This is a genomic window from Rhodovulum visakhapatnamense (assembly GCF_004365965.1).
GTDB lineage: Bacteria > Pseudomonadota > Alphaproteobacteria > Rhodobacterales > Rhodobacteraceae > Rhodovulum > Rhodovulum visakhapatnamense.
Genome location: NZ_SOEB01000015.1, coordinates 1 through 56,995 on the forward strand (window position 1 = coordinate 1; position 56,995 = coordinate 56,995).

Consider the following 56,995-nt stretch of genomic DNA (forward strand, 5'->3'; position numbering starts at 1 on the left):
GAGGAGGCGACCGCGGCCAGCACCACGCTCAAGCAGGAGGCATCGACGCTGCAGCAACTGGTGGCACGGTTCCGTCTTCGGAACGCGGCGCCCGGCCGGCCGGCGGCGCGGCCGGCCCCTTCCGCCCGCCCCGAAGCTGCGCCCGCCGCGGGCGAGCCTCGCAAGCGCGCGGTCAACGACGCAGGATGGCAAGACTTCTGACGCTTCAGAACCGGCATCCGGACAGCCCGAGCCAGCGCCGCATGGACAGCGCCGCAGGCTGGCCCCCATTCCCCGGTGGTTGCCCCTGTTCAACCGGCATCCGGCCGAAACCCTGCCCCGGGGACGTGGCCCGGGCGCCTCGTGGGCTCGCGGCAGGTCGTACCGCTTTTCGCCGCCTTGCGCCTGACCGACAGGACCCAAGCGGAACGGATAAGGTCGCGCGCGGACAGACCACCAACCGGTCGGCTCGACGCAGCGGAACCCTTCCAGCCAGGGGGGCCTCCGGCCGCCCGTCGGGCCTACGTGGGAACACTGGCCGCAGGTCCTGGCAACAGAGCCCGGCCCGGCTCCGCCCGCCCTGCAACCGAAGCAGAAGCAGAAGCAGAAGCAGAAGCAGTCTGGACCCGTACAGAGTAGCTCCGGCAAGGCCGTCGTTGCGCATTCCGGCTGCCTGGCAAGGACGGGCTGAGGCCTGGGACGGCGAGCGCCAGGTGTCGCCCCAAAGAACCTCGGCCGTCCTCGCGAGGACGCGCGCTGCACGTTCCGTCCTGAGGGCCCGGCGGCCGGGCAGGTCGGCCCCGCCGAAAGCCGGATCGCGTCTCTGGCCGCACCCGAACCGGGCTCAGCCCGCCAGCACCTTGCGGAACCGGGCCAGCACCACCGCCAGCGCCACTCCCGCCATCGCCGCCATGCGCAAAAGCTCGCCCGTCACCAGCGCAAGGCCCGCATCGCGGTAAAGGACCGATTGCGCGAAGGCCACGAAATGCGGCGCCGGGCTGACGATGCCGACCGCGACCTGCATCCATGCGGGCATCGATTCCATCGGCGTCATGCCGCCTGACAGCAGCAGCATGACGATGATGACCGGAATGACCAGAAGTCCGAACTGCCCCATGTTGCGCGTGAAGGTGGCCAGCAACAGGCCGATGCTGCCCACCGAGATCGCATAGACCGCAGCGCCCAGCGCATAGAGCCCCAGCGAGTCCGTCACCGGCACCCCGAGCCCCCAATGGATCACCGCCACAAGGCTGGAAATCGAGGCCAGCAGGATAACCAGACCGGTGGCCAGGATCTTCGACAGCACGATTTCGTGCGGGCGGACCGGCATCACCAGCACATGCTCGATGGTGCCCTGCTCGCGCTCGCGGATCATCGCGGCGCCCGAGAGGATCAGGGTCAGGATCGTCACGTTGTTCATCAGTTGCATGACCGAGGTGAACCAGGTTGCGGTCAGGTTCGGGTTGAAGCGGTTGCGAAACACCACATCGACCGGGTCCGAGGCGCCGCCGCCGGGATCGGCATAGCGCTGCAGTTCGTCGGCCAGAAGCCGCTGCAGGAAGGCCGCACCGTTGCCCGCCTGCGCCATGGCGGTGGCATCGACCAGCACCATCAGCGCGGGCGCCTGCCCCGCACGCAGATCGCGCTCGAACCCGGGCGGGATCGACAGCACCAGCACATAGCGGCCCTCGTCCTGGGCGCGCGCCGCCTCGGCGGGGCTCAGCACTTCCGGTTCGGCGAAAAGCGGCGGCCGGATCGCGTCGGTCAGCCGGTGCGACAGCGGGCTGCGATCCTCGTCGACCACGGCCACCGCCAGATCGCGGATCTCGGTCGAGGCCGCGTTCGACACCAGCCAGGTCGCCGCGGTGAAGACATAGATGATCAAGACCACCATGACCCGGTCGCGACGGATCGCGCTCAGTTCTTTCAGGGTCAGACGCAGGGTGTTCAGCAGGCTCCGCATGAGATCACGCCTCCTGCTTGCGCAATCCGAGGATCGCGAGCGCCACATAGGCCAGACAGAACGCCGCCAGAACCGCCGCCGATGGCGCGACCTCGGCCCAGCCGAAGCCCTTGAGGAAGGTGCCCGAGGTCACCTGCTGATACCAGGCCGAGGGAAAGCCCTGCCCCACCGCCCGTCCCATCGGGTCGAGCGACGAGACCGGCAGGATCAGGCCCGAGAAATTCACCGTCGGAATGATCGCCAGAACGGCCGTGGCGAAGACCGCCGCGACCTGGCTTCGGGTGAAGGACGAAATCAGCTGCCCGAAGCCCGTGGTGGCGAAGACATACAGGAAGGACACCGCCGCCAGCGCCCCGAGACTGCCGGTGAAGGGCACCCCGAAGACGCCGCGCCCGACCGCGAAGAGCATCCAGAAGCTGACCCAGGCGATGGCCAGATAGGGCAGCTGCTTGCCCAGCAGGAATTCGGCGCGCGCGACCGGGGTCGCGCGAAAATTGGCGATGGTGCCGGTTTCCTTCTCGCGCACCACGCTGATCGCCGACATGATCGACGGGATCAGCATCAGGATCACCATCATCATCGAGGGCACCATGGCATGGGCGCTCTTGAAGGACTGGTTGAAGAGAAAGCGGGTCTCGATATTGACACCGGCTTGCCCCGCGCCCGACGCGGCGGCGTAATCCGACAGCACGCCCAGCGCATAGCTGCGCGCGGTTTCGGCCCGGAACGGCATCGCCCCGTCGATCCAGACCGAAACCTCGGGCCGGTCGCCCCGGGTCAGGTCGCGGCCGAAGCCGTCGGGAATGTCCAGCGCCACCGCCAGATCGCCCCGCCCCATCCGGGCGCGAAGGTCCGCGATGCCGGTCAGCGGCGGGGTTTCCGCGAATTGCCGGATCGCGGTGAACTGGTCGGCCAGCGCGCGGCTGTCGGGGGTGCGGTCCTGATCGTGGACGGCAAAGCTCAGCCGGTCGACATCGAAGGAGATGCCGTAGCCCATGGTCAGCAGCAGGATCACCGGCCCCGCGAGGGCGAAGAAGACCCGGATCGGATCGCGCGTCAGTTCCAGCGTCTCGCGCCAGCACTGCGCCCAGAGCCGGGTCATCCCGGCAAGCCGCGGCGCGGTCCCGGACGCCCCCGCCACGGGAAGGGCCGCGGGCTCGGCGGCCGGGGCCGGGTCGGGCGGCAGCTCGGCCTCGAGGCACGAGATGAACGCCGACTCGAGGCTGTCGGCCCCGTGCCGGGCCACGATCTCGGCGGGGGCGCCCACCTCCAGCACGCGGCCCGCATGCATCAGCGAGATCCGGTCGCAGCGTTCGGCCTCGTTCATGAAATGGGTCGAGACGAAGATCGTCACGCCCTTGTCGCGCGACAGCGACAGAAGCTTGTGCCAGAACCCGTCGCGGGCCACCGGATCGACCCCCGAGGTCGGCTCGTCGAGGATCAGCACCTGCGGGTCGTGCAGCACCGCCACGGCCAGCTGCAGCCGCTGGCGCTGGCCCAGAGGCAGGTCCCAGGGCATGCGGTCGGCCAGCGGCGCCAGGTCGAATTCGTCCAGCACCTCGTCGACCCGCGCCTGACGCCGGTCGCGCGGCAGGTGATAAAGATCGGCATGCAGCGCGAGGTTCTGCCGGACCGTCAGCTCGGAATACAGCGAGAAGCCCTGGGACATGTAGCCGATGCGCATCCGGCTTTCGATATCCGAGGCGCGCAGCGGCTGGCCGAAAAGTTCGGCCTCGCCCTCGCTTGGATCAAGAAGCCCGGTCAGCATCTTCATCGTGGTGGACTTGCCGCAGCCGTTCGACCCGAGAAAGCCGAAGATCTCTCCCTCGGGAATGGTAAAGCTGACGTCATCGACGGCGGTGAAATCGCCGAAGCGCCGGGTCAGGTGGCGGGCCTCGATGGCGGTGCGGCCCCGGCTTGCGTTCTGCGGACGGATCACCAGCGGCGGGGCGGCCGGGCGGTCTGGCAGCAGCCGCACGAAGGCCTCCTCGAGCGTCGCGGCCCCGGCCCGGGCCTTCAGCTCGGCCGGGCTGCCCGAGGCGATCACCCGGCCCGCATCCATCGCCGCGAGCCAGTCGAACCGGTCGGCCTCTTCCATATAGGCGGTCGCGACCAGCACGCTCATCCCCGGCATGCCGGCGCGCACCCGGTCGATCAGGTCCCAGAACTGGCGCCGCGACAGCGGGTCGACCCCGGTCGTGGGCTCGTCGAGGATCAGCAATTCGGGATCGTGGATCAGCGCCGAACAGAGGCTCAGCTTTTGCTTCATCCCGCCCGAGAGCTTGCCCGCCGGACGGTCGGGAAAGGGCGCAAGCCCGGTTGCCTCCAGCAGCATGTCGATCCGGCGGGCGCGGTCGGCCGCACCCTGCCCGAAGAGACGGCCGAAGAAATCGAGAGTCTCGCGGACCGACAGCGTGGGGTAGAGGTTCCGCCCCAAACCCTGCGGCATGTAGGCCAGCCGGGGCGCGATCTCGCGCCGGGCGGCGGGGTCGGCCATGTCGCGGCCAAGGGTCGAAACCCGCCCCTCCTGCAGGCGCCGGACCCCGGCGATCAGCCCCAGAAGCGTCGACTTGCCGACCCCGTCGGGGCCGATCAGCCCGGCCATGCACCCCGGGGGCACGGTCAGCTCGATACCGTCCAGCGCCGCCTTGCCGCCATAGCGGTGGGTCAGCCCGGCGATCTCTGCGGCCGCCCGCTGCGGGCCGGACGGAGGGGGGAACACCGGCGCCATGGCCTAGTCCGGCACGTTGGCCTGAAGGCTTTCGGGGACCTGAAGGGTCTCGGGCCAGGGCCGGTCAGGATCCGTGCGCACGAATCCTTGCCCGCGAACGCCTGTCTTGACCTTGTCCTCGAACTTCACCAGCAGCTCGCGCGGGATGGTCAGCTTGACCCGGAACACCAGATCCTCGCGCTCGGACAGGGTTTCCACGCTTTTCGGCGTGAACTGGCTTTCGGGCGAGACGAAGGTGACCCGCGCCGGCACGATGTAATCGGGGATCGGGTCGAGGATCAGCCGCGCCTCGTCATTGGCCGAAATCAAGCCGACGACCGGCGCGGGCAGGTAGATGTTCATGTAGACATCGGTCAGGTCCAGCAGGGTGACGACCGGCGTGCCCGCGGCCACCACCTCGCCCGGCTCGTGCAGCCGGTAAAGCACCCGGCCGCGGATCGGGGCGAGGATCGTCAGATCGTCCAGCGCGATCTGCAGGCGTTCGACCTCGGCATTGCTCGAGGCGATCAGCGCCTCGGCATCGCTGACCTGCGCCCGGGCCGAGGCCAGCGTCGCCTCGGCCGAGGTCAGGGCGTTGCGCGCATCGTCGAAGCTGCTGTCGCTGGCATGACCGTCCTCATGCAGCCGCGCCACCCGGTCGCGATTGGTCCGCGCAACGTCCAGCGCGCTTTGCGCCTGCATGACGCTGGCCTTTGCCACTTCCCTTGCGGCCTCTGCGCGCAGCACCGCCGCCTTCGCCCCCAAAAGCTGGGCCTGGGCGTCGCGGTCGTCGATCCGGGCGATCACCTGTCCCGCCTCGACGGTGCTGCCCTCATCGACCAGAACCTCGGCGATCCGGCCTGCATATTTGGTCGCGACCTCGACGCTTTGCGCCTCGATCCGGCCGTTCGAACTGGCGATCCCCTGCGTGTCGTCGCCGCCGAAAAGCCCCTGCCAGAAGGCCGCGAACCCGCCATCTGCCAGGGCCGGTCGGGCGCCGGGCGGCAGCGCGAGGCTCAGCCCCACCGCCAGCAGGACCGCGCCCCTGCGGGCGCACCGTCTCGGAAATCGGGGGAAGATCGGTCTGTCGGTCATGGGGTCACCTTCGCGCGGCCGCCGCTGGCCCGGACGGGTGGACGCAAGGGGCCCACAGGCACGGGCGGCACCGGCCGCATGTCGCCTTTCAGGGTGGTGTCGCATGGCGGGCGGCCGGGGGCAAGGGATCACCTTGCGGCCGGTTGCGGCCCGCCCTCAGACCATGTCGTCGGGCTTCAGCGGCAGGTCGTCCCTCAGCGGCACGGTCTGCCGCTCGATCATCCGGCGGACGCGCGGCTTGCCCGCCCCCCGATTGAGCGCCCGCAGACGATCGGTCACCTCGGCATCGGCCATGGTGCGGCGTTCGTGATGGCGCAGGTATTCGGCCCAGGTCGCGACGTGATAGCTTTCGGCCCAGACCGTCGGGCGTTCGAGATCCCTCAGCAGCACCCATTGCCGGGCGCCGTCGCGAATGCGGATCCGGCGCCGTTCGGTCATCGCGGCCAGAAACGCGGTCACGTCCTCGGGCGCTATATCGTATTCGACGGTGATCGCGATCGGCCCCGAGCGGGCGCGCAGATCGACGCCCAGCCGCGGCTCGACAAAGCGGCCCAGCGGCGCCAGATCGTCCGTGCCGAAATTCGGCAGCGGCAGGCGCAGCCCCACCAGCGCGCCCAGAACCAGCACCGCAGCCGCCGCCCACAGCGCCTCGGCCAGGCCCGCCCGGCCCGCCACATGCCCCCAGAGGAAACTGCCCGTCGCCATGCCGCCGAAGGTGCAGGTCTGGTAAAGCGACAGCGCCCGTCCGACCACCCAGCGCGGGGTCGAAAGCTGCACCGACACGTTGAACAGCGACAGCGACAGCACCCAGGAGGCGCCCGCAGGCAGAAGCAACAGCCCCGAGATCCAGAGATCGCGCGACAGAGACAGCCCCACCAGCGCCGCCCCGAAGCCCAGAAAGCCCGCCCGGACGATGGTTTCATTGGCAAAGCGGTCGCGCAGTCGCGCCCCCGAGACCGCGCCGCCGATGGCGCCCGCGCCGAAACAGCCCAGCAGCAGGCCATAGGCGAAGGCGCCCCCGCCCAGCATGTCGCGCGCGACGATGGGCAAAAGCGCCAGCAGCCCGACCGCCGCCACCCCGAACAGAAATCCGCGAAACAGAACGCGCAAAAGCACCGGCGACATCGAGACATAGCGCAGCCCCGCCGCCACCGCCGGTCCCAGCGCCTCGCGCGGCAGCCGCCGCTCGGGCAGGGCCGGGCGCCAGAGATAAAGCGACAGCCAGAGCGGCAGATAGCTTGCGGCATTCACCGCGAAGGCCGCCGCCGCGCCGCCCGCGGCGACGATCAGCCCGCCGACGGCCGGGCCCACGCTGCGCATCAGGTTGAACCCCATGCTGTTCAGCGCGACCGCCGCCGGAAGATCAGAGCGCGGCACGATATCGCCGACCGAGGCCTGCCAGGACGGGTTGTAAAGCGCCATTCCGAAGCCGATCAGGAAGGTGAACCCCAGAAGCAGCCAGGGGGTCAGCCCGCCGGCGAAGGCCGCCGCCGCCAGGGCCGCCGAGACGACCAGCATGAAGGTCTGCGCGCCCAGCATGATGCGGCGGCGGTTGAAATTGTCCGCCAGCGCCCCGGCGATCAGCGAGACCAGCATGATCGGCAGGGTGTTCGAGGCCTGCACCATCGCCACCATGACCGGCGAATGGGTCAGTTCGGTCATCATCCAGCCTGCGCCGACCGTCTGCACCAGCCCCCCGAAATTCGACACGTTGGAGGCCAGCCACAGATTGCGGAAAGTCGCCTTGCGGAACGGCGCGAGCGACGAGGGGCGGACGGGAACTGGGTCGGGCACGGGGCGGCTTTCGGGACGGTCGATCTCAAAGGGATAGGTCGCAGTCGCCAACCGGCAAGGAAGCCCGGAACGGTCCGCCCCCCTGCGGCCGGTCCCTGCCGGTGTGGCGGGGCGCGGCCGGACCCGGCACCAAAGGCGCTACTTTTCCAGCGGCGGGCGCGCCGCGAACCAGTCGGCCAGCGCCGCGCGCTCGCTGTCGGTCAGACGCGCGGCGATCCCGGTCATCGGCGCCAGCACCTCGGGCGCCTTCCCTTCGGCAAAATAGTCCAGCCGATCCTGCAGATACCCGGCGCGCTGCCCGTCGAGCCGCGGGATCAGCCCGATCGCCCCGGTCGGTGCCGCGCCGTGACAGCTGAGGCAGGCGGGGACCCCTCGGCCCGGATCGCCGTCGCGCGCCAGAGCTCCTGCCTCGGCCAGCTGATAGTCAGGCGGCGGACGGCGCTCGGGGTCGGACCCCGAGGGGCTGGCGCGGGCAGTTCCGAAGACTGCAGCCAGCGCCCCGACCTCGGCCTCGGTCAGTTCGTGGGCGGCCTGTTGCATCGTCGTGACCGGCCGCAGTCCGGAATCGAACAGGGCCATCTGATGGGCGATATAGGCGGGCGCTTGCAGGGTCAGATTGGGCGACAGATCCCGGTCGGCGCCCAGGGCAGGCCCGGGATCGTGGCAGGCGGTGCAGCTCTGGGCCTGGGCAATCGCCGTTTCGGTCGCCTGTTCGAGCCCCGGGGCCGCGGCGGCATCGGGCGACAGCGGATCGCCGGCCGGCAGCCCGGCCAGATAGGCCGCGACGGCGCTGCGGTCGGCGGGGCTCAGCGCGCGGGCGATGGCGGGCATCGGGTTCCAGCCGTCGCGGTCGGGCCCCCGCCCGGAAGCGAACCCGTCGAGACGACGTTTCAGGAAGGCAGCCCCCTGCCCGGCCAGCCGCGGCACGCCCAGCCCGGCCTTTTCGGTGCCGGTTCCGTGGCAAAGACCGCAGGCGGGCAGCGCCCGGGCAAAGTCGCCATTCCGCACAAGCGCCGTCCCGCGTTCGGCATCGGCCTCGGTGCCGGCCGAGGGCGGCACGCCAAGGGTCCGGTCGGGAAGCCCCGCGAAATGCTCGGCCAGCGCGTCGATCTGCGGCCCCGACAGGCTGGTGGCCACGGTCGCCATGATCCCGCTTTGACGGGCGCCGCTGGCATAGTCGCGCAACCGCGCGGCGATGGTGTCGGCATCGAGAATGGCCAGGTTGGGCGCCTGCCCGCCGGTTGGCGCGCCGGTGCCGTCGGTTCCGTGGCAGGCCACGCAATAGCGCAAAGGCGTGTCGCCCAGCCCGATCGGGCGCCAGCCGGTCGAGGGCGCGGAATACAGATAGTCTGCGAGCGGATCGGCGCGGGCATGCAGCTTCAGTTCCATCGCCGCGCCCCGGCGGTCCCAGGCCATCGCGGGCAGTGCGGCCTCTGCGGCCCCCCGGGAGGCCTCGGTGGCGTCGTGATAGGCATCGGGCGTCATGCCGGGCAACTGGCGCAGAAAGGCGACCACCGCCCAGATCTCGCCGAAATTGCCATCGGCGGGCCAGCTTGGCATCGCGGTGAAGCGGACCCCGTCGCGCAGGATCACGTAAAGCTCGGTCTCGGAAAATTCGCCCACCACGGCGGGCAGGCTTTGCGGGCGGGGCCGCATCGACAGCGCGACCGGGCTTTGCCCCAGCCCCGGGCCGCCATGGCAGGAGGAACAGACCTGGTCGTAGTGCTGCGCGCCCAGCGCGATCAGCCCGGGATCGTCCAGATCGGGCACGTCCAGACCCGCCTCGGTCAGCTGGCGGGCGCTTCGTTCGACCGAGGCGCGAAAGGTCTCATGCAGCAGGGCGGCGGTGGCGGCGGCATGGGGCGGGCGGGCCGAGACGGGGACCAGCCCGGCCTTGAGGACCGCGGCGGCCCCCAGAACCAGCACCACGGCAACAGCGCCGAGTCCGATCAGAAGGCGGGGGCGGGTCAGGCGCGGACGGGACAAGGGCGGGTCTCCTCTCAGCGGCCCCGCCGACCCCGGCGGGTGCCAGCCCGACAACGCAAGCGCGCCGCCCGGGTTCCGTCCGACCTTGCGCCCTCCGGATTTGCGCCCGGATGGGGGGCCTGCGACCTCTCCGCGCGCCGACGCCGGGAACCGGATCGCCCCCTTCGGGCTTGTCCCGCAATGGACCCGCAGATCGCCCCCACCGCACATCGCCCCGCCATGCCCCACCAGAACCCTCCGCTGCGCCTTGCCATCATCGGTCTCGGACCGCGCGGTCTGGGGGCGCTGGAAGCACTGGCCGCGCGGCTGGCCGACACTGGTACACCCGTCGCCATCGACGTCTTCGAACCCGGCCCCTGGCCCGGCGCCGGGCCGAATTTCGATCCCGGCCAAAGCCCCTTGATGCTTCTGAACATCCCGATCCGGGCCATCGACATCGACCCGCCCGCGCCAGTTCCGCGCCGGATCGCGTCTTTCGCCGCCTGGCTGATGTCGCCCCCCGATGGCGAGCGGTTTCCGGCCCGGGCCGAGCTTGGCGCCTATATGGCGGCGCGGTTCCGCGCGCTGACGGCCAGCCTGCCCGAGGGCACCGCGCTGACCCGCCATGAAACCGCCATCCGCCGGATCGAGGCCAGCGAGGCGGGCTGGCGGCTTGACGGCGCGGGGGCACGTTTCGGCCCCTATGACGAGGTGCTGCTGGCGCCCGGCCAGCCCGCCACCCGGCCCGACCCGCAACTGGCACGCTGGCAGGACCATGCCCGGCGCTGCGGCGCCGAGCTTCTGCCTGCCTATCCTGCCGACCGCCTGCTCGAGGCCGCCGAGGGCTGGGCCGGCAAGGCAGTGGCGCTTCGCGGGCTCGGGCTCTCGACGCTGGATGCGGTGCGGCTTCTGACGCTGGGCCTCGGCGGCCGGTTCGAGGACGGCCGGTACATCGCCTCGGGCCGCGAGCCCGCGCGCCTCCTGCCCTTTTCGCTGAACGGCTTGCCGCCCTGGCCGAAACCGGCGAGCGAAGCCATCGACGCGCGCATGGCCCCCCTGCCCGCCGAGACCCGCGCCTTCGAGGCGGCCTTGAGCCGGGCCCTGGCCCAGCCGCCCGAGGCCGCGCTGGTCACCCTGTGCACCCCGCTCGCACGGGCCGCCCGGCGGGTGCTGGCGGCCACCGGCGCAGGGCCCGGTGGCGTCGAAGAGTGGCTGACCGCAGAACGCAGCGCCCCGGCCTCGCAGGAGGACCCGGACCCGACCGTGCCCTTGCGGGACGGGCTTGCCATGGCGCGCGGGACCCGCCCGCCCGCGCCGGGCTATGCCATCGGGCAGATCTGGCGGCACTGGCAGAATGCGCTGCGCCGGGGCGTGAACCCGGGCTCGGCCGCGCCGGGAACGGCCGAGGCGCTGATCGGCTTCGACGAGGGGCTGAAACGCTATTCCTACGGGCCGCCCGCTGCCACGATTGAAGAGCTTGCGATCCTGATCGAGACCGGGATCGTCGATTTGCGCATTGTGGACGACCCCGACATCCTGCTGACCGACAGCGGCTGGCAACTGGTCGAGGGGGACGAGGGCGCCCGGGCCGATGTTATGGTCGACGCGGTGCTGCCTTCGCCCGCCCTTCAGGGCATCGAGGCGCCGGTCATCGCCGCGCTGCGGGACGAAGGCCGGATCGTGCCGGTGGCCAAGGGTCAGGGGGCGCGCATCCGCCCCGACGGCCAGGTGATCGGGGCCGACGGGCGGGTGCAGCCGGGGCTGGCGCTGCTGGGCCGGGCCGCGCTGGGCAGCGTGATCGCGGTCGACTCGATCCATGACTGTTTCGGCGCCTCGGCCGACCGCTGGGCCGAGGGCGTGTTGACCCGTGCAGCGCTCAGCGCTGCGCCTGCCGCCAGTCCGGGTTGATCCAGGGGCCGCGAGTGTCGGCGGGCAGGCGGCGGCCGAGGATGTGATCTGCCGCCTTCTCGCCCACCATGATCGAGGGCGCATTCAGATTGCCGTTCGGGATGCGCGGAAAGACCGAGCTGTCGGCCAGCCTCAGCCCCTCGACCCCGATCACCCGGAGGTCGGGATCGACCACCGCCATCGGATCGTCCCGGGCGCCCATCCGGGCGGTGCCGCAGGGATGATAGGCGCTTTCGACATGCTCGCGGATGAACCCGTTCAGCGCGTCGTCGGACTGCACCGCGGCGCCGGGCTGGATCTCGTGGCTGACGAAGGGCGCGAAGGCCTCCTGCGCGAAGATCTCGCGCGTGAGCCGGATGCAGGTCCGGAAATCGGCCCAGTCCTTCTCGTGGCTCATGTAGTTGAACAGGATCTTCGGCGGCTCGTTCGGGTTGGCCGAGCGCAGCGTGACCGCGCCGCGCGAGGGGCTGCGCATCGGGCCGACATGGGCCTGAAATCCATGCCCCTCGGCCGCCGCCTGCCCGTCATAACGCACCGCGATCGGCAGGAAATGATACTGGATGTCGGGATAGTCGACGCCTTCGCCCGACCGCAGGAAGGCCGCGCTTTCGAACTGGTTCGACGCGCCGGGGCCGCCCCTGGTCAAGAGCCATTGCAGCCCCACCCAGGCCTTGCCGGGAAGGTTCCAGTACTTGAAAAGACTGATCGGCTGGCTGGCCGCCATCTGCAGATAGAGTTCAAGATGGTCCTGCAGGTTCTGCCCCACGCCTGGACGGTCGGCCACGACCCCGATGCCATGGTCCGCCAGATGCGCGGCCGGGCCGATGCCCGACAGCATCAGCAGCTTCGGCGAATTGATCGAGGACGCTGCCAGGATCACCTCGGCCCCGGCGCGGACGACTTCCGTAAAGCCGTCGCGGTCGATCTCGACGCCCGTGGCGCGGCCGTTCTCGATGACGACGCGGCGGGCAAACCCCCGGATCAGATCGCAATTGGGCCGCTTCAGCGCAGGCCGCAGATAGGCGCGCGCGGCGGACCAGCGCTCGCCCTTCCAGACGGTCATGTCATAGGGGCCGAAGCCCTCCTGCTGGTGGCCGTTATAGTCGTCGGTCACGGGATAGCCCGCCTGCCGCCCGGCCTCGACGAAGGCCTGCACCAGCGGGTTGTCGCGCCGCCCCCGGGTGACATGCAGCGGCCCGCCCTGCCCGCGCCAGGCCGGATCGCCGCCATGCCCGCCCGCGTGCCAGTCTTCCATCCGCCGGAAATAGGGCAGCACATCCGCATAGCCCCAGCCCGCCGCACCCTGGTCGCGCCAGTGATCGTAGTCGCGGGCATGGCCGCGCACATAGACCATGCCGTTGATCGAGGAAGACCCGCCGATCACCTTGCCGCGCGGGGTCGCGAGGCGCCGCCCGCCCAGATGCGGCTCGGGCTCGGTCCGGAAGCCCCAGTCGTAACGGGGCATGTTCATCGGATAGCTGAGCGCGCCCGGCATCCGGATCAGCGGCCCGGCATCGGACCCGCCATGTTCGATCACCAGAACCGACTTTCCGGCCTCGGCGAGACGGTACGCGATGGCGCAACCGGCGCTGCCCGCGCCGACGATGACGTAATCGGCCTGCATCAGTAGGGGGCCTCCACGTCGCCCATGCGCACATAGACGGATTTGAGCTGGCTGTAATGTTCGATCGCGGCCTTCGCGTTCTCGCGGCCGACCCCCGACATCCCGACGCCGCCGAAGGGCATCTCGACCGGCGCATCGTTGTAGGAATTGATGAAGCAGGTGCCCGCCTTCAGCGCCCCGATCACCCGGTGCGCCCGCGAGATGTCGCGGGTGAAGACCCCCGCCGCAAGACCGAATTCGGTGGCATTGGCGCGCGCGACGGCCTCGGCCTCGTCCTCGAAATCGAGGACCGCCATCACCGGGCCGAAGATCTCTTCGCGGGCGATGGTCATGCCGTCGGTGACATCGGCAAAGACCGTGGGGGCCAGGAAAAAGCCGTCGCGCGCGACGCGGCGGCCCCCGGTGACAAGCCGGGCGCCCTCCTCGACGCCCTTGGCGATATAGCCCTCGACGATCCGCATCTGGGCCTCGCTGACCATCGGGCCGAAATTGGTGGCCTCGTCCAGCGGGTCGCCCATCACGACACCCTTCAGCCGTTCGGTCAGGCGGGCGAGGAAGGCCTGTTTGACGCTTTTCTGCACGAAGACCCGGGTGCCGTTGGAACAGATCTGGCCCGAGGAGTAGAAATTCGCGAGGATGGCGCCGCTGACGGCGTTGTCGAGATCGGCATCCTCGAAGATCAGCAGGGGCGACTTGCCGCCCAGTTCCATCGTGACGTGTTTCATGTCGGCGGCGGCGGCGGCATAGACCTTCCGCCCCGTGGGAACCGACCCCGTCAGCGACACCTTGGCGACGCGCGGATCGGAAATCAGCGCCTGCCCGGCCTCGCCCGCGCCCTGCACGACATTGAAAAGCCCGGCGGGCGCGCCCGCCTCGGTCAGGATCTCGGCCAGTTTCAGCGCGCAAAGCGGCGTCACCTCGGACGGCTTGAAGACCATGGCATTGCCGCAGGCGAGCGCCGGGGCCGCCTTCCAGGCCGCGATCTGGGTCGGGTAGTTCCAGGCGCCGATGCCGACGCAGACGCCCAGCGGCTCGCGCATCGTATAGGCCCAGTCGCCGCCCAGCGGGATATGCTCGCCCGTCAGGCTGCCCGCAAGCCCGCCGAAATATTCCAGCGCGTCGGCGGCCGATGCGGCATCGGCGATCAGCGTCTCCTGCAGGGGCTTGCCGGTGTCGCAGGTTTCCAGAACCGACATCTCGCGGTTCCGCTCGCGCAGGATCTGGGCGGCGCGGATGAGCACGCGGCCGCGCTCGCGCCCCGAAAGGCGGGCCCAATCGGTCTGGGCGCGCGCGGCGGCGGTCAGCGCCCTGTCGATCACGGCGGGCGTCGCCGCATGAACGGTCGCGATCCGCGCTCCGGTCGCAGCATAGATCACCGGGATCGGCGTGCCGTCGGTATCTTCGAGATAGGCACCGTCCACATAGTGGCTGGCGGTGGGTTGGGTCTCATAGATCATCGTCATTCTCCGGTCATTCGCCGCGCGGGTAGCGCGCCCGGCCTTCGACCTCGTTCAGGTCCATGTGATTGCGCATGAAGCGGTCGCTGGCCCGCTGCAACGGCTGGTAGTCCCAGGGGAAATAGGCCCCGTTCCGCAGCGCCTCGTAGACGACCCCGCGCCGGGCCTGGCTTTTGCGGACCTCGGCATCGAACCGGTTAAGATCCCAGCGCGCGTCGACCTCGGCCCGCAGCCGGGCAAGGGTGTCGGCATGGGCGGGATCGGCGGCAAGGTCGGTCAGCTCCTGCGGGTCGGCCTTTAGATCGAAAAGCTGATCGGGATCGAGCGCGCAGCGGGTCAGCTTGTGGCGCCCGTCGCGCAGCGCCACCAGCGGCGCATAGGACGCCTCGGCCGCGTATTCCATCGGCACCGGGCCGCGCGGCCCACCGCCCGCGACCGGCAGCAGCGACTGGCCTTCGGTCCAGGGGGCAACCTCGTCCATCGAGATCCCGGCCAGATCGCAGAGCGTCGGGCAGACATCGAGGGTCGAGACGGGCGTGTCGATCCGCCCCGGTGCGACGCCCGGTGCCGCGATCATCAGCGGCACCCGCGACGACCCCTCGTAGAAGGTCATCTTGAACCACAGCCCGCGCTCGCCCAGCATGTCGCCATGGTCCGACACGAACAGGATCGCGGCCTCCTGATCGGTCGCCTGAAGAATGTCGAGGAAGGCGCCGATCTTTTCGTCGAGATAGGAGATATTTGCGAAATAGGCCCGGCGCGACCGCCGGATGTCGTCCTCGGCGATGTCGAAGCTGCGCCAGTCGTTGGCGTCGAAGATCCGTTTCGAATGCGGGTCCTGATCGTCGTAAGGGATCGCCGGAACCTCGGGCAGCAGGTGGTCGCAGTCCTCGTAGAGGTCCCAGAACTTTTTGCGGGCCACGTAGGGATCGTGGGGATGGGTGAAGCTGACGGTCAGGCACCAGGGCCGGTCATCCTTGCGGCGCGCCAGATCGTAAAGCTTCTGCGCGGCGGCATGGGCGACCTCGTCGTCATATTCCATCTGGTTGGTGATCTCGGCCACGCCCGCGCCGGTCACGGACCCCATGTTGTGATACCACCAGTCGATCCGCTCGCCGGGCCTGCGGTAATCGGGCGTCCAGCCGAAATCGGCGGGGTAGATGTCGGTGGTCAGCCGTTCCTCGAAACCGTGCAGCTGATCGGGGCCGACGAAATGCATCTTGCCGCCGAGGCAGGTATGATAGCCCGCCCGGCGCAGGTGATGGGCGAAGGTCGGCAGGTCCGAGGGAAACTCGGCCGCGTTGTCATAGACGCCGGTGACCGAAGGCAACTGCCCCGACATGAAACTGGCCCGGCCCGGCGCGCAAAGCGGCGAGGCGGTGTAGCAGGTGGAAAACCGCGCCGACCGGGCGGCCAGCCGTTTCAGGTTGGGCGCGTGAAGCCAGTGGGCCGGGCCGTCGGGAAAGAGCGTCCCGTTCAGCTGATCGACCATCAGGATCAGAAGATTGGGTCGGGTCATGGCAGGGCCTTCAGTTCGGCGTCGAGTGCCGCAAGGACATGGGCAGAGGCGCTGTCTTCGGCCTCGTCGCGGGGGAAATGCACGAATCGCAAGTAAAGCCCGTCGATCAGCGCCGCGAGCCTGCGGGCAATCTCGGGGGCGCGGGGGCCCGCCAGCGGGCGCAGGTCGTGAACGAGGTTCGCATGCAGCCGCCGGTGATAGACCCCCAGCAGCCGCCGCGCCTCGTCCGACCGGTGCGCCAGCACGTAGAAGTTCAGCCAGGCCGCGATCACGTCATGGCGAAAGCTCGTCTCGCTGAAGCTGGCGCGGATCGTGCCGTCGAGCCGGGCGCGGGGCGAGTCGGCCTCTTTCAGAGCCGCCCGCACCTCGGCGCCGTAGACGGCGAGGATATGCCGCATCGCGGCCAGGAACAGCCGGTCCTTGTCGCCGAAATAGTGGAACGCCAGCGCCGACGAAACCCCGGCCCGCCTGGCGATCTGGCCCACCGTCACGCTGAGCGACCCGGTTGCGCCAAGTTCCTGAATCGTCGCGTCGATCAGTTGTGCCTTGCGCTCGGGTTGGGCGGTCATCTGGGGCGTTTCCTGAAAAAGTGGTTGCAAACCGGAGATAATCAGGCACTGTTTGACTGGTCAATCAATAAATCTGCACCTCAAGTCGATCAGGGAATTGCCATGAAACTGACTTCTGCCGTCTCTGCCCTGGCCATGCTGGCCGCGGGCACGGCATTCGCCGATTGCGATACCGTCGTGATGTCCGATGTCGGCTGGACCGACATCACCACCACCACCGCCACGGCCCGCCATGTGCTGGAAGGGCTGGGCTACAAGGTCGACGTCAAGGTGCTGTCGGTACCGGTGACCTTCGCCTCGCTCGACAGCGACGACGTGGACGTGTTCCTCGGCAACTGGATGCCGGCGCAGGCGGGCGCCATCGGCCCCTATCTCGAAAGCGGCGAGATCGAGGACATCAACGTCAACCTCGAAGGCACCAAATACACGCTGGCCACGCCCACCTATGCCTGGGAGGCCGGGCTGAAAAGCTATGCCGACATCGCCAAGTTCGCCGATGAGCTGGACAACAAGATCTACGGGATCGAGCCCGGCAACGAGGGCAACGCCTATCTCGTGAGCCTGACCGAGGAAAACGCTTTCGGGCTGGGCGACTTCAAGATCGTCGAAAGTTCCGAACAGGGCATGCTGGCCCAGGTCGCGCGCTTCTACCGCAAGGAAGAACCGGTCGTGTTTCTCGGCTGGGAACCGCACCCGATGAACGCCAATTTCGACCTGAAATACCTGCCCGGCGGCGAGGATTTCTTCGGCGGCGAGGGCGTCGTGCATACCGTGACCCGCAAGGGCTATTCGGCGGAATGCCCGAACCTTGGCACACTTTTCGCCAACATGGATTTCAGCCTTGCCATGGAAAACAAGATCATGGGCGAAATCCTCGACGACGGCGCCGACCCGGCCGAGGCGACCGAAGCCTGGCTGAAAGAAAACCCGCAGGTTCTCGACACCTGGCTTGCCGGTGTGACCACCAGGGACGGCGGCGACGGCCTGGCCGCGGTCAGGCAAAGCCTCGGGCTCTGACCCCGACCGGACCGCCCGCCCGGCGCAAGCGGTCCCCGGCGGCGGTCCCGCCGCCCTGCCCCTTTCCAAACCGTCAATGCAGGAGGGAATGCCGCCGTGGAGTGGCTGACCGATCACAAGATTCCCGTGGGCCGTGTCGCCGGCACGATCTTCGACTGGCTCAGGGACAATGCCGAGGTCGTGCTGGACGCCATCGCCGCAATCATGGAGGCGATGATCGACGCGATCCTCTGGGTGCTGCAGACGCCGCATCCGGCGTTGGTCACGCTGGGCTTCGTCGCGCTGACCTATGCGCTGCAGCGCAGCTGGAAGACCTGCCTCGCGGTGGCCCTGGGCTTTCTGTTCATTCTCAACCAGGGCTATTGGGAAGAGACCACCGAAAGCCTGACGCTGGTGCTGTCGGCCTGCGTGGTCTGCATGGCGATCGGGGTGCCGATCGGCATCGGCGCGGCGCACCGGCCGCAGCTTTACACCTATCTGCGGCCGATCCTCGATCTGATGCAGACCCTGCCGACCTTCGTCTATCTGATCCCGGCCATCGTCTTCTTCGGCATCGGCATGGTGCCGGGGCTGATCGCGACGGTCATTTTCGTGCTGCCCGCCCCGATCCGGCTGACCTATCTGGGGGTTTCCTCGACGCCGAAGGCCCTGCTGGAAGCCGCGACCGCCTTCGGCGCCACAAGTCGGCAGACGCTCTTCAAGGTCGAGTTGCCCTATGCCTTTCCGCAGATCATGGCGGGGCTCAACCAGACCATCATGCTGTCGCTGTCGATGGTGGTGGTCGCAGCCCTGGTCGGCGCCGACGGGCTGGGCGTGCCGGTGGTGCGCGCGCTCAATCAGGTCAACACCGCGCTCGGCTTCGAATCCGGCTTCGTGATCGTCGTGGTGGCAATCATGCTTGACCGCATCCTGCATGTGGGGGCGCGCAAATGACAGCGACCGCGCTTCGTATCGAAAACGTCTCGATCGTCTTCGGCGCCCATCCCAACCGCGCCCTGCCGCTGATGGACCAGGGCAAGACCCGGGCCGAGGTGCAGGCCGCGACAGCCCAGGTGCTGGGGGTGCACGATTGCAGCCTGACCGTCGAGACCGGCGAGATCCTGGTGCTGATGGGTCTTTCGGGGTCCGGCAAGTCGACGCTTCTGCGCGCGGTGAACGGGCTGAACCCCGTCGTGCGCGGCAAGGTCGAGGTCAATGACGGCACCGGCATGGTCGACGTGACCCATGCCGATGCCGCCACCCTGCGCCGCATCCGCATGCATCACGTCGCGATGGTATTCCAGCAATTCGGCCTGCTGCCCTGGCGCACGGTGCGCGAGAATGTGGGGCTCGGGCTCGAACTGTCGGGTGTCGGCCGCCGCGAGGCACGCGAGCGGATCGACGACCAGCTGTCTCTGGTCGGATTGGCCGACTGGGGCGACCGCCGCGTGGGCGAGCTGTCGGGCGGCATGCAGCAGCGGGTGGGCCTTGCCCGCGCCTTCGTCACCCAGGCGCCGATCCTGCTGATGGACGAACCCTTCTCGGCGCTCGACCCGCTGATCCGGGCCAAGCTGCAGGACGAGTTGCTGGAGCTGCAGCAGCGGCTGAAGCGCACGATCCTTTTCGTCAGCCACGATCTCGACGAGGCGTTCAAGCTCGGCAACCACATCTCGATCATGGAGGGCGGACGCATCGTCCAGACCGGCGCCCCGCCCGAGATCTTCCGCGACCCGAAGAACGACTATGTCGCCGATTTCGTCCAGCACATGAACCCGCTGGGCGTGCTGCGGGCGCGCGATCTGATGCAGCCCGCAACCGGCAGCCCCGAGGTCACCATCGAGGCAGACGCCCTGATCCGCGACGGCATGGACCGGTTGATCGGCGCCACCGCCCCCGTCGGCGTGGTCGAGGACGGCCGCCTGATCGGCCAGATCGGCAAGGACGACGTGCTGCGCGGGCTCTGTCGGCCCGCCGCCTAGCGCCTACCCGGACCGGACCGCCCGGGCCATGCCACAGGCGGTTCCGTCGGGAAAACGGCCGCCCGGCCCGGGTTCCCTCTCCCGCGCTCATTTTTTCGCACTTTTTTCGGAACCGGGCGCGCCGGACCCGCGTTTGCTTGTCACAGGTGGCGCGCCGCGGGGCGGAAACCGGCCTGCGGGGATCGTGACGAGACCCCGCGGGCCTGACTATTCCCGGCTTGCCCGGGGCGGTTCCGGACCGGCCCCGGTATGGTGCGTTTCCGGGGAGTGCGGCCGGACCGGTCGCGCTTGCGCGCGGTGCCAAATCTCGCGTCTTTCCCCGATCACCGACAGCCCCGAAGGTTCGGGCCCGCGGGCTCGTGCGCAAGCAACCAGAGGAGACCGTCCATGCAATTCAAGACCCGCCTGCTGACCCTATCCGTCGCCGCCTTCGCGCTTGGCGCGGGCATGGCTCAGGCCGACACCTGGCGCTATGCCTTCGAAGAGGCGCTCGACGAGGTGCAGGGCATCTATGCCCAGAAGTTCAAGGAAGAGATCGAGGCCAATACCGACCACGAGATCCAGCTTTTCCCCTATGGCACGCTCGGCGAATCCGCCGACATCATGGAACAGGCGCAGGACGGCATCCTGCAATTCGTCGACCAGTCGCCGGGCTTCACCGGCTCGCTGATCCCCGAGGCGCAGGTCTTCTTCGTGCCCTACCTGCTGCCGCAGGAGCCCGAAACGCTGGCCAGCTTCTTCGAGAATTCGAAGGCCATCAACGAGATGTTCCCCAAGCTCTATGCCGATCAGGGCCTGGAACTTCTGACCATGTTCCCCGAAGGCGAGGTGGCGATCACGACCAAGGAGCCGTTCAAGACGCCCGAGGATCTGGACGAGGTCAAGATCCGCACCATGACCAACCCGCTTCTGGTGGAAAGCTACAAGGCCTTCGGCGCGACGCCGACGCCGCTGCCCTGGGGCGAGGTTTATGGCGCGCTGCAGACCAACATCATCCAGGGCCAGGAAAACCCGATGTTCTTCATCGAGTCGACGAAGATGTACGAGGTCACCGATTACGTGACCCGGATCGGGCACAACAACTTCACGACCGCGGTGATGGCCAACAAGGACTTCTTCGAGGACCTGTCGGATGAGGACCGGCAGGCGATCCGCGACGCGGCCGATGCCGCCTTCGCCCATATCATCGATTATCAGAAGGGCCTGACCGAAGCCTCGGTCGAGAAGATCAGGGAGGCCAAGCCTTCGATGACCTTCACCACGCTGTCCGAGGAAGAACGCCAGCCCTTCAAGGACGCGGCCGGCGAGGTCGAGGCCAAGTTCCTCGAGATGACCGGCGACAGCGGCAAGGAGATCCTCGATCAGATGAAAGAGGACCTGAAGACCGCCGAGGACGCCACCCAGAGCTGATCCGACGGTCACCGAAGCGCGCGGGCCGCATCCCGCGCGCTCTGGCCATTTCCCCGCCTCTTGCCCGCCCCGCACCCGGCACCCGCCCGCAGGGAGGAACGGAAGGAAGCTGCCCTTGTCCTCGGACCAATCGCTTCGCGCCCAGGCCAGCCCTGCTCAGGGCCCCACGCAGGCCCAGTCCCAGACCGACACCACCGCCGCCGACGACCCCGACGAGGTGGCTTATGTCTCAAGCCTTCCCGGGGTTCTGGGGACGATCGACGCGGCCATCGCGCGGGTCGAATCCGCGCTGCTGGCCGCGGGCGTCCTGCTGATGGCGCTGAACACGGTCGCCAATGTGGTCGGCCGCTACCTGTTTCAGTCGAGCCTTTTCTTCACCGAGGAACTGAACCGCATCCTGATCGTGGTGATCACCTTCGCGGGCATCAGCTATGCCGCGCGCCAGGGCCGCCATATCCGGATGTCGGCCATCTACGATTCGCTGCCCTCGCGGGCGCGCAAGATCCTGATGATCGTCATCGCGCTGACGACAGCGGTGCTGATGTTCGGCCTGTGCTGGTTCGCGGCGGCCTATCTTCTGACCCAGGCGGGGCGCGGCCGGGTTCTGCCCGCCCTGCAGATCCCGGTCTGGACGACGCTGGTGATCGTGCCGGTGGGCCTGTTCATGACCGGAATGCAATACCTTCTGACGGCGGTGAAGAACGCGATCTCGCGCGACGTCTACCTCTCGACGGCGGTTCTGGAAGGCTATGACGACGACGAGACGGAGGTCTGAGCGATGGCGGCTGCAATCTTCTCGATCATGATCGTGCTGCTTCTGCTGGGCTTTCCGATGATGATCCCGCTGATCGCGGGGGCGCTTGTGGGCTTCGTGACCCTCTTCGGCGGTCTCGGCCAGCTCGAGACCATGATCCAGCAGATGATGGCGGGCATCCGCCCGGCCTCGCTGATCGCGGTGCCGATGTTCATCTTCGCCGCCGACATCATGACCCGCGGGCAATCCGCGGGGCGGCTGATCGACATGGTGATGGCCTTCGTCGGCCATCTGAAGGGCGGGCTCGCGATCTCGACCGCCGCCGCCTGCACCATGTTCGGCGCGGTCTCGGGCTCGACCCAGGCCACCGTCGTGGCCATCGGCGGCCCGCTGCGGCCCCGGATGCAGAGGGCGGGCTATGGCGACAGCTTCATCCTGGCCCTCATCGTCAATGCCTCGGACATCGCCTTCCTGATCCCGCCCTCGATCGGGATGATCATCTATGGCGTGGTCTCGAACACCTCGATTGCCGAGCTCTTCATCGCGGGCATCGGGCCGGGGCTGCTGATCCTCGTGCTGTTCGCGATCTATTCCTGGGCCTATGCGGTCCGGAACGGGGTCCCGACCGAACCCCGCGCCAGCTGGGGCGAGCGTCTGCGCGCGGTCCGGGCCGCGCTCTGGCCGCTGGGCTTTCCGGCGATCATCATCGGCGGCATCTATGGCGGCATCTTCAGCCCGACCGAGGCGGCCGCGGCCTGCGTGCTTTACGCCCTGATCCTCGAAACCCTCGTCTTCCGCGAGATGGGCCTGCGCGACATCTACCGCACCGCCAAGTCGACCGGGCTGATCACCGCGGTCGTGTTCATCCTGGTGGCGGCGGGGGCGGCCTTTTCCTGGGTGATCTCCTTCGCCCAGATCCCGCAGGCCATCCTGTCGGCCGCGGGCATCGACCAGATGGGGCAGATCGGGGTGCTGTTCGCGATCTCGATCGCCTTCTTCATCGGCTGCATGTTCGTCGATCCGATCGTGGTGATCCTGATCCTGGTGCCGATCTTCGCGCCGGTCGTCGCCGATGTCGGGCTCGACCCGGTGCTGGTCGGCACGCTGATCACGCTGCAAGTCGCCATCGGCTCGGCCACGCCGCCCTTCGGCTGCGATATCTTCACCGCCATCGCCGTCTTCAAGCGGCCCTACATGGAGGTGATCCGGGGCACGCCGCCCTTCATCCTGATCCTGCTCGGCGTCTCGGTGGCGCTGATCTTCTTCCCCCAGATCGCGCTGTTCCTCCGCGATCTCGCCTTCCCCGGCGAGGCCGGGTGAGGGCCGAAAGGAGACCGGTTTGTTCAACTCGATCCTCGTTCCCTATGACGGCTCGGCCGGGGCCGAACGCGCGCTGCGCCAGGCGGTCGCGCTGGCCAGGCTCTGCGACGCCCAGCTGTCGGTGCTGACCGTCTTCCGGCACCATTCGATGCTGGAAGCCTCGCTGTCGATGGTCCGCAAGGACGAGCCGGGGCCGCTGGACGACGCCATGCGCGGCTATGCCCGAGAGGTGGCGGACTATGCCAAGCGGCTGGCGCGCGAGGCCGGGGCCGAGGGCACCCGCGCCTTCATCAAGGCCGGACCGCCCGCCCGCACCATCATCCGCTTCGCCCGCGAACACGGGAACGACCTGATCGTGATCGGCAGCCGGGGCCTCGGCTCGGTCGAGAACTACCTGCTGGGCAGCGTCTCGCACAAGGTCACGGGGCTCGCCGACTGCCCGGTTCTGGTGGTCTGAGCCGCAGCGCTCAGAGCCCGAGGCACAGCCGGTAGCTTTGGGCGAAATGCTCGCGCACATAGGTGATCGGCGCCTCATGGAGCCAGGTCTGCCGCTCCATCACCAGCACCGGATCGGCTGGCGCACAGCCCAGCGCCGCAGCCGCCGCCTGCCCGGCCGGTTCGGCATGACACGCGATCCCGCCATGGGTATAGGGCGCCTCGCGCACCAGCCATTCGTTGGGGCTGACGGCCGCCAGATCGGCCGAGGCGATACCGGGGACGGTTCTCAGCACCACCCAGCGCTGCTCGAACATGTGGGCTTCCCCGTCGGCCAGATGCAGGCTTTCAAGATACAGCGTCGCTTCCGCCTCGGGCAGTTTCAGCCGGGCGCGCACCTCTTCGGGCGCGGGGCCGGTTGCGCGCGCCAGAAGCCGGTAGCCATAGACCTGCCCGCGCGCCTCGACCTCGCGCCGGATCTGGGGGATTTCCAGCGTCGCCTTGCGCTGCGGCGCCTCGATCACCCGGGTTCCGGCCTTGCGGCGCCGGTCGAGGAAGCCCTCCTCGGCCAGATCGCGCAAGGCCCGGTTCACCGTCGCCCGGGCACAGCCGAATTCCGCCGCGATGTCGGCCTCGTTCGGGATCAGCTCGCCCGGCGGATAGGTCCGGTCGCGGATCCGCAGCATGATGGTGTCGCGGATCGACTGCCACGAGGCGGCGCGCTCTCCGGCCATGGCTAGAGCCCGTCCCGGAGGCGGCGCATCGCGGCCGCATATCCCGCCACGATCTCGTCGCGCCGGACATGCCGCCCGCCCCGCACCACATGGCGCCCGGCCGACCAGACATCGCTGACGGCGCGGTCGTCGCGCGCGAAGATCCAGGTATCGAGCAGCAGATCGCCCTGCCGCCCGATGCCGTCGGGTCCCATGTCGCCCAGCGCCAGCAGATCGGCCCAGTTGCCGACCGCAAGCCCGCCGCTTGCGCGCCCGGCCGCCTGCGCCCCGCCCTCGGCCGCGCCCTGAAACAGCACCCGCCCGGTCGAGCGGTCCCCGGTCGCCAGCGCCGCGCGGGTGCGGTCGCGCAGCCGCTGCGAATAGTCGAGCGTGCGCAGCTCTTCGCTCAGCGAGATCCGGATATTGCTGTCCGAGCCGACGCCGAAGCGCCCGCCCGCCTGCACCCAGCGCACCCCGTCGAAGATGCCGTCGCCAAGGCTCGATTCGGTGATCGGGCAAAGCCCGGCGACAGCACCGGTCGCGGCCAGCGCCAGCGTCTCGGCAGGCTTCATCTGCGTTGCGTGGATCGGGCACCAACGGGCATCGACCGGGGCATTTTCCAGCAGCCATTCGACCGGACGCCGACCGGTCGCGGCCAGCACCTCGTCGACCTCGGCCTGCTGCTCGGAGATATGGATATGGATCGGTCCCTCGGGTGCCAGCGCCTGGGCCGCGGCGAGCCCCACGGCATCGACCGCGCGCAGGGAATGCGGCGCGACGCCCATCCGGCAATCGGGGGAAAGACCCGCGACATGGACCGCCGCCGCCTCGTGCAACCGTGCGAACCGGTCGGGGTCGTTGCCAAACCGGTCCTGCCCCGCGACCAGCGCGCGGCGGTCGAGCCCGCCATAGGTATAAAGCACCGGCAGCAGCGTCAGCCCGATGCCCGAGACCGCCGCCGCCGCCGCGATCCGGCCCGACATTTCGGCCAGATCGGCATAGGGCGCGCCGCCCGGGCCATGATGCAGGTAGTGGAACTCGACATTGGTGGCATAGCCCGCCTCCAGCATCTCCATCTGCACGAAGGCGGCGATCGCCTCGACATCCTCGGGACCGAGCCGGTCGAGAAAGCGGTACATCAGCCGCCGCCAGGTCCAGAAACTGTCGCGCGGATCGGGGCCGCGGGATTCTGTCAGCCCCGCCATCGCCCGCTGAAAGGCATGGCTGTGCAGGTTCGCGGGGGCGGGCAGAAGCGTCTCGACACCGGTTGCACCGGGCGGACAGGGCACGTTTTCACGCACTCCCGCAATTTTTCCGCCGCTTTCCACGGCAATTTCAACGTTCTCCGCCCAGGAATTCATCACAAGCGCATGCCGCGCCCAGACCCTCTGCATCGCCTGACCCTCCGAGTTTGACTTGATTATTATGTGCAGACATATAATCTCGAATCAAGGAGGAGCCGACAACATGACAGATCTCACCCTTGCCAATGCGACCATCCTGCCACTCGGCGAGGATGCGCCGAGGCGGATCGAGCGGGGTTGGCTGAGGATCGAGGGCGGCCGCATCGCGGCGCTGGGCGACGGCCCGGCCCCGGACGGTGGCCCCATCGAGGATCTGGGCGGCCGGCTGGTCACGCCCGCGCTGGTCGATTGCCACACCCATCTGGTCTATGGCGGCAGCCGCGCCCGCGAATTCGAGATGCGGCTGGAAGGTGCCAGCTATGAGGACATCGCGCGGGCGGGCGGCGGGATTCTCGCGACCGTCACCGCGACCCGCGCCGCCTCCGAGGACGATCTGGTCGCCTCGGCCCTGCCCCGGCTCGACTGCCTGCTGGCCGAGGGCGCTGGCACCATCGAGGTCAAGTCGGGCTACGGGCTGACCGTCGCGGACGAGCTGAAGATGCTGCGCGCGGCGCGGCGGCTGGGCCGCGAGCGCCCGGTCCGCATCGTCACCAGCTGGCTCGCGGCCCACGCCCTGCCGCCCGAATACAAGGGCCGCGCCGAGGCCTATATCGACGAGGTCGCCATTGCCGGGCTGCGCGCGGCCCATGCCGAGGGGCTGGTCGATGCGGTCGACGGCTTCTGCGAGGGCATCGCCTTCTCGGTGGCGCAGATGGCGCGGATCTTCGATGTCGCGGACGAGCTGAGCCTGCCGGTCAAGCTGCATGCCGAGCAGCTGTCGCATCTGGGCGGCAGCCTGCTGGTGGCCGAACGCGGCGGTCTGTCGGCCGATCATGTCGAACATGCCGATGCGGCCGATGCCGCGGCGCTGGCCCGGGCGGGCGCGGCCGCGGTGCTGCTGCCCGGTGCCTTCTACACCCTGCGCGAGACGCAGATGCCGCCCGTCGCCGCCTTCCGCGAGGCGGGCACCGCGATGGCGCTGGCGACCGACTGCAACCCCGGCACCTCGCCGCTGACCTCGCTTCTGCTGACCATGAACATGGCCGCGACGCTGTTCCGGCTGACCCCGGACGAATGCCTGCGCGGCGTCACCGCGAACGGCGCCCGGGCGCTGGGGCTGACCGATTGCGGCCGACTGGCGCCGGGCCTGCGCGCCGATCTTGCCGTCTGGGACATCGCCGAACCGGCCGAACTGACCTACCGGATCGGCTTCAACCCGCTTCACGCCCGTTATTTCGAGGGATGCAAATGCTGACTCTGACGCCGGGCGAGACCACGCTCGCCCAACTGGAAACGCTCTGGCGCGAGGAAGCGCCCGCGCGGCTGGCCGAGACCACCGGCCCCGCCATCGCCGCCTCGGCCGCCCGCATCGCCGCCGCCGCCCAAGGCGATCAGGCCGTCTACGGGGTCAATACCGGCTTCGGCAAGCTTGCCTCGGTCCGCATTCCGCCCGAGGACACCGCCACGCTGCAGCGCAACCTGATCCTGTCGCATTGCTGCGGCGTCGGCGCGCCCCTCGACAGCGCCACCGCCCGGCTGGTGATGGCGCTGAAACTGCTCAGCCTCGGCCGCGGCGCCTCGGGCGTGCGCCCCGAGATCGTCGCGCTGATCGAGGCGATGCTCGAGAAGGGCGTGACCCCCGCGATCCCGGAACAGGGCTCGGTCGGGGCCTCGGGCGATCTGGCGCCGCTGGCGCATATGGCCGCCGTCATGATCGGCGCGGGCGAGGCCATCTATCAGGGCGAGACCCTACCCGGGGCCGAGGCGCTGGCCCGCGCGGGGCTGACCCCCGTCACGCTGGGCGCCAAGGAGGGGCTGGCGCTGATCAACGGCACCCAGGTCTCGACCGCGCTAGCGCTGACCGGCTGGTTCCGTGCCATGGCCTGCCTGCGCGCCGCCATCGTCACCGGCGCGATGTCGACCGACGCCATCATGGGCTCGACCGCGCCGACCCGCGCCGAGATCCACACCCTGCGCGGCCATCGCGGCCAGATCGACGTCGCGGCCGCGATGCGGGGGCTGCTGAAGGGCAGCGAGATCCGCGAAAGCCACCGCGAGGACGATGCCCGGGTGCAGGACCCCTACTGCATCCGCTGCCAGCCGCAGGTGACGGGCGCGGCGCTCGATCTGCTGCGCTTTGCCGGGCAGACGCTTGAAACCGAGGCCAATGCGGTGACCGACAACCCGCTGGTGCTGTCGGACGGGTCCATCGTCTCGGGCGGCAATTTCCATGCCGAACCCGTGGCCTTCGCCGCCGACCAGATCGCGCTTGCCGTGGCCGAGATCGGCGCCATCGCCCAGCGCCGGGTCGCGCTGATGGTCGACCCCGCGCTCAGCTTCGGCCTGCCGCCCTTCCTGACGCCCGAACCGGGGCTGAACAGCGGGCTGATGATCGCCGAGGTCACCACCGCCGCGCTGATGAGCGAGAACAAGCATCTGGCCGCGCCCTGCTCGGTCGACAGCACCCCCACCAGCGCCAATCAGGAGGACCATGTCAGCATGGCCGCCCATGCCGCGCGGCGTCTGGGCGGGATGACCCGCAACCTCGCCGTGATCCTCGGCGTCGAGGCGCTTTGCGCGGGCCAGGGCATCGAGTTCCGCGCGCCGCTGGCAACCTCCCAGCCGCTGAAACGCGCGCTGGCCGCGATCCGCGCCGAGGTGGCCACGATGGGCGAGGACCGCTACCTCGCGCCCGACCTCGCCCGGGCGCAGGCGCTGATCGAAACCGGCAGCCTCGTCGCCGCCGCAGGACTGGAGATGCCCGCATGAGCCCCGTCGACGTGACCCGGGGCGACAGCCCCGTCATCCTCGGACTGCCCCATACCGGCACCCATGTGCCCGAGGACATCCTTGCCCGGCTGAATGACCGGGGCCGTGAGCTGACCGATACCGACTGGCATGTGCATGAGCTTTACGACGGGCTCCTGCCCGGCGCGACGACGGTGCGCGCCACCTTCCACCGCTACGTGATCGACGCGAACCGCTCGCCCGAGAATGAAAGCCTCTACCCCGGGCAGAACACCACCGGTCTGGTGCCGCTGACCGATTTCGACGGCGAACCGATCTGGGACACCGCCCCCGACGCGGCCGAGACCGCCCGGCGGCTGGCCGCGTTCCACGCCCCGTATCACGCCGCCCTTGCCGCCGAGATCGCGCGGGTCCGCGCCCGCCATGGCGTCGCGATCCTCTATGACTGCCACTCGATCCGCTCGGTCATTCCCTATCTCTTCGAGGGCACCCTGCCCGATTTCAACATCGGCACCGCCAATGGCACGACCTGCGCGCCCGCCATTGCCGAAGCCGCCGCAGGCGTCTGCGCCAGGGCCGAGGGCTATACCCATGTGCTGAACGGACGCTTCAAGGGTGGCTGGACCACGCGCCATTACGGGCGGCCCGAAACCGGGGTGCATGCGATCCAGATGGAACTGACGCAATCGTGTCACCTGACCACCGAGGCCGCGCCCTTCGCGCTCGACCCCGACAAGGCCGCGCGGTTGCGCCCGCATCTGGCCGCGATCCTCGCCCGGATCGAGGCGCTGGCGCCGGAGCTGTCCTCGTGAAGCCGCTGGAAGGTCTGCGCATCCTCGATCTGACCCGGGTCCTTGCAGGCCCCTTCGCGACCGCGATCCTTGCCGATCTGGGCGCCGAGGTGATCAAGATCGAGCCGCCCCGGGGCGACGAATACCGCCATATCGGCCCGTTCCGCGAAGGCGAATCCGCGCTGTTCTCGCTGACCAATCGCGGCAAGCACTCGGTGGTTCTGGACCTCAAGGCGCCCGAGGGGCAGGCGCTGGCGCGCCAGCTTGCCACCGGGTGCGACGTGGTGGTCGAGAATTTCCGCCCCGGCGTCGCCGCGCGGCTGGGGCTTGGCGCCGAGGATCTGCGCCGCGACAATCCCGGCCTCGTCCATTGCGCGATTTCGGGCTTCGGGCAGTCGGGCCCCGCGGCGGACCTGCCCGCCTATGACATCGTCGTGCAGGCGATGTCGGGCTGGATGGACGCGACCGGCGAGGAAGACGGCGCGCCGCTGAAGGTAGGCGAGGCGCTCGGCGATGTCGCGGCGGGGCTTTACGCCGTCATCGCGATCCTGGCAGCCCTTGTCGGCCGGGGCCGCAGCGGCAAGGGCGCGACGCTCGATGTCGCGATGCTCGATTGTCTGGTGGCGATGCTGCCGACCAGCCATGCGCTTCATCTTTACGCGAAGGCCCCGGTGGCCCGCGTCGGCAACCGCCACCCGTTCTCGACCCCGTTCGGCGCCTTCCGCACCGCAGATGGCCATGTGGTCATCGCCGTTCTCAGCCCGCGCCAGTTCGCGGGTCTCTGCGCCGCGATCGGAAGACCCGAGGCGGCCGAGGATCCGCGCTTTGCCACCGACGAACTGCGCACCGCGCATGAGCCCGAGATCCGCGCCATGATCGAGGCCTGGACCGGCCCCCGCCCCGCCGCCGATGCGGTCGCGGCGCTGTCGGCTGCCAAGGTGCCCGCCGCGCCGATCCTGACGCTGGCCGATCAGCTCGGCTCGGATCATGCCGCCGCGCGCGGGCTGGTAAGCGAGCTGCCCCATCCCCGGCTGGGCAAGGCCCCGGTGGTGGGCCAGCCGGTCCGCTTCGATGGCCAGGCGCCGCTGGCCGAAACCGGCGCGCCCGCACTGGGCAGCGGCACCCGCGCGGTGCTGGAAGGGCTCGGGCTCGATCGGGACCAGATCGCGGGGCTCGTGGCCGCCGGAATTGTCAGGGAGTATGAGGATGCGTGAGTTCGACCATCTGCTGAGCGCCGAGGAATGCCAGTTCCTCGACATGCTGGAGAGGTTCGCCGCCGAGGTGCTGACCCCGCAGGCGGCCGAAACCGACCGCACGGGCGCCTTTGTCCATGCCCAGCTGGCGGCCCTGGCCGAGACCGGCATGATGGGCGCGAACCTGCCCGAGCGCTGGGGCGGTTCAGACATCTCGGCGCATGCGCTGTTCGAGGCGGTCGCGGCGGTCGCGGGCGGCTGCGGCTCGACCGTCTCGGCGCTGACCGCGCATTTCCTCGCGACCGACAGCCTGTTGCTGGGCGGCGATGACGCGATCCGCGCGCGCTTCCTGCCGGCGGCGGCCGAGGGCCGGATGCTGGGCGCCTTCGGGCTGACCGAACCCAATGCGGGCTCGGACCCGGCCGACATGCGCACCCGCGCCACAAGGGACGGCGAGAGCTGGCATATCAAGGGCCGGAAATGCTTCATCTCGAATGGCGGCGTTGCCGATTTCGTCGTCGTCTTCTGCGTGACCGACCCTGAGGCGGGCCATCGCGGGATCTCGGCCTTCGTGGTCGAGAAGGGCACGCCGGGTCTCGTGCCCGGCCGGGTCGAGCAGACCATGGGTCTGAAGGGCGGCCATGTCTGGGAGCTCGATCTCGACGTGACCGTGCCCGATGCCAACCGCGTCGGCCCCGAGGGCTCGGGTTTCAAGACCGCGATGAAGGTGCTCGACAATGGCCGGACCGAGGTCGCGGCCATGGCCGTGGGCATCGCCCGGGCGGCCCTGTCCGAGGCCCGCGACTGGGCCAAATCCCGCATCATCGGCGGCGAGCCGCTCGCCAATCGGCAGGGCATCCAGTGGATGCTGGCCGACATGGCGACCGAACTGTCCGCAGCCGAGCTTCTGGGCCATGAGGCCGCGCGGCAGCGGCAGGCGGGGCTGCGCTTCACCACCGCCGCCTCGAAGGCCAAGCTCTACGCTTCCGAGGCCGCGGGCCGGATCGCCGATACCGCGCTCCAGATCCATGGCGGCTACGGCTACACCCACGATTTCCCGCTCGAACGCCATGCCCGCGACCTGCGCATCATGCGCATCTATGAGGGCTCGTCCGAGATCCAGCGCAACATCATTGCCGGCCGTCTTCTGGCCTGAGCTTCCGAAAGGACCCGATCCATGACCGATCCGCGCCACAACACCCGTGACATCTTCCCGCCGACGGGCCCCGAGATCACCGCGAAAAGCTGGCAGACCGAGGCGCCGATGCGGATGCTGATGAACAACCTGCATCCCGACGTGGCCGAGAACCCGCATGAGCTGGTCGTCTATGGCGGCATCGGCCGCGCGGCACGCACCTGGCAGGATTTCGACCTGATGGTCGAGACGCTGAAAACGCTTGAAGGCGACCAGACCATGCTGGTGCAGTCGGGCAAGCCCGTGGGCGTCTTCCGCACCTATCGCGACGCCCCGCGCGTGCTGATCGCCAATTCGAACCTCGTGCCGCACTGGGCCACCTGGGAGCATTTCAACGAGCTCGACCGCAAGGGCCTGGCGATGTACGGCCAGATGACCGCCGGGTCCTGGATCTATATCGGCGCGCAGGGCATCGTGCAGGGCACCTACGAGACCTTCGCCGAGGCCGGGCGTCAGCATTATGACGGCAATCTCAGGGGCAAGTGGATCCTGACCGGCGGCCTTGGCGGCATGGGCGGCGCGCAGCCGCTGGCCGCGGTGATGGCGGGCGCCTGCTGCCTGGCCGTCGAATGCGACGAGGATCATGCCGATTTCCGCATCCGCACCCGTTATTGCGACGAGAAGACCCACAGCCTCGACGAGGCGCTGGCGATGATCGGGCGCTGGACCGAGGCCGGAGAGGCCAAGTCGGTCGCGCTGATCGGCAATGCCGCCGATGTCTTCCCCGAGATCCTGCGCCGGATGCAGGCGGGCGAGCCGCTGCCGAACGGGCGGCCCGACATCGTCACCGACCAGACCTCGGCCCATGACCCGTTCCACGGCTATCTGCCGAAAGGCTGGACCGTGGCCGAATGGCGCGCCCGGCAGGAGAGCGATCCCAAGGGCGTCGCGACGGCCGCCCGGGCCAGCATGAAGGACCATGTCGCGGCGATGGTGGGCTTCTGGAATGCGGGCATCCCGACCCTCGATTACGGCAACAACATCCGCCAGATGGCGCTGGAAGAGGGGCTCGAGGATGCCTTCGCCTTCCCGGGCTTCGTGCCGGCCTATATCCGGCCGCTGTTCTGCCGGGGCGTGGGCCCGTTCCGCTGGGCCGCCCTGTCGGGCGATCCCGAGGATATCTACAAGACCGATGCGAAGATGAAGGAGCTGTTCCCCGAGAATGCCGGGCTGAATCGCTGGCTTGACATGGCGCGCGAACGGATCGCCTTCCAGGGCCTGCCCGCGCGGATCATGTGGATTGGGCTGGGCGACCGCCACCGGGCCGGGCTTGCGATCAACGAGATGGTGCGTAACGGCGAGCTGAAAGCCCCCGTCGTGATCGGCCGCGACCATCTGGACAGCGGCTCTGTCGCCTCGCCCAACCGCGAGACCGAGGCGATGAAGGACGGGTCCGACGCGGTCAGCGACTGGCCTCTCCTGAATGCGCTTCTGAACACCGCCTCGGGCGCGACCTGGGTGTCGCTGCACCATGGCGGCGGCGTCGGCATGGGGTTCAGCCAGCATGCGGGCATGGTGATCTGCTGCGATGGCACGGAAGAGGCCGACCGCAGGCTTGAACGCGTGCTTTGGAACGACCCCGCAACCGGCGTCATGCGCCATGCCGATGCGGGCTACGAAATCGCGATAGACTGCGCGCGCGAGCACGGGCTGACCCTGCCGGGCATCCTCAAATGAGGCTGATCCGCCGCAGCGATCTGACGCCCGCGCCCTGGAAGAACGGGGGCGGGCTGACCTGGGAACTGGCGGCCTTCCCCGAAGGCGCGGGCTTTCCGGACATGCTGTGGCGGATGAGCCTGGCCGAGGTCGCCTCTGACGGCCCGTTCTCGGCCTTTCCCGGCATCGACCGCACCCTGACGGTGCTGGCGGGCCGGGGCATGCGCCTCGATTTCGGCGGGGGCAGCGTGGACCTGAGCGAAGACTCGGGCCCGCTGTCCTTCCCGGGCGAGGCGCCGGTGACGGCCCGGCTGGGCGCCGGATCGATCCTCGATTTCAACGTCATGACCCGGCGCGGCCGGGCCGCGCATGCGGTTATTGCCGTTTCGGCAGGCGTTCCGGCCCCGCCGGACACGCGGGCGTTGATCGCACGGCAAAAGCCCGTGGCGGTCGCCGGTTTTGCCCTTGCACCCGGCGAGGCGCTCATGTCCGATCCGGGACGGGACCTGGGCGGCACTGCCGGAGACGGGCCGATGCTTGCCATCTGCCTGCGCATGACGCCATGAACCGCCCGGTGCCGGTCGATCCGGCGCCGGGCCAGACCTTTCCGGCGCCCTCGGGGCGGGACGCCGGCCAACACGACCAGCCCCGCCAACAGGAGAGAAACATGACGCTTCGTCTTTCGCTGAAATCCGCGCTTTTCGGGCTCAGCGCCCTGACTCTGACCGCTTCCGGCGCGCTGGCCGACCAGCTGTCCGACATCAAGGCCGCGGGCAAGATCGTCGCCGCGACCGAGATGCACTATGCCCCCTTCGACATGCTGGAGAAGGGCGAATATGTGGGCTTCGACCGCGACCTCTTCGACGAGATCGCCAAGGAGCTGGGCGTCACCCCCGAATATCAGGACCTGCCCTGGACTTCGATCCTGCCGGGCCTCGAGGTCAGCAAGTTCGACTTCGTTCTGGCCCCGGTGACGATGACGGCCGAGCGCGCCGAGCGCTACGCCTTCACCCTGCCGATCTCGGATTCCACCGTGGCCTTCGTGCAGCGCACCGGCGGCGACATGACCGCGCCCGAAGATGCCAAGGGCAAGACCGTCGGCGTGCAGAAGGGCACCGCCCAGCAGGCCCAGCTCGAGGCCTATGGCGAAAAGATCGGCGGCATCAAGATCAAGGAATACGGCACTCCCGACGAGGCCTATGCCGACCTGATGACCGGCCGTCTCGACGCGGTGGCGGGCTCGGCGCCGCTGCTCGACTATCTCGCCAAGACCCGGCCCGAACAGTTCTCGGTCGTCAAGCCGCCCTTCGGCAAGCCCACCTATTTCGCCTGGGTCGCGCGCAAGGGCGAGGGCGACACGCTGGTCGCTGCGATCAACGAGGCGCTGATCAAGATCCAGGATGACGGCCGGATGGCCGCGCTGCAGGAGAAATGGTTCGGCGCCGCGACCGAGCTGCCGCAGGAAATGCCCGAGCTCTGACGCGACCGATGCGGGCCGGATCGCCTCCGGCCCGCCCACAAGCCAGGGAGCGGGCCGTCCGTGTTTTCCTTTCAGACCATCGTCGAAAACCTGCCGACGCTTTTGGGCGCCGCGCGCTACACGCTGCTGATATCGGTCCTGGGCTGTGCACAGGGGCTGATCCTCGGCGCGCTTCTGTGCGCGGCGGCGCTGTCGAAACGGACCGCGCTGCGGCGGGCCGCCGGGCTTTACGTCAGCTTCTTTCGCGGCGTACCGCTGCTGATCCAGCTGCTCGTGGCCTATTACCTGCTGCCGGTCGTCGGCATCAACGTGCCGCCTCTGGCCGCTGCCGTGCTGACCGTCGGTCTGTGCGCTGCCGCTTACCTCTCCGAGGTGCTGCGCGGCTCGATCAACGCCATTCCGAAGGGCCAGGCCGAGGCCGCGCTGGCCATCGGCATGAGCCCGGGCGATCTCTGGGTCCGGGTCTTGTTGCCGCAGGCGCTCAAGATCGGCCTGCCCGCCATCGTCAACGAGCTGATCCTGCTGGTGAAGGCCAGTTCGCTGGTGACCGTCGTCGGCATCGTCGAGATCACCCGGATGAGCCAGTCGATCGCCTCCTCGACCTATCGCTATCTCGAGATCTACCTCGCCGCCGCCTTCCTTTATCTCGCGATCAACCTGGTGATCGCCGCGGCCGGGCGGCTTCTGGAACGGAGGCTGACGGTCTGATGCTGGAGATGCTGCACCGCTACGGCCCCGACCTGCTGACCGGCTTCGGGCTGACGCTTCTGACCTGGGTGCTGGGCACCGTGGGCGGGCTCGTGCTGGGGTTCTTCCTCGAAATGGCCCGACGCTTCGGGCCTCGGTTCTGGATCGGCTGGCCGATCCGGGCCTATGTCGAATTCATCCGCGGCACGCCCTTCCTCGTCCAGCTTTTCGTGCTGTACTATGGCGGGCCGCTGATCGGGCTGAGGCTCGACGCGCTGCCCGCGGGCGTGCTTGGGCTGTCGCTTTACGGCGCCGCCTATTTCACCGAGATCCTGCGCGCGGGCTTCGATGCCGTGCCCAAGGGCCAGATCGAGGCCGCCCGTGCCATCGGCCTGCCCGGGCGCACCATCGTCTGGCGCATCATGCTGCCGGTGATGATGGTCTCGGCCCTGCCCGCGCTGGTGAATTTCGCGATCATCCTGACCAAGGAAACCGTCATCCTGTCGATGATCACCGTGCCCGAGATCATGTTCCAGACCCAGACCATGATGAGCGAGACCTTCGCCTTCGTGCTGCCGATCCTGATCCTCGCGCTGTTCTTCTGGGGCTTCGTCGAGGTCATCTCGCGGTTCGGCCGCCGCCTCGAACGCCGCTTCACCCACTATCTTCTCGAAGAAAGCTGACCGATGTCCCTCGAGCCCACCGCCACCTCTCCTGCTTCGGCGCATCTGCGCGCGGTCAACAAGTTCTATGGCGACTTCCAGGCCCTGAAGGACATCACGCTCGACATCCCGCCCGGCAAGGTGACCTGCCTGATCGGGCCGTCCGGCTCGGGCAAGTCGACGCTTTTGCGCTGCATCAACTTCCTTGAGGAATATGACAGCGGCGAGGTCCGCATCGACGACCGGCTGATCGGCTACGAGACCCCCGGAGGCAAGCGGATGTCCGGGCGGCGCCTGCGCGAGATGCGGTGCGACATCGGCATGGTGTTCCAGCAGTTCAACCTCTGGCCGCACATGACCGCGCTGCAGAACGTGGCCGAGGGGCTGGAACGGGTGCGCGGGCTGAAGCGCGCCGAGGCGACCGCGCGCGCGCGCGAGGCACTGGCCAAGGTCGGGCTGGCCGACAAGGAAGCCAACCATCCCAGCCGGCTGTCGGGCGGCCAGCAGCAGCGCGTGGCCATCGCCCGCGCCATCGCCATGCAGCCCCGGATCATGCTGTTCGACGAACCGACCAGCGCGCTCGACCCCGAGCTTGTGGGCGAGGTTCTGGCGGTGATGAAGCAGCTTGCCGCCGAGGGCATGACCATGGTCGTCGTCACCCACGAGATGGGCTTTGCCGCCCATGTCGCCGACCGGGTGGTGTTCATGGAGCGCGGCGAGCTGGTCGCAGCAGGCGCCCCGCGCGAGATCTTCCAGCACCCGACCGATCAGCGGCTGGCAAGCTTCCTGCAGGGCTACCGCGAACGGAACTCTCTGGATTTCTAGGGGCAGAGGCGCCGGGACGGCGGCGCCTCAGAGGAAGACCATCTGGGTTTCCAGCATGTCGCCAAGGGCGTGGCCGGTCACTCCCAGAAAGAAGAGTCCGTTCTCCTCGCCCAGATCGAGATAGCTGCCGACCGGCGTCGCGGTGATCCGTGCCCCAAGATCGGCGGCATCGAAACGGCCCAATCCGCTGATCCCCTGCTGGATATGCAGCCGGTCGGCGGGGCCGAAATCGGCAATGGTGTCGCCCCCGGAGGCCCCGCGAAACTCGAAGATATCGGCGCCGGGACCGCCGATCAGCAGGTCGCGCCCGGCGCCACCGTTCAGCCGGTCGTCGCCGAAGCCCCCCGACAGCAGGTCGTCGCCGCGCCCGCCATGGATCCAGTCATTGCCCGCCCCGCCATGGATCTGGTCGTTGCCGCGCCCGAAGTCGTCGATGGCGGCCACGAAATCGTCGCCCGCGCCCGGATCGACCCAGTCATTGCCGGACCCGGCCATGATCTGGTCGCTGCCATTGCCGCCGTAAATGACGTCGCGATCGGCCCCGCCGTCGATCGCATCATCGCCGTTTCCCGCCTCGATCCGGTCCTCGCCCGCACCGCCCTCCAGCGTGTCGTCGCCCAGATTGCCGCTGAGCGTGTCGCGCCCGTCGCCGCCGACCAGCCGGTCTTTGCCATTGTCGCCGGTCAGCCGGTCGTCGCCCGCGCCCCCCTCCAGCCGATCGTCGCCGTCCCAGCCGCGCAGCACATCGTTGCCCGCATCGCCGTCAAGCCGGTCATCGCCATAGGAACTCTCCAGCGTGTCGTTGCCCGCGCCCCCGAAAAGCACATCGCCTGCGGCAAGCTTGCCCGCGCGGAAGGCGGCCCAGTCGCTGATGCCCGGGTCACGCTGCGACCCGAAGCGGGTATCGAGCACGTCGTCGCCGTCGCCGCCGCTCAGCAGGTTGGACCCGGCCCCGCCGACCAGAAGATCGTTGCCGCCGCCCCCGAACAGAACATCGTCACCGTCGCCGCCATAAAGCACGTCATCGTCGTCCCCGCCGACCAGGGTGTCGTCGCCTCCCATCCCGCAGATCCGGTCGCGGTCGCCATTGCCGAACAGCGCATCAGCGCCCCAGCCACCGGTGATCGTGTCATCGCCGTCGTTCATCCAGGCAAAGTACGCCGGGAAATAGGCGTTGGGGATCACGTGGAAATTGTTGGGCCCGTCGTAACCCACGCTGAATGCCCCGGTTTCGGCAAGCTGGACGGGCGCCGTGGGCAAGGACCGGCCGATGGCGCGGAATTCGGCCGCAAGCTCGGCCAGAAGATAGGGATGGTCCTTGTCGGATCGGAAATATGCCATGGTCTGCCCTTCGGCCCGGATGTTGCGCGAAAAGGCCCCCGCCCCCGCTGACGACCCGGGCGGCAGATGTCGTCAATAAAGCTTGCCGTTTGATTAAGGCCGCTGCCGCGATGCAGCAAGGAATGCGGCGAATTCTTGAAAACCATGCCCGAAGCGGGACCTCGCCGCGCCGGAACGATGCCTGAGCCATGTCTCGCCCCCATCCCGACCAGGAATGGGACCGGCGCGGTCAAAGCGGTCCGGGCCGGTCGCCCTCAGCGTCAGTCGGCGGTCCCGTCGCCTTGGGGGCGCGGGCGGCGCATCGGCGGGTCGGTCTGCGGCTTGCCCGACCAGGGCTGCGGATATTCCAGCCAGCGCTGGATGAAGCCCCAGGACTGCCGGTAGCCGTCATGGGGCAAGGTGCAGGCCGAACAGTCCTTGCGGGTCAGCCCGTTGGCATCGGTGTAGACCTGATACGGCCCGGGGCATTCATAGGCGATCAGCGGGCAGTAGCAGAACAGGCAGTTGAACTCGCGCTCGACGCCCGGATGGCAGGGCAGGAACGGGCATTGGGTATTGGTGAAGCCCTTGAAGGCCTCGTTCGAGGTCAGATCCTTGGGTTGCACGGCGCAACTCCTTCCGGTCGGCACCCCTGGCCGGGCCCGCCCCGGGCCGGTCAGGGACAAGGTGAAGGCCGCGCCCCATATCGCAGGCGAACCGCGGCCGCTGGCCCCGAGGGCATCTGCGGGCCGACAGGCAGGGGGCGCATGGCACATGCGCCCGGCCTCCGGACCCGCCGCCCGGGGGCGGTTCGGCGCGCTGGCAGGTCTCCTGGCTTGCGGGTCTCGGCCGATCCGCCCGCCTTCCCGGCCGGGCGGATGCCGGGGCCGGTGGCGGCTCGGGGCGGGGGCTCGCCGCTGACAGTTGCGGGGGCAGCGCCGGACTTGCACCGGCTTCCCTTTTCACTCCCTTGCGGGAGCACCAGAACGCCTCTCATCAATGGGGACCGCGCCCGCCACTGTCAATGCGTCCCCCGGGGGCCCGACGCGCCGTGGCTCTTGCCAGCCCCCCCGGCACGGCGCTATCCCGTGACGATGAGGTCCCTTTCCCCAGACGCCAGATGACCCAGCGAGAGGGCTTCACGCTCGGCTGCGCGACCGTTCTGCCCGGCACCCGCCGCACGGTAGACCTGCCCGTGTCGGTGCTTTCGGACCACACCCCCGTCACCATGTCGGCCCATGTCGTGCATGGCCGCCGCCCCGGCCCCGCGATGTTCGTGACCGCGGGCGTGCATGGCGACGAGGTGATCGGGGTCGAGATCGTCCGGCGGCTTCTGAGCCTGCCCGCGCTTGGCGCGCTGCGCGGCACGCTGATCGCCATTCCCATCGTCAACGCCTTCGGCTTTCTCAACCTGTCGCGCTACCTGCCCGACCGGCGCGACCTCAACCGCTGCTTTCCCGGGTCGTCGGGCGGCTCGATGGCCTCGCGGCTGGCGCATCTTCTGGTCGACGAGGTGGTCGCGCGCTGCGAAATCGGCATCGACCTGCATTCGGCCGCGGTCCATCGCACGAACCTGCCGCAGGTCCGCGTGGTGCCGGACGATCCCGAGCTGGCCCGGCTGGCGCGGGTCTTCGCCGCGCCGGTGGTGCTGACCTCCGAGGCACGGCATGGCTCGCTGCGCGAGACGGCAGCGCGGATGGGCGTGCAGATGCTGCTGTACGAAGGCGGCGAGGGGCTGCGCTTCGACGAGGTGGCGGTCAGGGCCGGGCTGTCGGGCGTACTGCGGGTGATGTTCGACCGGGGCATGATCCCGGCCAAGGGCGTGCCGAAGGCGCGGCGCGCGCCGCTCGACTGCCGGGTGTCGCGCTGGCTCAGGGCGCCGCAGGGCGGGCTCTTGCGCACCTACCGGTCCGAAGGGGACGTCGTCGAGGCGGGCGATCTGCTGGCGATGGTCTCGGACCCGTTCGGCGAGATCGAGGCCGAGATCCGCGCCTCGGAACCCGGCATCATCGTCGGCCGCGCCATCCTGCCGGTGGTGAACGAGGGCAACGCGGTCTTTCATCTGGCCGCGATCGCGGCCGCCGACCGGGCCGAGGACCGGATCGGCACCTGGGCCAGCGAGGTCGCGGCCGAGCCGCTGTTTGACGAGGACGAAATCCTCTAGCCCGAGGGCATCGGGCCGTCAGGCCGCCTGGCGGCGGCGGACCACCGCCTCGAGCGCCGGATAGCGCAGCCCCAGCGTGACGCCGCGCGCGACATAGGACAGCAAAAGCGCCAGCCAGAGCCCGTGATTGCCGAAAAGCGGCAACAGCAGGGCCACGGCGGCGGCATAGATCGCGGCCGAGATCACCATCATGTTGCGCATGTCCGCGGTCCGGGTGGCGCCGATGAAGATGCCGTCAAGCATCCAGGCGCCGATGCCCGCGACCGGGACGGCCACCATGTAGGGCAGGAACACCCGCGCCTCGGCCCGCACCTCGGGCGCGGTGGTCATCAGATCCACCAGGACCCCGCCCCATCCGGCGAAGACCGCGGCCAGAACCACGACCGACAGCAGGCCCCAGAGGCTGGTCAGCACCGCGCTCCGGCGCAGCGCCAGCACAGATCCCGCGCCCATCGCCTGACCGACCAGCGATTCGGCGGCAAAGGCGAACCCGTCCAGCGCATAGGAGGTGATGTTCAGGAACTGCAGCAGCACCTGATTGGCCGCCAGCGACACGTCGCCGAAGCCCGCCCCGAGGAAGAGGAAGGACAGCACGATCCCCTGCAGCAGCAGCGACCGGATCAGGATGTCGCTATTCACCCCGGCGATATGGCGCAGCCGCACCCGGTCGAACACCCGCGCCCAGTCCCGCCAGGCGGTGCCGCGAAACGCGTCGCGGCAGAACCAGAGCCCCAGCGCCAGGCCAGACCATTCGGCCAGGAAGGTGGCCAGCGCCACCCCCGGCACTCCCCAGCCCAGCGCCAGCACGAAAAGCAGGTCGAGCCCGACATTGAGCCCGTTCATCCAGAGCTGGATCGCCAGAACCGCGCGGGTGCGCTCCTGCCCGATCAGCCAGCCGTTGATGCCGTAAAGCGCGATGGTGGCCGGGGCCGACCAGATCCGGATCGCCATGTACTGGCGCGCCATGTGCTCGACCTCGGCGCTGGCGGGGGCAAGGCCCAGCGCGGCGGCGATCAGCGGCATCTGCAAGGCCATCAGGGCAAGCCCCGCGACCAGCCCGATCATCAGCGCGCGCGACAGCATCGCGGCCACCTCGGCCGCATCGCCCGCGCCCCGCGCCTGGGCAGTCAGTCCGGTCGTGCCCATGCGCAGAAACCCGAACACCCAGTAGACCGAGGCCAGCGCCACCGCGCCCACGCCGACCGCGCCGATCGGGGCCGCCGCGCCGATCTGACCGACCACGGCGGTGTCGACCGCACCGAGGATCGGAACGGTCAGGTTCGACAGCACGATGGGCAGCGCGATGGCCAGAACCCGGCGATGGCCGAGATCAGCGAGCGCGTCCCGGTCCGGGCGGAGCACCGCCTCAGCCATCGCGCGGCGGCATCAGGAAATGGCCGGTCGCCTGCGCAAAAATCCGGGCGCGGTTGTCCTGCCAGGCCTCGACATGGACACTGGCATACCGCCGCCCCGACCGGTTGACGCGGGCCCTTGCATAGGCGTCGCGCGGCAGGCCGGGCCGCAGGTAATCGACGGTGAAGTCGATGGTCTTGGGCAGCCGCGGCAGGGTTTCGGGGGTCAGCGTCGCGGCATCGAGCATCCCGCGTTCGAGATCGTCCCAGATCATCGCCCAGGACAGCCCGACAATGGCCGTGACCTCTAGAAAGGCGGCGGTCGCGCCGCCATGCAGCGCCGGCAGTTCGGGATTGCCGATCAGGGCCTCGTGAAATCCCAGAACGCCGGTCAGCTCGTCGCCGCGCCGGTCGAACGAGATCCCGAGGAAACGCGCATAGGGCAGCCCGTCGACCAGCGCAGACAGCGCCGCGTCGCGCCGCTGCTTGACGATCTGAACGGGTTCGGGCGCGGCGCGGCTCATTCGGCGCCTCCATCGGCGGTGAAGGTACCGGTCGCGGTCGCCACCGGATGGCCGCGGTCGTCATCGGTCGCGGTCGCCCGCACGAAGGCCACCGAGCGGGTCACATGATAGCATTCCGCCCGCGCCACCAGCCGCTGACCCGGGGTCGCGGCGCGCATGTAGTCGATCCGCAACGAAATCGTCGCCGTATGCGCCGGCCCTTCGGGATGGCTGAGAACGGCGGTGCCGCCGCAGGTGTCCAGAAGCGCCGAAACCGCGCCGCCATGGATCACCCCGTTGCGCGGGTCGCCCACCAGACGCGAATCGTAGGGCATCGACAGTTCGGCCCGGCCCTCGCCCAGCTGATCGATCCGCATTGCCAGCGCATGGGCATGGGGGATCTGCTCGATGAACCGCCGCGCCACATCCGCCTTTGCCCCTGCCGCCATATCTTCGGCGGCGTCCCGCGCCGCTTCCGGCGCCGCGTCCGAGCTGGTGTCGCTCACCTCTGTCTCCTCTGGTCAACGCTCCGGTTATTGGGTCTGCCCCCCTGCCCTGCAAGTGTAAAAATCCGCAGGCTGTCGCCAATTGGCGACACCTGTCCGGCAGGACGACCGCGCGGTGGAAGCCCTGACCCGGATTGCCCGCATTTTCCGGGACTTCGCAGTCGTTCCGGCGCAATTCCGGGCAGTGACGGCCTGCGCCGCCGGTTCTGGACGGCACCATTCGTTCCGATTTTCGGAACCCCCGGAGGGCACCTGACGCTGCGGAACCGCCATTTTCGGCGGTGCGTCAAAAAACAAGCCTTATGAGGCATATAACCGAATTGATCCGCGCCCCGGATTTGCCTTAGCTAGTAGCACGGAAGTGGCTGGTAGTTTTAGGCGATGGCGGACGAACGTCTGAGTTTCAAGGAGATGTGCGCCCGGTTCGATGTGACCCCGCGCACGTTGCGGTACTACGAATACATCGAACTGCTGAGCCCCACCAAGGATGGACGCGCCCGCTTCTATGGTCCGCGGGAAGTGGCGCGCATGACTCTGATCCTCCGAGCACGCCGGTTCGGCTTCAGCCTCGAGGAAATCCGGCAATGGCTGCTGATCTATGACGAGCAGGGCAGCGAGGCGCAGATGGCCGCGCTGGTCCAGATGGCCGACCGCCAGCTCGGCGTTCTCAGCGAACAGCGCGACCAGCTCGACAGCTCGATCGAAGAGCTGCGATCCTTGCGCGACGCCGCATCCGCCGGCAAGATCTGACCTCTCTTCCCGTCTCGACATTTTGCGACGCAGCGTTACGTTTACGTAAACGTCAGCAGGCCTTGTCTTGCCGTCCGAAAGGGCGCAGGTCAGAGTTCTGAGTGACGTATCCGGACGACCAATGACCGACGAGTTAATGACTATTCGCCAGATGTGCGATGCTTTCGAAGTGACCGCGCGCACGTTGCGGTTTTACGAGTCCAAGGAGTTGATCTCCCCCCTGCGCGAGGGCCAGCGGCGGCTTTACGGTCGGCGCGACCGGGCCAGGCTCAAGCTGATCCTGCGCGGCAAGCGCTTCGGCTTCAGCCTCGAGGAGATCCGGCAGATGCTGGACCTCTACGATCTGGACGACGGACAGGAGACGCAATTCCGTCGCACCTGCGAGCTGGCCCGGGAACGGCTGGCGGTCATGGAACGGCAACGTCTGGAACTGGACGACGCCATATCGGAACTGAAAGGCCAGATCTCCTGGGGAGAGAGGAAGCTGGCCGATTTCGACAAGAGGAAACCCGCCGCCGAGTGACCGTTGCGGTTGGGATGACGTTCAAGGGAGGAACGCATGCCGATCTACACTCCACCGACCGAGGACATGCAGTATCTGCTGCATGACGTGCTGAAGATCAGCGCGTCCGACATCCCCGGTTATGCCGAGCTTGACCCCGATTTCACCGGGGCGATCCTGGGCGAGGCCGGCAAGCTTGCCGCCGAAGTTCTGGCGCCGCTGAACGCGACCGGCGACGCCGAAGGCTGCCACTGGGACAATGGCGTGGTGCGCACGCCCAAGGGCTTCAAGGACGCCTATGACCAGATCTGCGCGGGCGGCTGGATCGGGCTCGACATGCCCGAAGAGGTCGGTGGCCAGAACATTCCCTACCTGATCAACTCGGCGGTGGGCGAGATGTTCGTTTCGGCCAACATGGCCTTCAACATGTATCAGGGGCTGAGCCACGGCGCGATGTCGGCGATCCTCGCGCATGGCTCGGACCAGCAGAAGGCGACCTATGTGCCCAAGATGGTCGCGGGCACCTGGTCGGGCACGATGAACCTGACCGAGCCGCAATGCGGCACCGATCTGGGTCTGATCCGCACCAGGGCCGAGCCGCAGGGCGACGGCAGCTATGCGATCACCGGCACCAAGATCTGGATCTCGGCGGGCGAACACGATCTGACCGAGAACATCGTCCATCTGGTGCTGGCGCGCATCCCCGGCGGGCCCGAGGGCATCAAGGGCATCTCGCTCTTCATCGTGCCGAAATTCCTGCCCGACGAGGACGGCAACCCGGGCCGGCGCAACGCCCTTATGTGCGGCGGGCTGGAACACAAGATGGGCATCCATGCCAACGCCACCTGCGTGATGAACTACGACGGCGCGACCGGCTTTCTCGTCGGCGAGGAACACAAGGGCATGCGCGCCATGTTCACCATGATGAACGAGGCCCGCCTGGGCGTGGGCCTTCAGGGCTATGCGCAAGGGGCGGTCGCGTATCAAAACGCGCTGGCCTTCGCGCAGGAACGGCTGCAGGGCCGGGCGCTGGGCGATCCGTCCAACCCCGAAGGCCCGGCCGACCCGATCCTCGTGCACCCCGACGTGCGGCGCAACCTGATGGATCAGAAGAGCTTCCTCGAGGGCGCCCGGGCCCTGACTTTCTGGGGCGCGCAGATGATCGACCGCGCCCACCGGATGCAGGACCCTGACGCCGAGGCGATGATCTCGCTGCTGACCCCGGTCATCAAGGGCTTCCTGACCGACAAGGGATTCGAGACGACGGTGCTGGCGCAGCAGACCTATGGCGGCACCGGCTTCACCCGCGCGGCGGGCGCCGAGCAGTTCGTGCGCGACGCCCGGATCACCATGATCTACGAAGGCACCAACGGGGTGCAGTCGCTGGATCTGGTCGGCCGCAAGATCGGGCAGAATGGCGGCAAGGCGCTGATGGCCTTCTTCGACATGGTGAAGACCTTCGCCAAGGAGCACGAAGCCGACGAGGCGCTGAAAGAGGGCTTCCTCGATCCGTTGAAGACGGCCTCGAAGGACCTGCAGGCGGCGGCGATGTATTTCATGGCCGAAGGCATGAAATCCCCGGCCAACGCGCTCGCGGGAAGCTACGACTTCATGCATCTCTTCGGCCATGTCTGCTTGGGTCTCATGTGGTCGAAGATGGCCGTGGCCTCGCAGGCGGCGCTGGCCGCGGGCCATGGCCCGCGCGCCTTCCACGAGGCGAAGCTGGCAACCGGGCGCTATTACATGGCGCGGCAATTGCCCGCCACCGCCCTGCATCTCGCGCGCATCCGCAGCGGGGCAGAGCCGGTCATGGCGCTCGACGCGGCGAATTTCTGAACGGTGCGGCCCCTCGGGGCCGTCCCCCCCGCATCATCGGACACGGATCATCGGATCACGGACATGCAGACGCGTCCTTGCCCGCGCCTTACCGTCCTGCCCTGCCCGAACGACAGCTGCCGGGCGGCCGGCGGTGCGTCTTGGGTATTTTCGCCAAGCAGAAGAGCCAGGGTCAGCCCCCCATCCCCGCGGCGCCCCCGGGCGGTGCCGGGCGGAAGCCGCGGGATGGAGGGCCTTCTCCTTGGGCGGTCATCGGCTCCCCAGCCTGTACCGCGCGCCCAGACTGCCCGAAGCCTCCCTAACGTAGGGTTATCCATAACGGCGTTTCGGGCTTCTTCTTGGAAAAAATACCCATGACCCGACAGGACGAACAGGCGCGGCGCCAGGACGGCCCGCGCCCTCAGGACAGGAAGGACGCTCGGAAAATGACGGTCAAGCTCTACTGCTTCGGGGAAAGCGGCAATGCCTACAAGGCGGCCCTGACCCTGACCCTCGCCGGGATCGACTGGACGCCCGTCTACGTCGATTTCTTCAATGGCGGCGCGCGGAGCCCCGAGTTTCTTGCGCTGAACCCGATGGGCGAGGTGCCCGTCATGGTGGCAGGCGATCTGGTTCTCAGCCAGTCGGGCGTGATGCAGGCCTGGGTCACCGAAACCACCGGCCGGTTCGGCGGGCGCGATGCAGCCGAGGCGCGCGAGGTGCTGCGCTGGATGTTCTGGGACAATCACAAGATGTCGGGCCAGGCCGGAAGCCTGCGCTTCATGATGAACTTCCTGCCCGAGGAGAAACGCCCGCATGAGGCGATCCGCTGGTTGTCCGGCCGGGTGACGGCGTCGTTGCAGACGCTCGAACGCGTCTTGCAGGACCGCGACTGGCTGGTGGGCGACGGCCCCACCACCGCCGATTTCGCCTGCTGCGGTTATCTGTTCTACCCCGAGCCCTTCGGCTTCGACCGCCGGGCCCTGCCCGCCATCGACGCCTGGCTCGGCCGGATCGAGGCGCTGCCCGGATGGAGACACCCCTATGACACGATGCCCGGCTCGCCCGCCGACCGGGCCTGAGAGTTCTATGAGGAGGACATATGACAGACGCTTTCATCTACGACGCGGTGCGCACCCCGCGGGGCAAGGGCCGCAAGGACGGCAGCCTGCACGAAGTGACCTCTCTGCGGCTGTCGGCCGTGGTTCTGGACGCGCTGAAGGACCGGAACGGGCTTGAGGGGCACGCGGTCGAGGACGTGATCTGGGGCAACGCGACCCAGGTCGGCGAACAGGGCGGCTGCCTTGCACGGAGCGCGGTGCTGGCCTCGGGGCTCGATGAATCGATCCCGGGGCTGTCGATCAACCGCTTCTGCGCCAGCGGGCTCGAGGCCGTGAACCTCGCCGCGAACCAGGTGAGGGCCGGCGCGGGCCGCGCCTATATCGCGGGCGGGGTCGAGATGATGGGCCGGGTCGCCATGGGCAGCGACGGGGCCGCCATCGCCGTCGATCCCAGCCTGGCGATGAAGACCTATTTCGTCCCGCAAGGCATCTCGGCCGACATCATTGCGACCGAATACGGATTCTCGCGCGACGATGTCGACGGGCTGGCTGTCGAAAGCCAGACGCGCGCGGCGCGGTCCTGGGAGGAAGACCGCTTTGCCCGCTCGATCGTGCCGGTGAAGGACGTGAACGGGCTGACCATCCTCGGGCGCGACGAATACATGCGCCCGGGCACCGACATGCAGACGCTGGGCGCGCTGAAGCCGTCGTTCAAGGACATGGGCGAAATGATGCCGGGTTTCGATCAGCTGGCGCTGATGAAATACCCCCATCTTGAACGGATCGAACATGTCCATCACGCGGGCAACTCGTCGGGCATCGTCGACGGCGCCGCGGGCATCCTGATCGGCAGCGCCGAGTTCGGTCAGGCGCACGGGCTGAAACCCCGCGCCCGGATCCGGGCCACCTGCAAGATCGGCACCGATCCGACCATCATGCTGACCGGTCCCGTGCCCGCCACCCAGAAGATCCTGACGGACGCGGGCATGCAGATTTCCGACATCGACCTGTTCGAAGTGAACGAGGCCTTCGCGGCGGTCGTGCTGCGTTTCATGCAGGCCTTCGATGTCGACCCGGGCGTCGTGAACCCCTGCGGCGGGGCCATCGCGCTGGGTCACCCGTTGGGCGCGACCGGGTCGATCATCCTCGGCACGCTGCTCGACGAGCTCGAGCGCACCGGCAAGGGCACCGGGCTTGCCACGCTTTGCGTGGCCTCCGGCATGGGTGCCGCAACCATCATCGAACGGGTCTGAGGGAGGCGAGAATGACCGAATTTCACTACGCGACCGATGCGGACGGCATCGCCACGATCACCTGGGATGTGCCCGGCAAAAGCATGAATGTGCTTAGCTTTACCGGCATCGAAGAGCTGAACGCCCATATCGACAGCGCGTTGGCCGACGAGGCGGTCAAGGGCATCGTGCTGACCTCGGGCAAGAAGGACTTCGCGGGCGGGATGGACCTGAATGTCATCGCCCGGATGAAACAGGAGGCGGGCGACGACCCGGCGCGCGGCCTTTTCGAGGGCCTCATGCAGCTGCATGGCCTGCTGCGGAAGATCGAGCGTGCGGGCATGGACGACCGCAACAAGGGCGGCAAGCCGATTGCCGCCGCCCTGCCCGGCACAGCGCTGGGGATCGGGCTTGAACTGCCGCTGGCCTGCCACCGGATCTTTGCCGCCGACAATCCCAAGGCCAAGATCGGCCTGCCCGAGATCATGGTCGGCATCTTCCCGGGCGGCGGCGGCACCACGCGGCTGGTGCGCAAGCTGGGTGCCATGGGGGCCTCGTCCTTCCTGCTGGAAGGCAAGCTGTCGGACCCGAAGAAGGCAAAAGCCGCTGGGCTGATCGACGAGGTGGCCGAGGACCCGGTGGCGGCCGCCCGCGCCTGGGTCTTGTCCGAACCGAACATTGTCAAGCCCTGGGACGAGAAGGGCTACAAGATGCCGGGCGGCGCGCCCTATCACCCGGCGGGCTTCATGACCTTCGTCGGCGCCTCGGCCATGGTGCATGGCAAGACCAAGGGGGTCTACCCGGCCGCCAAGGCGCTTCTGAGCGCGGTCTACGAGGGCGCGCTGGTGCCCTTCGACACGGCGCTGAAGATCGAAGCGCGCTGGTTCACCCATGTGCTGATGAACCCGTCTTCCTCGGCGATGATCAGGTCGCTCTTCATCAACAAGGAGGCACTGGAAAAGGGCGCGGTGCGGCCAGCGGGCGTGCCTGACCAGACGGTGAAGAAGCTCGGCATCCTCGGCGCGGGCATGATGGGCGCGGGCATTGCGCTGGTCTCGGCCCAGGCCGGGATCGAGGTGGTGCTGGTCGACCAGTCCCAGGAGGCCGCCGACAAGGGCCGCGCCTATACAGAATCCTACATGGACAAGGGCATCAAGCGCGGCAAGGCCAGCCCCGAGAAGAAGGCCGAGATCCTCGACCGCATCACCGCAACCACCGATTATGACGCGCTGAAAGGCGCCGATCTGATCGTCGAGGCGGTGTTCGAGGACCCGGGCATCAAGGCCGAGGTCACGAAGAAGGTGCAGGCCGCGGTGGGCCCGGATTGCATTATTGCAACCAACACCTCGACCCTGCCGATCACCGATCTGGCAAAGGCGGCGCACCGGCCCGAGGATTTCATCGGCATCCACTTCTTCAGCCCGGTCGAAAAGATGCTGCTGGTCGAGATCATCAAGGGCAAGGCCACGGGCGGCCGGGCCGTGGCCAAGGCGCTCGATTTCGTGCGCCAGATCCGCAAGACCCCCATCGTGGTCAACGATGCGCGTTTCTTCTACGCCAACCGCTGCATCATCCCCTATCTGAACGAAGGGATCCGCATGGTGGCCGAAGGCGTCTCGCCCGCACTGATCGAGAACGCGGCCCGGCTGGTGGGCATGCCGCTGGGGCCGCTGCAACTGGTCGACGAGACCTCGATCGATCTGGGCGTCAAGATCGCCAAGGCCACCCGGGCCGCGATGGGCGAGGCCTATCCCGATGGTGCCGTGGACGAAGTGATCTTCTGGCTGGCCGACGAGGGCCGCCTGGGCCGGAAGGCCAAGGCCGGCTTTTACGCCTATGACGAGGCGGGCAAGCGGACCGGGCTTTGGGACGGGCTTGCCGCCAAGTTCCCGCCCGCGGCGGATCAGCCGGATGTGCACGAGGTGCAGCACCGGCTGCTGTTCGCGCAGGTGCTGGAGGCGGTGCGGGCGCTGGAGGACGGCGTGCTTATGGACATCCGCGAAGGCGATGTCGGCGCGATCCTCGGCTGGGGCTTTGCGCCCTGGTCGGGCGGGCCGCTGTCCTGGCTCGACATGATGGGGGCCGCAAAAGCCGTTGCTCTCTGCGAGGACCTGGCCCAGCGTCACGGCGACCGCTTCGCCCCGCCCGCCTTGCTGCGCGAGATGGCAGAGGCGGGCGAGAGCTTCTATGCGCGCTTCGGACCCGACGCTCAGGCGGCGTGAATCAGAAGCGCGTCCAAGAGCGGAACGGTCTGCACCATCGGCAACCGGGGCGGAGAGGCCGCCCCGGCCTGCGCGCTTTCCAGTGCTGCGACGATGCGGCGGGCATCGTCCAGCGTAGGAATGACACCGCAGGCCAGCGCCTCGAAATGAAGCTCGCGCAGGCGGTCGATCGACAGCGTCTCGCCGACCTTGCGCGGCGGGCAATGCACCAGCGCCGCGCCATTGGCATAGACGATCTCGGGCGACTCGAACGCGATCGAGACCACCGGCACGGACGATCCCAGCAGCGGCGCCGTCCGCCGGATGCCCAGCACGCCGTCCAGAATGCTGGCCGGAAGACGAACGAACGGATCGCCGTAGATCTCTTCGGCGAGATCGGACTCGATCAGCAGGGTCTGTTCGGGCAGAAGCATCAGCGGCTGCGTGTTGTCGAGCACGCCTTCGGGCACGTCGAGAGGCCAAAGCGGCAGCGGGCAGGCCGAGGGACCGCGCCACAGAAAGCCGCGCTCGACCGACCGGATCGGCTGCGAGCCGCGGTCGAAGGTCAGCACCATGTCTCCGGGCACCAACGCCTCGACCGGGCGCCAGCCGTCGCGGGTCGCAAGCCGCGTGCCCGCGCTGAACCCGCAGGCGAGCCCGGCCAGCGACTGCGTGGCCAGATCCGCAGCCTCGGCCTCTTCGGGGACCGGTCGGCTGCCATGAAAGTTGATTCTGAATCCCATTGCGGTTACTCCCCCTTTCCGAGCGGCCCTGATGCCAAGGGTTCGGGCAGCGTCGGCACGCGGTCGACGCGGCGCCACTCTGCGGGCGCCGGTTGAATAATTCTAAATTACGATCCCGTCCCCAATTGGACCCGATCCCGACGGCTTTGTGGCACGGGCCACCGGTCCGGCGACCAATTCCGCCTGTCGTCGGCAACGTGTGACCGAACGGGAGCTTGGCCCGACCGGCACGACCGCTGTCAGCGCGCAAAAAACGCACGGCGACCCGACCTTCGAGACGCAGCCCCCTTCCCTCCGGCGGCGGCTCTGGCCAAGATCGGGCCGGGATATCGTATCGAGCGAGGGAGGTGGGCCATGGGATGGCTGTCCGATGAAACCGGTCTGGAAAAATGCGCGGCGAACTACGTGCCGCTGACGCCGCTGTCCTTTCTGAAACGCGCGGTGCGGGTCTTTCCCGACCGGGTGGCGCTGGTCTATGGCCAGCGCCGCTATACCTACCGGCAGTACCATGACCGGGTGACCCGGCTGGCCTCGGCACTGGCGGCGATGGGGGTGAAACCCGGCGACGTGGTGGCGACGCTGCTGCCCAACGTGCCCGCGCAGGCCGAGGCGACCTGGGCCGTGCCCGCCTGCGGGGCCGTGCTGAACACCATCAACATCCGGCTCGACCCCAATACCGTCAGCTACATCCTCGATCATGGCGGCGCCAGGGTGCTGCTGGTCGATCCGCAATTCCTGCCGCTCGCGGCCGATGCGCTGGAGGACATGGAGGGCGAGCGCCCCATCATCATCGAGGTCGGCGACGATCCCGAGGGCGTGCACGACTTCGGCGACTTTCCCGAATACGAAGACATCCTGGCCGAGGCCGATCCCGATTTCGACTGGATCCTGCCCGAGGACGAATGGGAAAGCCTCGCGCTGAACTATACCTCGGGCACCACCGGGCGGCCCAAGGGCGTCGTCTATCACCATCGCGGCGCCTATCTGAACGCGATGGGCCAGATCGTGAGCTGGCGTCTGGTGATGCACCCGACCTACCTGACCATCGTGCCGCTCTTTCACTGCAACGGCTGGTGCCACACCTGGATGATCGCGGCGCTCGGCGGCACTGTCGTCTGTTGCCGCGACATCACCGCCCGCGCCATCTACGATGCCATCGCCGACGAGGGCGTGACCCATTTCGGCGGCGCTCCCATCGTGATGAACATGCTGGTCAACGCGAAGGACGAGGATCGGCGCGCCTTCGACCACATTGTCGAGGTCTTTACCGCCGGCGCGCCGCCCGCCGCCGCGACGCTTGCCGCGATCGAGCCGCTGGGCTTCAACATCACCCATGTCTACGGGCTGACCGAAACCTATGGCCCCGCGACCGAATGCACCTGGCGAGCCGAGGAGTGGGACGCGCTGCCGACCGAGGAACGTGCCCGGATGAAGGCGCGTCAGGGCGTGGCCATGCCCTTCATGGAAGAGGTGACCGTTCTGGACCCGAAATCCATGGAGCAGGTGCCGATGGACGGGCAGCACCAGGGCGAGATCATGTTCCGCGGCAACGGGGTGATGAAGGGCTATCTGAAGAACCCCCGCGCCACCCGCGAGAGCTTTCAGGGCGGCTGGTTCCATTCGGGCGATCTGGCCCATCAGCACGAGGATGGCTATTTCGAGATCGCCGACCGCGCCAAGGACATCATCATCTCGGGCGGAGAAAACGTCAGCTCGGTCGAGGTCGAGGGCGTGTTGATGCACCATCCCGATGTGCTCTTGTGTGCGGTGGTTGCGAAGCCCGACGAAAAGTGGGGCGAGGTGCCCTGCGCCTTCGTCGAATTGAAGGACGGCCATTCGGTCGATGGCGACGCGCTGATCGCCTTCGCGCGCGAACGGCTGGCGGGCTTCAAGACCCCCAAGCGGGTGGTGTTTCAGGAGCTGCCCAAGACCTCGACCGGCAAGATCCAGAAATTCGAGCTGAGAAAGATCGCGAAGACGCTCTGAAGAGACCCGTCCCGCGGCGGCCACGCGCCGCAAGGGGACGTTGTGACATTGTGGGCGGCGGGCGGGTCGGCTATCGTCCGCCGACAAACCCAGCAGAACGTGCAGGCAAGACCGGCCGCCCATGACGGCGCTCAAGAAATTCCAACGCCTCGAAAGCCCCGGCCTCTGGCGCGAAAGCCCCGAGGCCCAGCGGCGTGACGTGATCCTGTCCTTCGGCGATGCCTCGCTGGTGGTGTCGGACAGCGCCGAACGGGTGCTGACGCACTGGTCGCTGGCCGCGCTCGAGCGGCTGAACCCCGGCCAGTCGCCCGCGCTGTATTCGCCGGGGGCCGATAGCGGCGAAACGCTCGAGATCGACGACGACCTGATGGTCGAGGCGCTTGAAACGGTGCGCCGGGCCATCGGCCGGGCGCGGCCGCGTCCGGGGCGGCTGCGGATCTGGATCGTCGCGGGGACGCTGGCGGGCCTTGCGGCGCTGGCGGCGTTCTGGCTGCCCGGGGCTTTGGTGCGCCAGACCGTGGCGGTCGCCCCGCCCGAGGTGCGCGCCGAGATCGGCCAGGCGTTGCTGGCCCGGATGGCCGACGCGGCCGGCACCCCCTGCGACCGGCCCGGCGGGCAGCGCGCGCTGGACCGGCTGGCCGCGCGGCTGCTGCCGGGCACGGCGCGGACGGTGAGGGTCTTGCCCGGCGGCCTGCCGCGTGCGCTGCATCTGCCCGGCGGGGTGATCCTGCTGAACCGGGCCCTGGTCGAGGATTACGAGGACGTCGCCGCCGTGGCGGGCTTCATCCTGGCCGAGGATGCGCGCGCCGCCCGCTCGGACCCGCTGGCCGATCTGCTGCGCGCCGCCGGACCCCTGGCCACCTTCCGCCTTCTGACCACCGGCACCCTGCCCGACGGAGCGTTGTCGGCCTATGCCCACCACGTGCTGGTGGCGCCCGAAGCCCCGCTGCCCGAGGCCGACCTGCTGGCGCGTTTCGCGGCTGCCGGTTTGCCCTCGACGCCTTACGCGCTGGCCCGGGACGTGACCGGCGAGAGCGTGCGGGGGCTGATCCGGAATGACCCGTTGCAGGGACGCGAGACCGATGCGCCAATCTCCGATGGCGACTGGCTGAGGCTGCAGGCAATCTGCGGCGGCTGACAGGGGGCTTGCCCGAAAGACGGTCTCAGCGCGCGGGGGACACGGGCGTATAGCCCGCCCGCCTCAAGACGCTTTGCGCGCGGCCATGGCTTTCGCGGTCGGCGAAGGGACCCGCGAAGATCACCGTGACCAGTTCTCCATCCGCCATCACCCGGCCCTGTCGTGCCGGCAGACCCAGACGGTGCAGATCGGCCACCGCATCGCCCGCCGCATCGGCCTCGGTGAAGGCGCCGACCTGAATGTACCGGCTGCCCGCCGAGGGCGGCACCGCGACGGGCGCAACCGCTTGGGGCGGCCGAAGCGCCGGATCGACCAGGCGTTGCGGCACACGCTCGGTCCAGACCGTCCGCATCTGGGCATCGCCCCAGTCGGTCCTGCGGCCGCGCAGCGGATTGAGCCGGTCGTCTTCCCAGACCGCGCGATAGCCCGGCAGCACCTGAAGCGGCACCGCGCCAACGGGGGCGGACTCGGCCCGGACCGGCGCGGCACCGGGACACCCGAGCCCCAGCGCCAGAACCGCGGCCCCGGCCAGACGATATCGCTGATACGGCATGGCACCCTCACCTTTTCGCAAAAAGCGTGACACCGCACCCGGAGGGTGTAAAGCCGAAAACCGCTACCGCGTGCCGAACATCCGGTCGCCCGCATCGCCGAGCCCGGGCATGATATAGCCCTGCTCGTTCAGCCGTTCGTCGATCGAGGCGGTGACGATCGGCACATCGGGATGCGCCTCCTTCATCCGGGCGACGCCCTCGGGCGCGGCCAGAAGACACATGAAGCGGATGTCGTTGGCGCCGGCCTTTTTCAAAAGCTCGACCGCCGCGGCCGAGGAATTGCCGGTGGCCAGCATCGGGTCGACCACGATCACCAGCCGGTCCTTCAGATCCTGCGGCACCTTGAAATAATACTGCACCGGCTCCAGCGTGGTCTCGTCGCGGTAAAGCCCGACAAAGCCGACCCGGGCCGAGGGCACCAGCTCCAGCACACCGTCCAGCAACCCGTTGCCCGCCCGCAGGATCGAGACCAGCACCAGCTTCTTGCCCTCCAGAACCGGCGCGTCCATCGTGCAGAGCGGGGTTTCGATCCGGCGGGTGGTCATTTCCAGCTCGCGGGTGATCTCGTAGGCCAAGAGCTGGCTGATCTCGCGCAGCAGCTGCCGGAACCCGGCGGTCGAGGTGTTCTTGTCGCGCATCAGCGTCAGCTTGTGCTGCACCAGCGGGTGGGTGACAACGGTCAGATGGTCATACATCGGCGGCCTCCAGGCGGGTCTTGAGCTTTGCGCGGGTTTCCGCATCGCAGAAGGCGGCGTCAAGGGCCACCCGGTTCATCGCGGCAAAATCGCTGTCTTCCCAGCCGAAGGTTTCGGCCAGCCGGGCATATTCGCGCCGCATCGTTGTGTGGAAGAAGGGCGGATCGTCGGTCGAAACGGTCAGCTTGACGCCCGCGCGCCTCAGCCGGTCGATCGGATGGGCCGCCAGCGACGGGTAAAGCCCCAGCGCCACGTTGGACCCCGGGCAGACCTCCAGCACCGTCCCCGTCTCGGCCAGATGCTCGACCAGCCCCGGGTCCTCGATGGCGCGCACGCCATGGCCGATGCGGTCGACCCGAAGATCCGACAGCGCCTCGCGCACCGAGGCCGGGCCGCTCCATTCGCCGGCATGGACCGTCAGCCCAAGACCGGCCTCGCGCGCCATGTCGAAGGCATAGGCGAAGTCGCGCAGCCGCCCGCGGCTCTCGTCCCCCGCCATGCCGAAGCCCACGACGAAATCGCCCGCTGTCTCGGCCGCACAGCGCGCGGCCTCGCGCGCCCGGTCGGGGCCCAGATGACGGATGCAGGTGACGGTGGCGCGCAGCAGGATGCCATCGCCCTCGGCGCGCTCCGCCGCCTCGCGGATCGCCTCAAGATGCTCGACCCAGGCCGACAGATCGCAGCCGCCGCAAAAGTCTGGCGACAGGAAGGTTTCAAGGTAGATCACGCCTTCGGCCGCCGCCTCTTCCAGCACGGCCGCGGTCAGGCGGGCATAGTCCTCGGGCGTTTTCAGGGTCGAACAGGCGGCTTCGTAGATATCGAGAAACTGTAAGAAATCCGCGTAATAATAGGTGCCCTCGGCATCGAAAATGCGGGAAATGTCCAAGTTATGCGCCCGGGCCAAGTCGCGGATCAGCGCCGGGGGCGCGGCGCCTTCCAGATGGTGATGCAATTCGATCTTGGGCAGGTCGGTCACAGGAAACTCCGTCCGGGGCCTTGGGAGGGAACGCCGAGATGCGCCGCCACGCTGGCGCCGATATCGGCAAAGGCGCAAAGACCGGCCGCCCGTGGCCCGACCCCGGCGCCGATGACCGGCACCCGTTCGCGGGTATGGTCGGTGCCGGTCCAGGTCGGATCGTTGCCATGATCGGCGGTGATCAGCACCAGATCGCCGGGCCGCATCCGCGCCAGAACGGGCGGCAGCGCCGCGTCGAACCATTCCAGCGCCCGGGCATAGCCCGCGACGTCGCGGCGGTGGCCGTAAAGGCTGTCGAACTCGACGAAATTGGCGAAGGTCAGGCTGCCCTCGGGCGCCTCGTCCATCAGGTCGACCCAATGGGCCATCAGCTCGGCATCGGGGCCGGTGCGGACCTCGTCGATGCCACGCATCGAGAAGATGTCACCGATCTTGCCGATGGCCTGCACCCGCCGCCCGGCCCCCTGAACCCAGTCGCACAGCGTCGGCGCGGGCGGCGTCATGGCATAGTCGTGCCGGCGCGGCGTCCGCACAAAGCCGGTTTCGGCCGTGCCGGTGAAGGGCCGCGCGATGACCCGGCCGATGCGCATCGCATGAAGCCGCGGCGCGATGCCCGCGCAAAGCGCATAAAGCCGGTCGAGCCCAAAGGCCTCTTCATGCGCCGCGA

Annotated in this window: 49 protein-coding genes, 1 pseudogene and 1 riboswitch (1 of these 51 cut by a window edge); of the genes and pseudogenes, 29 read left to right on the forward strand and 21 right to left on the reverse strand. The window is 68.6% G+C overall.

What is annotated here, in order from left to right:
• Window positions 1-201, forward strand: a pseudogene (locus tag EV657_RS21900) (hypothetical protein); the annotation flags it as partial.
• Between the two features lie 622 nt (window positions 202-823).
• Here the strand turns inward: EV657_RS21900 and EV657_RS13570 are convergent.
• From EV657_RS13570 to EV657_RS13590, 5 genes are all read right to left on the reverse strand, one after another.
• On the reverse strand, window positions 824-1,942 hold the full coding sequence (locus EV657_RS13570; RefSeq protein ID WP_113670334.1) for an ABC transporter permease: 1,119 nt from the start codon (window positions 1,940-1,942) through the stop codon (window positions 824-826).
• Window positions 1,943-1,946: 4 nt separating this feature from the next.
• The gene (rbbA, locus tag EV657_RS13575; protein ID WP_134078309.1) at window positions 1,947-4,673 is read right to left on the reverse strand and encodes a ribosome-associated ATPase/putative transporter RbbA; all 2,727 of its coding nucleotides are present in this window, start codon (window positions 4,671-4,673) and stop codon (window positions 1,947-1,949) included.
• 3 nt (window positions 4,674-4,676) lie between these two features.
• Window positions 4,677-5,747: an HlyD family secretion protein gene (locus EV657_RS13580; protein WP_113670336.1), complete on the reverse strand. Its 1,071-nt coding sequence runs from the start codon at window positions 5,745-5,747 to the stop codon at window positions 4,677-4,679.
• 156 nt (window positions 5,748-5,903) lie between these two features.
• On the reverse strand, window positions 5,904-7,541 hold the full coding sequence (locus tag EV657_RS13585) for an MFS transporter (protein WP_113670426.1): 1,638 nt from the start codon (window positions 7,539-7,541) through the stop codon (window positions 5,904-5,906).
• 138 nt (window positions 7,542-7,679) lie between these two features.
• Window positions 7,680-9,527 carry a c-type cytochrome gene (locus tag EV657_RS13590; RefSeq protein ID WP_166673708.1) on the reverse strand — a complete coding sequence of 616 codons (1,848 nt, stop codon included), beginning with the start codon at window positions 9,525-9,527 and terminating at the stop codon, window positions 7,680-7,682.
• 219 nt (window positions 9,528-9,746) lie between these two features.
• Here EV657_RS13590 and EV657_RS13595 point away from each other — a divergent pair, with 219 nt between their 5' ends.
• Window positions 9,747-11,414 carry an FAD/NAD(P)-binding protein gene (locus EV657_RS13595; RefSeq protein ID WP_166673709.1) on the forward strand — a complete coding sequence of 556 codons (1,668 nt, stop codon included), beginning with the start codon at window positions 9,747-9,749 and terminating at the stop codon, window positions 11,412-11,414.
• Here the strand turns inward: EV657_RS13595 and betA are convergent.
• From betA to betI, 4 genes are read right to left on the reverse strand one after another with little or no spacing between them, the layout of a single operon-like run.
• A complete protein-coding gene (betA, locus tag EV657_RS13600) occupies window positions 11,383-13,038 on the reverse strand; it encodes a choline dehydrogenase (protein ID WP_134078315.1) in 1,656 nt (551 codons plus the stop codon). The genes EV657_RS13595 and betA overlap by 32 nt on opposite strands.
• Window positions 13,038-14,495, reverse strand: a complete 1,458-nt coding sequence (gene betB, locus EV657_RS13605; RefSeq protein ID WP_134078423.1) for a betaine-aldehyde dehydrogenase — start codon at window positions 14,493-14,495, stop codon at window positions 13,038-13,040. Before betB ends, betA begins: the two co-directional genes overlap by 1 nt.
• A gap of 13 nt (window positions 14,496-14,508) precedes the next feature.
• Complete coding sequence (gene betC / locus EV657_RS13610) at window positions 14,509-16,014, reverse strand: choline-sulfatase (protein ID WP_134078317.1); 1,506 nt, start codon at window positions 16,012-16,014, stop codon at window positions 14,509-14,511.
• Window positions 16,011-16,583 (reverse strand): transcriptional regulator BetI, encoded by a 573-nt coding sequence (gene betI, locus EV657_RS13615; protein WP_075786580.1) that lies wholly within the window; start codon window positions 16,581-16,583, stop codon window positions 16,011-16,013. Before betI ends, betC begins: the two co-directional genes overlap by 4 nt.
• 102 nt (window positions 16,584-16,685) lie before the next feature.
• Here betI and choX point away from each other — a divergent pair, with 102 nt between their 5' ends.
• The 7 genes from choX to EV657_RS13650 all read left to right on the forward strand — a co-directional run bounded on the left by choX (window position 16,686) and on the right by EV657_RS13650 (window position 23,499).
• Window positions 16,686-17,600 carry a choline ABC transporter substrate-binding protein gene (choX, locus tag EV657_RS13620; RefSeq protein WP_134078319.1) on the forward strand — a complete coding sequence of 305 codons (915 nt, stop codon included), beginning with the start codon at window positions 16,686-16,688 and terminating at the stop codon, window positions 17,598-17,600.
• Between the two features lie 96 nt (window positions 17,601-17,696).
• Window positions 17,697-18,533 carry a choline ABC transporter permease subunit gene (gene choW / locus EV657_RS13625; protein WP_134078321.1) on the forward strand — a complete coding sequence of 279 codons (837 nt, stop codon included), beginning with the start codon at window positions 17,697-17,699 and terminating at the stop codon, window positions 18,531-18,533.
• Window positions 18,530-19,558, forward strand: coding sequence for a choline ABC transporter ATP-binding protein (choV, locus tag EV657_RS13630; RefSeq protein WP_134078324.1), 1,029 nt, complete (start codon window positions 18,530-18,532; stop codon window positions 19,556-19,558). Before choW ends, choV begins: the two co-directional genes overlap by 4 nt.
• A 387-nt stretch (window positions 19,559-19,945) precedes the next feature.
• A complete protein-coding gene (locus tag EV657_RS13635) occupies window positions 19,946-20,968 on the forward strand; it encodes a TRAP transporter substrate-binding protein (protein ID WP_134078326.1) in 1,023 nt (340 codons plus the stop codon).
• Between the two features lie 217 nt (window positions 20,969-21,185).
• A complete protein-coding gene (locus tag EV657_RS13640) occupies window positions 21,186-21,743 on the forward strand; it encodes a TRAP transporter small permease (RefSeq protein WP_208323273.1) in 558 nt (185 codons plus the stop codon).
• Window positions 21,744-21,746: 3 nt separating this feature from the next.
• A complete protein-coding gene (locus EV657_RS13645; protein WP_134078332.1) occupies window positions 21,747-23,042 on the forward strand; it encodes a TRAP transporter large permease in 1,296 nt (431 codons plus the stop codon).
• Between the two features lie 19 nt (window positions 23,043-23,061).
• Window positions 23,062-23,499: a universal stress protein gene (locus EV657_RS13650; protein ID WP_113670345.1), complete on the forward strand. Its 438-nt coding sequence runs from the start codon at window positions 23,062-23,064 to the stop codon at window positions 23,497-23,499.
• A 10-nt stretch (window positions 23,500-23,509) separates the two neighbouring features.
• Here EV657_RS13650 and EV657_RS13655 read toward each other — a convergent pair whose 3' ends face one another.
• Window positions 23,510-24,211, reverse strand: a complete 702-nt coding sequence (locus EV657_RS13655; protein WP_134078333.1) for a GntR family transcriptional regulator — start codon at window positions 24,209-24,211, stop codon at window positions 23,510-23,512.
• A 2-nt stretch (window positions 24,212-24,213) separates the two neighbouring features.
• Window positions 24,214-25,584 (reverse strand): formimidoylglutamate deiminase, encoded by a 1,371-nt coding sequence (locus tag EV657_RS13660; protein ID WP_134078336.1) that lies wholly within the window; start codon window positions 25,582-25,584, stop codon window positions 24,214-24,216.
• A 73-nt stretch (window positions 25,585-25,657) separates the two neighbouring features.
• Between EV657_RS13660 and hutI the strand changes: the two genes are divergently transcribed.
• From hutI to EV657_RS13715, 11 genes are all read left to right on the forward strand, one after another.
• Entirely contained in the window at window positions 25,658-26,848 is a 1,191-nt protein-coding gene (gene hutI / locus EV657_RS13665) for an imidazolonepropionase (RefSeq protein ID WP_134078339.1), read from the forward strand.
• Window positions 26,842-28,362, forward strand: coding sequence for a histidine ammonia-lyase (hutH, locus tag EV657_RS13670; protein WP_134078340.1), 1,521 nt, complete (start codon window positions 26,842-26,844; stop codon window positions 28,360-28,362). The genes hutI and hutH overlap by 7 nt, the downstream gene beginning before the upstream one ends.
• Entirely contained in the window at window positions 28,359-29,153 is a 795-nt protein-coding gene (gene hutG, locus EV657_RS13675; protein ID WP_134078343.1) for an N-formylglutamate deformylase, read from the forward strand. The genes hutH and hutG overlap by 4 nt, the downstream gene beginning before the upstream one ends.
• Entirely contained in the window at window positions 29,150-30,346 is a 1,197-nt protein-coding gene (locus EV657_RS13680) for a CaiB/BaiF CoA transferase family protein (RefSeq protein WP_134078345.1), read from the forward strand. Before hutG ends, EV657_RS13680 begins: the two co-directional genes overlap by 4 nt.
• A complete protein-coding gene (locus EV657_RS13685; RefSeq protein ID WP_134078347.1) occupies window positions 30,339-31,481 on the forward strand; it encodes an acyl-CoA dehydrogenase family protein in 1,143 nt (380 codons plus the stop codon). The genes EV657_RS13680 and EV657_RS13685 overlap by 8 nt, the downstream gene beginning before the upstream one ends.
• A gap of 21 nt (window positions 31,482-31,502) precedes the next feature.
• On the forward strand, window positions 31,503-33,197 hold the full coding sequence (gene hutU, locus EV657_RS13690) for a urocanate hydratase (protein WP_134078349.1): 1,695 nt from the start codon (window positions 31,503-31,505) through the stop codon (window positions 33,195-33,197).
• On the forward strand, window positions 33,194-33,742 hold the full coding sequence (locus tag EV657_RS13695; protein WP_075786595.1) for a HutD/Ves family protein: 549 nt from the start codon (window positions 33,194-33,196) through the stop codon (window positions 33,740-33,742). The genes hutU and EV657_RS13695 overlap by 4 nt, the downstream gene beginning before the upstream one ends.
• 101 nt (window positions 33,743-33,843) lie before the next feature.
• A complete protein-coding gene (locus EV657_RS13700; protein WP_075787640.1) occupies window positions 33,844-34,656 on the forward strand; it encodes a transporter substrate-binding domain-containing protein in 813 nt (270 codons plus the stop codon).
• A 60-nt stretch (window positions 34,657-34,716) separates the two neighbouring features.
• A complete protein-coding gene (locus tag EV657_RS13705) occupies window positions 34,717-35,364 on the forward strand; it encodes an amino acid ABC transporter permease (RefSeq protein WP_113670355.1) in 648 nt (215 codons plus the stop codon).
• Window positions 35,364-36,026, forward strand: a complete 663-nt coding sequence (locus EV657_RS13710) for an amino acid ABC transporter permease (RefSeq protein ID WP_075786597.1) — start codon at window positions 35,364-35,366, stop codon at window positions 36,024-36,026. Before EV657_RS13705 ends, EV657_RS13710 begins: the two co-directional genes overlap by 1 nt.
• Window positions 36,027-36,029: 3 nt before the next feature.
• On the forward strand, window positions 36,030-36,830 hold the full coding sequence (locus EV657_RS13715; protein ID WP_113670356.1) for an amino acid ABC transporter ATP-binding protein: 801 nt from the start codon (window positions 36,030-36,032) through the stop codon (window positions 36,828-36,830).
• A gap of 27 nt (window positions 36,831-36,857) precedes the next feature.
• On the opposite strand, the gene EV657_RS22545 is transcribed toward EV657_RS13715, so the two are convergent.
• Together EV657_RS22545 and EV657_RS13725 are read right to left on the reverse strand one after the other, a co-directional pair.
• Window positions 36,858-38,171 carry a calcium-binding protein gene (locus EV657_RS22545; protein WP_134078352.1) on the reverse strand — a complete coding sequence of 438 codons (1,314 nt, stop codon included), beginning with the start codon at window positions 38,169-38,171 and terminating at the stop codon, window positions 36,858-36,860.
• Window positions 38,172-38,431: 260 nt separating this feature from the next.
• Window positions 38,432-38,776, reverse strand: a complete 345-nt coding sequence (locus tag EV657_RS13725) for a cysteine-rich small domain-containing protein (RefSeq protein WP_075786599.1) — start codon at window positions 38,774-38,776, stop codon at window positions 38,432-38,434.
• 178 nt (window positions 38,777-38,954) lie between these two features.
• A riboswitch (cobalamin riboswitch) is annotated at window positions 38,955-39,151 on the reverse strand.
• A 119-nt stretch (window positions 39,152-39,270) separates the two neighbouring features.
• Between EV657_RS13725 and EV657_RS13730 the strand changes: the two genes are divergently transcribed.
• On the forward strand, window positions 39,271-40,314 hold the full coding sequence (locus EV657_RS13730; RefSeq protein ID WP_134078354.1) for a succinylglutamate desuccinylase/aspartoacylase family protein: 1,044 nt from the start codon (window positions 39,271-39,273) through the stop codon (window positions 40,312-40,314).
• Window positions 40,315-40,332: 18 nt separating this feature from the next.
• On the opposite strand, the gene EV657_RS13735 is transcribed toward EV657_RS13730, so the two are convergent.
• From EV657_RS13735 to EV657_RS13745, 3 genes are read right to left on the reverse strand one after another with little or no spacing between them, the layout of a single operon-like run.
• Window positions 40,333-41,688, reverse strand: coding sequence for an MATE family efflux transporter (locus EV657_RS13735; RefSeq protein WP_113670358.1), 1,356 nt, complete (start codon window positions 41,686-41,688; stop codon window positions 40,333-40,335).
• Window positions 41,681-42,190 (reverse strand): PaaI family thioesterase, encoded by a 510-nt coding sequence (locus EV657_RS13740; RefSeq protein WP_075786602.1) that lies wholly within the window; start codon window positions 42,188-42,190, stop codon window positions 41,681-41,683. Before EV657_RS13740 ends, EV657_RS13735 begins: the two co-directional genes overlap by 8 nt.
• Window positions 42,187-42,618, reverse strand: coding sequence for a PaaI family thioesterase (locus EV657_RS13745; RefSeq protein ID WP_075787642.1), 432 nt, complete (start codon window positions 42,616-42,618; stop codon window positions 42,187-42,189). Before EV657_RS13745 ends, EV657_RS13740 begins: the two co-directional genes overlap by 4 nt.
• Before the next feature lie 438 nt (window positions 42,619-43,056).
• On the opposite strand from EV657_RS13745, the gene EV657_RS13750 reads away from it, so the two are divergent.
• The 6 genes from EV657_RS13750 to EV657_RS13775 all read left to right on the forward strand — a co-directional run bounded on the left by EV657_RS13750 (window position 43,057) and on the right by EV657_RS13775 (window position 50,257).
• The gene (locus EV657_RS13750) at window positions 43,057-43,425 is read left to right on the forward strand and encodes a MerR family transcriptional regulator (protein WP_134078356.1); all 369 of its coding nucleotides are present in this window, start codon (window positions 43,057-43,059) and stop codon (window positions 43,423-43,425) included.
• A gap of 121 nt (window positions 43,426-43,546) precedes the next feature.
• Window positions 43,547-43,948, forward strand: coding sequence for a MerR family transcriptional regulator (locus tag EV657_RS13755; protein WP_075786604.1), 402 nt, complete (start codon window positions 43,547-43,549; stop codon window positions 43,946-43,948).
• Window positions 43,949-43,984: 36 nt separating this feature from the next.
• Entirely contained in the window at window positions 43,985-45,763 is a 1,779-nt protein-coding gene (locus tag EV657_RS13760) for an acyl-CoA dehydrogenase C-terminal domain-containing protein (protein ID WP_134078358.1), read from the forward strand.
• 425 nt (window positions 45,764-46,188) lie between these two features.
• On the forward strand, window positions 46,189-46,824 hold the full coding sequence (locus EV657_RS13765) for a glutathione S-transferase family protein (protein WP_134078361.1): 636 nt from the start codon (window positions 46,189-46,191) through the stop codon (window positions 46,822-46,824).
• A gap of 20 nt (window positions 46,825-46,844) precedes the next feature.
• Window positions 46,845-48,056 carry an acetyl-CoA C-acetyltransferase gene (locus EV657_RS13770; RefSeq protein ID WP_075786607.1) on the forward strand — a complete coding sequence of 404 codons (1,212 nt, stop codon included), beginning with the start codon at window positions 46,845-46,847 and terminating at the stop codon, window positions 48,054-48,056.
• Window positions 48,057-48,067: 11 nt separating this feature from the next.
• Window positions 48,068-50,257 carry a 3-hydroxyacyl-CoA dehydrogenase NAD-binding domain-containing protein gene (locus tag EV657_RS13775; RefSeq protein ID WP_134078363.1) on the forward strand — a complete coding sequence of 730 codons (2,190 nt, stop codon included), beginning with the start codon at window positions 48,068-48,070 and terminating at the stop codon, window positions 50,255-50,257.
• Here EV657_RS13775 and EV657_RS13780 read toward each other — a convergent pair.
• The gene (locus tag EV657_RS13780) at window positions 50,245-50,979 is read right to left on the reverse strand and encodes a Hint domain-containing protein (protein ID WP_134078365.1); all 735 of its coding nucleotides are present in this window, start codon (window positions 50,977-50,979) and stop codon (window positions 50,245-50,247) included. The two genes, EV657_RS13775 and EV657_RS13780, sit on opposite strands and share 13 nt — an antisense overlap.
• Before the next feature lie 354 nt (window positions 50,980-51,333).
• On the opposite strand from EV657_RS13780, the gene EV657_RS13785 reads away from it, so the two are divergent.
• Together EV657_RS13785 and EV657_RS13790 are read left to right on the forward strand one after the other, a co-directional pair.
• A complete protein-coding gene (locus EV657_RS13785) occupies window positions 51,334-52,965 on the forward strand; it encodes a long-chain-fatty-acid--CoA ligase (RefSeq protein ID WP_134078367.1) in 1,632 nt (543 codons plus the stop codon).
• 121 nt (window positions 52,966-53,086) lie between these two features.
• Window positions 53,087-54,103 (forward strand): hypothetical protein, encoded by a 1,017-nt coding sequence (locus EV657_RS13790; protein ID WP_075786611.1) that lies wholly within the window; start codon window positions 53,087-53,089, stop codon window positions 54,101-54,103.
• 25 nt (window positions 54,104-54,128) lie between these two features.
• On the opposite strand, the gene EV657_RS13795 is transcribed toward EV657_RS13790, so the two are convergent.
• The 4 genes from EV657_RS13795 to EV657_RS13810 form a co-directional block, all read right to left on the reverse strand.
• Window positions 54,129-54,656, reverse strand: coding sequence for an SPOR domain-containing protein (locus EV657_RS13795; RefSeq protein ID WP_134078370.1), 528 nt, complete (start codon window positions 54,654-54,656; stop codon window positions 54,129-54,131).
• A gap of 63 nt (window positions 54,657-54,719) precedes the next feature.
• Entirely contained in the window at window positions 54,720-55,352 is a 633-nt protein-coding gene (gene upp / locus EV657_RS13800) for a uracil phosphoribosyltransferase (protein ID WP_113670365.1), read from the reverse strand.
• Entirely contained in the window at window positions 55,345-56,328 is a 984-nt protein-coding gene (locus tag EV657_RS13805; protein ID WP_134078373.1) for an adenosine deaminase, read from the reverse strand. Before EV657_RS13805 ends, upp begins: the two co-directional genes overlap by 8 nt.
• Window positions 56,325-56,995: the 3' portion of a phosphopentomutase gene (locus EV657_RS13810; RefSeq protein WP_134078375.1), read on the reverse strand. The gene runs 541 nt beyond the window's last position; only the last 671 of its 1,212 coding nucleotides appear in the window; its start codon lies off the right edge, out of view; the stop codon is at window positions 56,325-56,327. The genes EV657_RS13805 and EV657_RS13810 overlap by 4 nt, the downstream gene beginning before the upstream one ends.

What these genes read in the sequence shown, in the direction of transcription:
- EV657_RS13570 (WP_113670334.1), bottom strand. Translation starts at nt 1,942, where the DNA reads ATGCGGAGCCTGCTGAACACCCTGCGTCTGACCCTGAAAGAACTGAGC.
- rbbA (WP_134078309.1), bottom strand. Translation starts at nt 4,673, where the DNA reads ATGGCGCCGGTGTTCCCCCCTCCGTCCGGCCCGCAGCGGGCGGCCGCA.
- EV657_RS13580 (WP_113670336.1), bottom strand. Translation starts at nt 5,747, where the DNA reads ATGACCGACAGACCGATCTTCCCCCGATTTCCGAGACGGTGCGCCCGC.
- EV657_RS13595 (WP_166673709.1), top strand. Translation starts at nt 9,747, where the DNA reads ATGCCCCACCAGAACCCTCCGCTGCGCCTTGCCATCATCGGTCTCGGA.
- betA (WP_134078315.1), bottom strand. Translation starts at nt 13,038, where the DNA reads ATGCAGGCCGATTACGTCATCGTCGGCGCGGGCAGCGCCGGTTGCGCC.
- betB (WP_134078423.1), bottom strand. Translation starts at nt 14,495, where the DNA reads ATGATCTATGAGACCCAACCCACCGCCAGCCACTATGTGGACGGTGCC.
- betC (WP_134078317.1), bottom strand. Translation starts at nt 16,014, where the DNA reads ATGACCCGACCCAATCTTCTGATCCTGATGGTCGATCAGCTGAACGGG.
- betI (WP_075786580.1), bottom strand. Translation starts at nt 16,583, where the DNA reads ATGACCGCCCAACCCGAGCGCAAGGCACAACTGATCGACGCGACGATT.
- choX (WP_134078319.1), top strand. Translation starts at nt 16,686, where the DNA reads ATGAAACTGACTTCTGCCGTCTCTGCCCTGGCCATGCTGGCCGCGGGC.
- choV (WP_134078324.1), top strand. Translation starts at nt 18,530, where the DNA reads ATGACAGCGACCGCGCTTCGTATCGAAAACGTCTCGATCGTCTTCGGC.
- EV657_RS13635 (WP_134078326.1), top strand. Translation starts at nt 19,946, where the DNA reads ATGCAATTCAAGACCCGCCTGCTGACCCTATCCGTCGCCGCCTTCGCG.
- EV657_RS13645 (WP_134078332.1), top strand. Translation starts at nt 21,747, where the DNA reads ATGGCGGCTGCAATCTTCTCGATCATGATCGTGCTGCTTCTGCTGGGC.
- EV657_RS13655 (WP_134078333.1), bottom strand. Translation starts at nt 24,211, where the DNA reads ATGGCCGGAGAGCGCGCCGCCTCGTGGCAGTCGATCCGCGACACCATC.
- EV657_RS13660 (WP_134078336.1), bottom strand. Translation starts at nt 25,584, where the DNA reads ATGCAGAGGGTCTGGGCGCGGCATGCGCTTGTGATGAATTCCTGGGCG.
- hutI (WP_134078339.1), top strand. Translation starts at nt 25,658, where the DNA reads ATGACAGATCTCACCCTTGCCAATGCGACCATCCTGCCACTCGGCGAG.
- hutH (WP_134078340.1), top strand. Translation starts at nt 26,842, where the DNA reads ATGCTGACTCTGACGCCGGGCGAGACCACGCTCGCCCAACTGGAAACG.
- hutG (WP_134078343.1), top strand. Translation starts at nt 28,359, where the DNA reads ATGAGCCCCGTCGACGTGACCCGGGGCGACAGCCCCGTCATCCTCGGA.
- EV657_RS13685 (WP_134078347.1), top strand. Translation starts at nt 30,339, where the DNA reads ATGCGTGAGTTCGACCATCTGCTGAGCGCCGAGGAATGCCAGTTCCTC.
- hutU (WP_134078349.1), top strand. Translation starts at nt 31,503, where the DNA reads ATGACCGATCCGCGCCACAACACCCGTGACATCTTCCCGCCGACGGGC.
- EV657_RS13695 (WP_075786595.1), top strand. Translation starts at nt 33,194, where the DNA reads ATGAGGCTGATCCGCCGCAGCGATCTGACGCCCGCGCCCTGGAAGAAC.
- EV657_RS13700 (WP_075787640.1), top strand. Translation starts at nt 33,844, where the DNA reads ATGACGCTTCGTCTTTCGCTGAAATCCGCGCTTTTCGGGCTCAGCGCC.
- EV657_RS13710 (WP_075786597.1), top strand. Translation starts at nt 35,364, where the DNA reads ATGCTGGAGATGCTGCACCGCTACGGCCCCGACCTGCTGACCGGCTTC.
- EV657_RS13715 (WP_113670356.1), top strand. Translation starts at nt 36,030, where the DNA reads ATGTCCCTCGAGCCCACCGCCACCTCTCCTGCTTCGGCGCATCTGCGC.
- EV657_RS22545 (WP_134078352.1), bottom strand. Translation starts at nt 38,171, where the DNA reads ATGGCATATTTCCGATCCGACAAGGACCATCCCTATCTTCTGGCCGAG.
- EV657_RS13730 (WP_134078354.1), top strand. Translation starts at nt 39,271, where the DNA reads ATGACCCAGCGAGAGGGCTTCACGCTCGGCTGCGCGACCGTTCTGCCC.
- EV657_RS13735 (WP_113670358.1), bottom strand. Translation starts at nt 41,688, where the DNA reads ATGGCTGAGGCGGTGCTCCGCCCGGACCGGGACGCGCTCGCTGATCTC.
- EV657_RS13740 (WP_075786602.1), bottom strand. Translation starts at nt 42,190, where the DNA reads ATGAGCCGCGCCGCGCCCGAACCCGTTCAGATCGTCAAGCAGCGGCGC.
- EV657_RS13745 (WP_075787642.1), bottom strand. Translation starts at nt 42,618, where the DNA reads ATGGCGGCAGGGGCAAAGGCGGATGTGGCGCGGCGGTTCATCGAGCAG.
- EV657_RS13750 (WP_134078356.1), top strand. Translation starts at nt 43,057, where the DNA reads ATGGCGGACGAACGTCTGAGTTTCAAGGAGATGTGCGCCCGGTTCGAT.
- EV657_RS13755 (WP_075786604.1), top strand. Translation starts at nt 43,547, where the DNA reads ATGACCGACGAGTTAATGACTATTCGCCAGATGTGCGATGCTTTCGAA.
- EV657_RS13760 (WP_134078358.1), top strand. Translation starts at nt 43,985, where the DNA reads ATGCCGATCTACACTCCACCGACCGAGGACATGCAGTATCTGCTGCAT.
- EV657_RS13765 (WP_134078361.1), top strand. Translation starts at nt 46,189, where the DNA reads ATGACGGTCAAGCTCTACTGCTTCGGGGAAAGCGGCAATGCCTACAAG.
- EV657_RS13770 (WP_075786607.1), top strand. Translation starts at nt 46,845, where the DNA reads ATGACAGACGCTTTCATCTACGACGCGGTGCGCACCCCGCGGGGCAAG.
- EV657_RS13775 (WP_134078363.1), top strand. Translation starts at nt 48,068, where the DNA reads ATGACCGAATTTCACTACGCGACCGATGCGGACGGCATCGCCACGATC.
- EV657_RS13780 (WP_134078365.1), bottom strand. Translation starts at nt 50,979, where the DNA reads ATGGGATTCAGAATCAACTTTCATGGCAGCCGACCGGTCCCCGAAGAG.
- EV657_RS13785 (WP_134078367.1), top strand. Translation starts at nt 51,334, where the DNA reads ATGGGATGGCTGTCCGATGAAACCGGTCTGGAAAAATGCGCGGCGAAC.
- EV657_RS13790 (WP_075786611.1), top strand. Translation starts at nt 53,087, where the DNA reads ATGACGGCGCTCAAGAAATTCCAACGCCTCGAAAGCCCCGGCCTCTGG.
- EV657_RS13795 (WP_134078370.1), bottom strand. Translation starts at nt 54,656, where the DNA reads ATGCCGTATCAGCGATATCGTCTGGCCGGGGCCGCGGTTCTGGCGCTG.
- upp (WP_113670365.1), bottom strand. Translation starts at nt 55,352, where the DNA reads ATGTATGACCATCTGACCGTTGTCACCCACCCGCTGGTGCAGCACAAG.